The organism is Paractinoplanes ferrugineus (assembly GCF_016862195.1).
Lineage (GTDB): Bacteria > Actinomycetota > Actinomycetes > Mycobacteriales > Micromonosporaceae > Actinoplanes > Actinoplanes ferrugineus.
The window spans coordinates 398,010-455,004 of the sequence record NZ_BOMM01000001.1 but is presented as its reverse complement, the minus strand read 5'-3'; the positions used below and the strand labels follow the sequence as shown (position 1 = coordinate 455,004).

52 protein-coding genes, 1 tRNA gene and 1 pseudogene (2 of these 54 only partly in view) are annotated in these 56,995 nt (G+C 70.1%); 16 read left to right on the top strand and 38 right to left on the bottom strand.

The window, feature by feature from the left end:
• Positions 1-283 carry the 3' portion of a SatS C-terminal domain-containing protein gene (locus Afe05nite_RS02160; protein WP_203815181.1) on the top strand. 563 nt of this gene lie to the left of the window's left edge, so 283 of the gene's 846 nt are visible here — the last part of the coding sequence; its start codon lies beyond the left edge, outside the window; its stop codon occupies positions 281-283.
• A 32-nt stretch (positions 284-315) separates the two neighbouring features.
• Positions 316-2,598: a transposase gene (locus Afe05nite_RS02155; protein ID WP_203815257.1), complete on the top strand. Its 2,283-nt coding sequence runs from the start codon at positions 316-318 to the stop codon at positions 2,596-2,598.
• Between the two features lie 390 nt (positions 2,599-2,988).
• On the opposite strand, the gene Afe05nite_RS02150 is transcribed toward Afe05nite_RS02155, so the two are convergent.
• Complete coding sequence (locus tag Afe05nite_RS02150; protein WP_203815180.1) at positions 2,989-3,633, bottom strand: 4a-hydroxytetrahydrobiopterin dehydratase; 645 nt, start codon at positions 3,631-3,633, stop codon at positions 2,989-2,991.
• Between the two features lie 33 nt (positions 3,634-3,666).
• Positions 3,667-4,131 carry an Lrp/AsnC family transcriptional regulator gene (locus Afe05nite_RS02145; RefSeq protein WP_239117481.1) on the bottom strand — a complete coding sequence of 155 codons (465 nt, stop codon included), beginning with the start codon at positions 4,129-4,131 and terminating at the stop codon, positions 3,667-3,669.
• Between the two features lie 100 nt (positions 4,132-4,231).
• Between Afe05nite_RS02145 and Afe05nite_RS02140 the strand changes: the two genes are divergently transcribed.
• Positions 4,232-4,693, top strand: a complete 462-nt coding sequence (locus Afe05nite_RS02140; RefSeq protein ID WP_203815179.1) for a DUF2000 domain-containing protein — start codon at positions 4,232-4,234, stop codon at positions 4,691-4,693.
• Between the two features lie 179 nt (positions 4,694-4,872).
• Here the strand turns inward: Afe05nite_RS02140 and Afe05nite_RS02135 are convergent, their stop codons facing one another.
• From Afe05nite_RS02135 to Afe05nite_RS02115, 5 genes are all read right to left on the bottom strand, one after another.
• Entirely contained in the window at positions 4,873-5,463 is a 591-nt protein-coding gene (locus Afe05nite_RS02135) for a GTP-binding protein (RefSeq protein ID WP_203725129.1), read from the bottom strand.
• Between the two features lies 1 nt (position 5,464).
• Positions 5,465-5,845: a DUF742 domain-containing protein gene (locus Afe05nite_RS02130; RefSeq protein ID WP_203815255.1), complete on the bottom strand. Its 381-nt coding sequence runs from the start codon at positions 5,843-5,845 to the stop codon at positions 5,465-5,467.
• Positions 5,846-5,941: 96 nt separating this feature from the next.
• Positions 5,942-6,346, bottom strand: coding sequence for a roadblock/LC7 domain-containing protein (locus Afe05nite_RS02125; protein WP_203815178.1), 405 nt, complete (start codon positions 6,344-6,346; stop codon positions 5,942-5,944).
• Positions 6,343-10,011 carry a sensor histidine kinase gene (locus Afe05nite_RS02120; protein WP_203815177.1) on the bottom strand — a complete coding sequence of 1,223 codons (3,669 nt, stop codon included), beginning with the start codon at positions 10,009-10,011 and terminating at the stop codon, positions 6,343-6,345. The genes Afe05nite_RS02125 and Afe05nite_RS02120 overlap by 4 nt, the downstream gene beginning before the upstream one ends.
• 400 nt (positions 10,012-10,411) lie before the next feature.
• Positions 10,412-11,482 (bottom strand): adenosine deaminase, encoded by a 1,071-nt coding sequence (locus Afe05nite_RS02115; RefSeq protein WP_203815176.1) that lies wholly within the window; start codon positions 11,480-11,482, stop codon positions 10,412-10,414.
• Between the two features lie 26 nt (positions 11,483-11,508).
• On the opposite strand from Afe05nite_RS02115, the gene Afe05nite_RS02110 reads away from it, so the two are divergent.
• Complete coding sequence (locus tag Afe05nite_RS02110) at positions 11,509-12,309, top strand: putative RNA methyltransferase (protein ID WP_203815175.1); 801 nt, start codon at positions 11,509-11,511, stop codon at positions 12,307-12,309.
• Here the strand turns inward: Afe05nite_RS02110 and Afe05nite_RS02105 are convergent, their stop codons facing one another.
• From Afe05nite_RS02105 to trpS, 12 genes are all read right to left on the bottom strand, one after another.
• Positions 12,310-12,990 carry a DUF4272 domain-containing protein gene (locus Afe05nite_RS02105; RefSeq protein WP_203815174.1) on the bottom strand — a complete coding sequence of 227 codons (681 nt, stop codon included), beginning with the start codon at positions 12,988-12,990 and terminating at the stop codon, positions 12,310-12,312. It abuts the gene before it with no gap.
• Between the two features lie 6 nt (positions 12,991-12,996).
• A complete protein-coding gene (locus Afe05nite_RS02100) occupies positions 12,997-14,271 on the bottom strand; it encodes a thymidine phosphorylase (RefSeq protein ID WP_203815173.1) in 1,275 nt (424 codons plus the stop codon).
• Entirely contained in the window at positions 14,268-14,987 is a 720-nt protein-coding gene (locus tag Afe05nite_RS02095; protein ID WP_203815172.1) for a cytidine deaminase, read from the bottom strand. Before Afe05nite_RS02095 ends, Afe05nite_RS02100 begins: the two co-directional genes overlap by 4 nt.
• A gap of 22 nt (positions 14,988-15,009) precedes the next feature.
• On the bottom strand, positions 15,010-16,278 hold the full coding sequence (locus tag Afe05nite_RS02090) for an ABC transporter permease (RefSeq protein WP_438867435.1): 1,269 nt from the start codon (positions 16,276-16,278) through the stop codon (positions 15,010-15,012).
• A gap of 47 nt (positions 16,279-16,325) precedes the next feature.
• Positions 16,326-17,588, bottom strand: coding sequence for an ABC transporter permease (locus tag Afe05nite_RS02085; RefSeq protein WP_203815170.1), 1,263 nt, complete (start codon positions 17,586-17,588; stop codon positions 16,326-16,328).
• Complete coding sequence (locus Afe05nite_RS02080) at positions 17,585-19,147, bottom strand: ABC transporter ATP-binding protein (RefSeq protein WP_307835606.1); 1,563 nt, start codon at positions 19,145-19,147, stop codon at positions 17,585-17,587. The genes Afe05nite_RS02085 and Afe05nite_RS02080 overlap by 4 nt, the downstream gene beginning before the upstream one ends.
• Before the next feature lie 67 nt (positions 19,148-19,214).
• The gene (locus tag Afe05nite_RS02075) at positions 19,215-20,309 is read right to left on the bottom strand and encodes a BMP family lipoprotein (protein WP_203815168.1); all 1,095 of its coding nucleotides are present in this window, start codon (positions 20,307-20,309) and stop codon (positions 19,215-19,217) included.
• Positions 20,310-20,524: 215 nt separating this feature from the next.
• Positions 20,525-20,761, bottom strand: coding sequence for an SCO4848 family membrane protein (locus Afe05nite_RS02070; RefSeq protein WP_203815167.1), 237 nt, complete (start codon positions 20,759-20,761; stop codon positions 20,525-20,527).
• An 89-nt stretch (positions 20,762-20,850) separates the two neighbouring features.
• Positions 20,851-21,249 (bottom strand): hypothetical protein, encoded by a 399-nt coding sequence (locus Afe05nite_RS02065; RefSeq protein WP_203815166.1) that lies wholly within the window; start codon positions 21,247-21,249, stop codon positions 20,851-20,853.
• Between the two features lie 7 nt (positions 21,250-21,256).
• Positions 21,257-22,168: a YihY/virulence factor BrkB family protein gene (locus Afe05nite_RS02060; RefSeq protein ID WP_203815165.1), complete on the bottom strand. Its 912-nt coding sequence runs from the start codon at positions 22,166-22,168 to the stop codon at positions 21,257-21,259.
• A gap of 35 nt (positions 22,169-22,203) precedes the next feature.
• Positions 22,204-22,716 carry a 2'-5' RNA ligase family protein gene (locus Afe05nite_RS02055; protein ID WP_203815164.1) on the bottom strand — a complete coding sequence of 171 codons (513 nt, stop codon included), beginning with the start codon at positions 22,714-22,716 and terminating at the stop codon, positions 22,204-22,206.
• Positions 22,717-22,720: 4 nt separating this feature from the next.
• Positions 22,721-23,746, bottom strand: a complete 1,026-nt coding sequence (gene trpS / locus Afe05nite_RS02050) for a tryptophan--tRNA ligase (protein ID WP_203815163.1) — start codon at positions 23,744-23,746, stop codon at positions 22,721-22,723.
• A 139-nt stretch (positions 23,747-23,885) separates the two neighbouring features.
• On the opposite strand from trpS, the gene galE reads away from it, so the two are divergent.
• From galE to Afe05nite_RS02035, 3 genes are read left to right on the top strand one after another with little or no spacing between them, the layout of a single operon-like run.
• Complete coding sequence (gene galE / locus Afe05nite_RS02045) at positions 23,886-24,860, top strand: UDP-glucose 4-epimerase GalE (RefSeq protein ID WP_203815162.1); 975 nt, start codon at positions 23,886-23,888, stop codon at positions 24,858-24,860.
• Positions 24,857-25,987, top strand: a complete 1,131-nt coding sequence (galK, locus tag Afe05nite_RS02040; protein ID WP_203815161.1) for a galactokinase — start codon at positions 24,857-24,859, stop codon at positions 25,985-25,987. Before galE ends, galK begins: the two co-directional genes overlap by 4 nt.
• Before the next feature lie 28 nt (positions 25,988-26,015).
• On the top strand, positions 26,016-26,210 hold the full coding sequence (locus Afe05nite_RS02035; RefSeq protein ID WP_203815160.1) for a hypothetical protein: 195 nt from the start codon (positions 26,016-26,018) through the stop codon (positions 26,208-26,210).
• Here Afe05nite_RS02035 and Afe05nite_RS02030 read toward each other — a convergent pair.
• Positions 26,167-27,201 (bottom strand): LacI family DNA-binding transcriptional regulator, encoded by a 1,035-nt coding sequence (locus Afe05nite_RS02030; protein ID WP_203815159.1) that lies wholly within the window; start codon positions 27,199-27,201, stop codon positions 26,167-26,169. The genes Afe05nite_RS02035 and Afe05nite_RS02030 overlap by 44 nt on opposite strands.
• Before the next feature lie 96 nt (positions 27,202-27,297).
• Between Afe05nite_RS02030 and Afe05nite_RS02025 the strand changes: the two genes are divergently transcribed.
• Complete coding sequence (locus tag Afe05nite_RS02025) at positions 27,298-28,110, top strand: ATP-binding protein (RefSeq protein WP_203815158.1); 813 nt, start codon at positions 27,298-27,300, stop codon at positions 28,108-28,110.
• Here the strand turns inward: Afe05nite_RS02025 and Afe05nite_RS02020 are convergent.
• From Afe05nite_RS02020 to Afe05nite_RS01980, 9 genes and pseudogenes are all read right to left on the bottom strand, one after another.
• Positions 28,094-29,392, bottom strand: coding sequence for a sulfate adenylyltransferase subunit 1 (locus Afe05nite_RS02020; protein WP_203815157.1), 1,299 nt, complete (start codon positions 29,390-29,392; stop codon positions 28,094-28,096). The genes Afe05nite_RS02025 and Afe05nite_RS02020 overlap by 17 nt on opposite strands.
• Positions 29,392-30,303, bottom strand: coding sequence for a sulfate adenylyltransferase subunit CysD (cysD, locus tag Afe05nite_RS02015; protein ID WP_203815156.1), 912 nt, complete (start codon positions 30,301-30,303; stop codon positions 29,392-29,394). The genes Afe05nite_RS02020 and cysD overlap by 1 nt, the downstream gene beginning before the upstream one ends.
• A gap of 42 nt (positions 30,304-30,345) precedes the next feature.
• The gene (locus tag Afe05nite_RS02010; protein WP_203815155.1) at positions 30,346-31,221 is read right to left on the bottom strand and encodes a 3'(2'),5'-bisphosphate nucleotidase CysQ; all 876 of its coding nucleotides are present in this window, start codon (positions 31,219-31,221) and stop codon (positions 30,346-30,348) included.
• A 33-nt stretch (positions 31,222-31,254) separates the two neighbouring features.
• On the bottom strand, positions 31,255-32,688 hold the full coding sequence (locus tag Afe05nite_RS02005; protein WP_438867433.1) for a sugar transferase: 1,434 nt from the start codon (positions 32,686-32,688) through the stop codon (positions 31,255-31,257).
• A gap of 533 nt (positions 32,689-33,221) precedes the next feature.
• The gene (gene pth, locus Afe05nite_RS02000) at positions 33,222-33,806 is read right to left on the bottom strand and encodes an aminoacyl-tRNA hydrolase (protein ID WP_203815153.1); all 585 of its coding nucleotides are present in this window, start codon (positions 33,804-33,806) and stop codon (positions 33,222-33,224) included.
• Positions 33,807-33,890: 84 nt separating this feature from the next.
• A complete protein-coding gene (locus tag Afe05nite_RS01995; RefSeq protein WP_203815152.1) occupies positions 33,891-34,520 on the bottom strand; it encodes a 50S ribosomal protein L25/general stress protein Ctc in 630 nt (209 codons plus the stop codon).
• 290 nt (positions 34,521-34,810) lie between these two features.
• A complete protein-coding gene (locus tag Afe05nite_RS01990) occupies positions 34,811-35,791 on the bottom strand; it encodes a ribose-phosphate diphosphokinase (RefSeq protein ID WP_203815254.1) in 981 nt (326 codons plus the stop codon).
• 28 nt (positions 35,792-35,819) lie between these two features.
• A pseudogene (gene glmU, locus Afe05nite_RS01985) lies at positions 35,820-37,347 on the bottom strand (bifunctional UDP-N-acetylglucosamine diphosphorylase/glucosamine-1-phosphate N-acetyltransferase GlmU).
• 41 nt (positions 37,348-37,388) lie between these two features.
• Positions 37,389-37,459, bottom strand: a tRNA-Gln gene (locus Afe05nite_RS01980).
• 198 nt (positions 37,460-37,657) lie between these two features.
• Between Afe05nite_RS01980 and Afe05nite_RS01975 the strand changes: the two genes are divergently transcribed.
• Together Afe05nite_RS01975 and Afe05nite_RS01970 are read left to right on the top strand one after the other, a co-directional pair.
• Positions 37,658-38,605: an acyl-CoA desaturase gene (locus tag Afe05nite_RS01975; protein ID WP_203815150.1), complete on the top strand. Its 948-nt coding sequence runs from the start codon at positions 37,658-37,660 to the stop codon at positions 38,603-38,605.
• A 130-nt stretch (positions 38,606-38,735) separates the two neighbouring features.
• Complete coding sequence (locus Afe05nite_RS01970; RefSeq protein WP_239117492.1) at positions 38,736-39,338, top strand: TetR/AcrR family transcriptional regulator; 603 nt, start codon at positions 38,736-38,738, stop codon at positions 39,336-39,338.
• Here the strand turns inward: Afe05nite_RS01970 and Afe05nite_RS01965 are convergent.
• The 5 genes from Afe05nite_RS01965 to rsmA form a co-directional block, all read right to left on the bottom strand.
• Positions 39,335-39,787 (bottom strand): DUF4383 domain-containing protein, encoded by a 453-nt coding sequence (locus tag Afe05nite_RS01965; RefSeq protein ID WP_203815148.1) that lies wholly within the window; start codon positions 39,785-39,787, stop codon positions 39,335-39,337. The genes Afe05nite_RS01970 and Afe05nite_RS01965 overlap by 4 nt on opposite strands.
• A complete protein-coding gene (locus tag Afe05nite_RS01960; RefSeq protein ID WP_239117479.1) occupies positions 39,787-40,263 on the bottom strand; it encodes a DUF4383 domain-containing protein in 477 nt (158 codons plus the stop codon). The genes Afe05nite_RS01965 and Afe05nite_RS01960 overlap by 1 nt, the downstream gene beginning before the upstream one ends.
• Before the next feature lie 100 nt (positions 40,264-40,363).
• Positions 40,364-42,157 (bottom strand): ABC-F family ATP-binding cassette domain-containing protein, encoded by a 1,794-nt coding sequence (locus tag Afe05nite_RS01955; protein WP_203815147.1) that lies wholly within the window; start codon positions 42,155-42,157, stop codon positions 40,364-40,366.
• A gap of 8 nt (positions 42,158-42,165) precedes the next feature.
• Positions 42,166-43,113, bottom strand: coding sequence for a 4-(cytidine 5'-diphospho)-2-C-methyl-D-erythritol kinase (locus Afe05nite_RS01950; RefSeq protein ID WP_203815146.1), 948 nt, complete (start codon positions 43,111-43,113; stop codon positions 42,166-42,168).
• A gap of 49 nt (positions 43,114-43,162) precedes the next feature.
• Positions 43,163-44,050, bottom strand: coding sequence for a 16S rRNA (adenine(1518)-N(6)/adenine(1519)-N(6))-dimethyltransferase RsmA (rsmA, locus tag Afe05nite_RS01945; protein ID WP_203815145.1), 888 nt, complete (start codon positions 44,048-44,050; stop codon positions 43,163-43,165).
• 60 nt (positions 44,051-44,110) lie between these two features.
• Between rsmA and Afe05nite_RS01940 the strand changes: the two genes are divergently transcribed.
• Complete coding sequence (locus Afe05nite_RS01940; protein WP_203815144.1) at positions 44,111-44,515, top strand: hypothetical protein; 405 nt, start codon at positions 44,111-44,113, stop codon at positions 44,513-44,515.
• Here the strand turns inward: Afe05nite_RS01940 and Afe05nite_RS01935 are convergent.
• On the bottom strand, positions 44,512-45,408 hold the full coding sequence (locus Afe05nite_RS01935; protein ID WP_203815143.1) for a TatD family hydrolase: 897 nt from the start codon (positions 45,406-45,408) through the stop codon (positions 44,512-44,514). The two genes, Afe05nite_RS01940 and Afe05nite_RS01935, sit on opposite strands and share 4 nt — an antisense overlap.
• A 69-nt stretch (positions 45,409-45,477) precedes the next feature.
• On the opposite strand from Afe05nite_RS01935, the gene Afe05nite_RS01930 reads away from it, so the two are divergent.
• Complete coding sequence (locus Afe05nite_RS01930) at positions 45,478-46,515, top strand: hypothetical protein (RefSeq protein ID WP_203815142.1); 1,038 nt, start codon at positions 45,478-45,480, stop codon at positions 46,513-46,515.
• A gap of 6 nt (positions 46,516-46,521) precedes the next feature.
• Here the strand turns inward: Afe05nite_RS01930 and metG are convergent, their stop codons facing one another.
• Positions 46,522-48,318: a methionine--tRNA ligase gene (gene metG / locus Afe05nite_RS01925; protein WP_203815141.1), complete on the bottom strand. Its 1,797-nt coding sequence runs from the start codon at positions 48,316-48,318 to the stop codon at positions 46,522-46,524.
• 132 nt (positions 48,319-48,450) lie between these two features.
• On the opposite strand from metG, the gene Afe05nite_RS01920 reads away from it, so the two are divergent.
• Positions 48,451-49,833, top strand: a complete 1,383-nt coding sequence (locus tag Afe05nite_RS01920) for a hypothetical protein (protein ID WP_203815140.1) — start codon at positions 48,451-48,453, stop codon at positions 49,831-49,833.
• 24 nt (positions 49,834-49,857) lie between these two features.
• Here Afe05nite_RS01920 and rsmI read toward each other — a convergent pair whose 3' ends face one another.
• Entirely contained in the window at positions 49,858-50,703 is an 846-nt protein-coding gene (rsmI, locus tag Afe05nite_RS01915) for a 16S rRNA (cytidine(1402)-2'-O)-methyltransferase (RefSeq protein WP_203815139.1), read from the bottom strand.
• Between the two features lie 55 nt (positions 50,704-50,758).
• On the opposite strand from rsmI, the gene Afe05nite_RS01910 reads away from it, so the two are divergent.
• The 3 genes from Afe05nite_RS01910 to Afe05nite_RS01900 all read left to right on the top strand — a co-directional run bounded on the left by Afe05nite_RS01910 (position 50,759) and on the right by Afe05nite_RS01900 (position 56,086).
• The gene (locus Afe05nite_RS01910; protein ID WP_203815138.1) at positions 50,759-52,333 is read left to right on the top strand and encodes a dolichyl-phosphate-mannose--protein mannosyltransferase; all 1,575 of its coding nucleotides are present in this window, start codon (positions 50,759-50,761) and stop codon (positions 52,331-52,333) included.
• A 520-nt stretch (positions 52,334-52,853) separates the two neighbouring features.
• Positions 52,854-53,735, top strand: coding sequence for a hypothetical protein (locus tag Afe05nite_RS01905; RefSeq protein ID WP_203815137.1), 882 nt, complete (start codon positions 52,854-52,856; stop codon positions 53,733-53,735).
• Positions 53,732-56,086 (top strand): bifunctional polysaccharide deacetylase/glycosyltransferase family 2 protein, encoded by a 2,355-nt coding sequence (locus Afe05nite_RS01900; RefSeq protein ID WP_203815136.1) that lies wholly within the window; start codon positions 53,732-53,734, stop codon positions 56,084-56,086. The genes Afe05nite_RS01905 and Afe05nite_RS01900 overlap by 4 nt, the downstream gene beginning before the upstream one ends.
• Positions 56,087-56,144: 58 nt before the next feature.
• Here the strand turns inward: Afe05nite_RS01900 and Afe05nite_RS01895 are convergent, their stop codons facing one another.
• On the bottom strand, positions 56,145-56,995 hold the 3' portion of the coding sequence (locus tag Afe05nite_RS01895) for a GAF domain-containing sensor histidine kinase (protein WP_203815135.1). It continues 394 nt past the right edge of the window; 851 of the gene's 1,245 nt are visible here — the last part of the coding sequence; its start codon lies off the right edge, out of view — the gene reads right to left on this strand; the stop codon is at positions 56,145-56,147.

The window sequence follows — 56,995 nt, the reverse complement described above, 5'->3', positions numbered from 1 at the left end:
CCTGCGCGGCGGGCACGACACGTGGGACCTTCCGCTGCTCATCGCGGCCGGCGAGGTGGCTCGCGACCTGGGTTACGCCCTCCGGCTCAAGCCGGTGATCCTGGCCCTGTCGCCCGGCTCACCGCTCGACGACCTCGACGATTCGCTCCGGTCGGCGGAAACCGGTGGCATGGGCGGGTTCTTCGGCCGCCGCAAGTTGAAGAAAATCGGGGCACAACAGGCAAGTCTGGGCTGGCGCTCGGTTATCGGCAAGATCTCTGCCGCTGTGGACTGGCGCGACTGACCCCTAACCAGGGACCATCAGTGCTTGGCCAAATAGCTCGGGGAGGAGACGAAGCCGTGGCGCTCGTCCGCGTGTATTGCGGTTTGGCTTCGGCTGATGATTCGGTGCGTTCGGCCTCCGCCGCGCACCTGACCATCGCCGTGGTGGACGACGCAGGCCGGCTGCTCGGCGTGCACGAGATCAGCGACGACCCGGGCGGCTATGCCGAACTCGGCGCGCTGCTCGTGGAGCGGACGAGTGGGTTCACCGACGCCGCCGTCGCCGCCGACAGTGACGACCATCTGGTGACGTCGCTGCTGATCGCGGCGGGCCGCCCCCTGGTCGTGACCGACGACGACACCACCGACGACTTCGCCGAGCGCTTCGCCGACGACGACTCGGTCGAGGAGATGCAGGCCCCGCCGGCCGCGCGGCGCGCCGTCGGCCTGGCCCGCGCCCTGCAGGCCGGCGCCATCGCCGCCGTCAACCAGCCCGCCCCGCGGGAGCTGGTCAGCTACAAGCCGGTCCTGGCCGCTCACGTGGCGCTGCTCAGCGGCCGGCACGCGTCCTCGACGGCGCTGCGTGAGGTCCTCCGCGAGCTCTACCCGGCGGCCCTGCGGGCATTCACCGACCCGGCCCACCCGCTCGCCCTCGCGGTGCTCGACGCGCTCCCCGAGCCCGGCCAGCTCACCTCGCAGGGCGACTCGGAGCGGGTGGCCGAGCAGGTGGCCGCCGAGCTCATTCGATCCGGTGCCGGCAGCGACGACGAGGTCATCGCGGCCGTGACGGCGTTGCACGTGGCGATCAGCGAGTCGCCGCGCCGGGGCGGAGTCAACAAGTCCCTGGCGCCCGCCGCCGCCGAGACGGTCCGCAAGTCGATCGCCGCGGTCCGCGCGTGCGACGCCGCCTGTGCCGCGCTGATCAGCACGATCTCGGCCCGCAGCGCCGCGTCCACCCGGCGCCGTCCGGAGCCCGCCCCGCTGCAGGCCGTGTCCGACAGCCGCACCGCCCGGCGCACCCGGCGGGAGCCGATCGGCACCGGCAACGGCCCGGTCATCCCGCAGCCGATGAACGCTCCGCCGACCGCGCCCGCCCCGGTGGCCCCACCGCCGCTGGCTCCGCAACCGCTGGCTCCGCGCCCGGTGACCCCGCCGCCCGCGGCCCCGGCCGCTGCGGCCGCGTTCCCCAACCGTGCCCCGGCGCCGGGCAACCGCCCGGTCTCGGTGCCGCCTCCGCCGCCCGGCATGACGCCGATCACGCCCGGCTCGCGCCCCGTCTCGGGTGCGCGTGCCCCGGGTGCGGCGCCGCTCTCGCCGGCCGCCTCGGTGTCGCCCGCCGAAAGCGGGCAGCCGTTCCGCGCCACGCTCACCAATGCGGCGATCAACAACGTCCGCGCCGAGCGTCAGCGCACAGTCATCCCGCCCCGCCCGGGTCGCACCTCGACGACGGCCGGCAGCGCCACCGACTATTCGTCGCTGCCCATGCCGACGCGCCCCGAGCAGCCCCCGGCCGAGCCGGGCTCCCGGGCCAACTGGCCGCTGATCAACCCGAGCGGTGACGACACGGCCGGCTCGCCCGCCCCGATCAGCGCACCGGCCGCCTCGGTCAGTTCGCCGCCCACCGACACCGGCCGAGTGCGGCCGCCGTGGCAGGACATGCCGAAGGAACCGCCGGCCTTGCGCCTGGTCGAGCCGCGCATCGGCAACAGCCTCGACGTGACGGTCACCGACCTGGCCGCGTCCTCGGAGCCGCCGTCGCTTCGCGTGGTTCAGGGTCTCAACGCCCGCCGCAACGGCACCGCCGGCCCTCCGCCGCCGACCATGACCGGCATGGGTGGCATGGGCACCATGGGCAGCATGAGCACCACGGTGACCGCGCTCGATCGCAGCACCACGCCGCCGGTGCCGTCCGACAGCAGCGACGGCGACCTGCTGATCTTCGCGGCCGCCCGGTCCGCCTGGTTCACCGGCCATGCCGAGCAGTCGCCCGAGATGGATTGGGCCAACCCGAACGACACCGGCTGGCGGGCCGCCGAGCGGGCCGCCACCCCCGAGATCGCCGCCGAGACGCCCGCGGGCCTGCCCAAGCGCGTCCCGCAGGCCAACCTCGTCCCCGGCTCCCCGCTACGTGACGAGCGGCCGCTGCGCATCGTGCGCGACGCCGCCAGCATCGCCGCGCACACCACCGGCTACTTCCGCGGCTGGCGTCGCGGCCAGGAGATCGGCGGGTTCGCCATGGGCGGCCGCCCGGGTCGCGAGTCGGCCGGCGGCTGGGACTTCACCCGCGACCGCGAGGGCGCCGACGAGTTCCGCAACAGCGCCAACTACTCGCGCTGATCCGCAAAAGGGCGACCGCTTGTCGCGGTCGCCCTTGCCATGTCCGGCTTCCGGTTCATGTCCGCCGCTGCCGGTCCGGGTTGCAGTTCAGGACGGTGACAAGACCGGGGCGCCGTGCCGGGATCTGCCAGAACGGTACGGGCGGCGGAAACCTGCCACGAGCGTCCACGCCGGTGACTGACTATGGGGCCCGGACACAGGTCCCTTGCGTAGATCTATGACTCCAGCGTTGGGCGTGCCCACCCAGCATGCGGCTGGAGTCCGCGGAAGGGGTATCCGCCGACGGCATCGCACACCATCTCGCAACGCGCCGACCGGATCGTCCGCCGCGCCGCGAGCGGCCGCGCAGGCAGGCGACCACCGACCTTCGACGGCGAGGTGTCTACCGGCCTAGGCGGGGTCGCGGTCCTGCCAGGTGCACAGGCAGACGCGGTTGCCCTCCGGATCGGCGAGCACCCAGAAGCTCGGCGCCTCGGCGTCGCTCTCCAGGGTGCCGCCGGCCTCGATGGCCGCGTTGATCCGCGCTCGCACCTCGGACGGATCGATCCACAGGTCGGGGTGCCAGCGCTGCCGCGGCTCCGCACGGCCGGACTGCTGGAACCAGATGCTCGGCAGCGCCCCGGACGGGTCGACGATCTCCTGGGTGCGCTGCTCGAAACCGAGGACGGCGGCCCAGAACGGGGCCACCGCGGCGTCGTCGGGAGTGTCCAGGCCCAACTCGAACCAGCCCAGACCGGCGAACGTGTGCTCGAGTCCGGCCTCGTCGACCAGCTCCGAGATCTTCCGCGCCAGCCTGATGTCCCGCGCCGTGACCCCGCCGGTGTCGTGACTCGTGAGCCGGATGTCGACATGCGTGTAGCGCAGGTCGATGTCCGGGTGATGGTCCATCTCCTGGGCCGCTGCCCCGATCGTGTTGACCAGGGCCAGCCCGGCAGCGAAGTCACCGCTGCGCACCCGGGTCTGCAGCCCGGTGTAGAGATGCGCCCAGCCGGCGGGCTTCTCGGCGTCGACTTCTCGGCCAGTCAGCTTCGTCATGCCCTCATCCTTACCCGCCGGGCTGGAGCTGACTTACCCGCCGGGCTGGATCTGATGGTTGCGGATGTGCTCGTAGACGATCGACGTGCGCACGTCGGCGACTTCGGGACGCTCGGTGAGCCGGTCGATGACGAACTCGTAGAGGCTCGCGTTGTCCGGGACCGCCACGTGCACGATGAAGTCGTCGGTGCCGGTCGTGACGTAGAGGCCGAGGGTGTCGGGCAGGGTGACGACCCATTCGCGGAACGCCTCGATGTTGCGGCGGGACGGCGGCCGGATGCGCACCGCGATGAGTGCCTGCACCGGCCGGCCGATCGCCAGCAGATCGACGTCGAGGATCGCGCCCCGGATCACCCCGCGCCGGCGCAGTGCCCGGGTGCGGTCGAGCGCGGTGGTCGGCGAGACCCCGACGGCCGCCGCCACCTCCCGATTGGTCTTCCGTGCATCCGACTGCAGTTCTCGCAGGATCGCCGTATCAAGTTCGTCCAGCTCGGCCATGAAACGCCTCTTGCCGTGATTAGTACGGATGTTTTGCAGCCATCTTATTCATCTGCCTAGGATTTTCTGCAAACACCGAATAGAAGCACAGGGAGAAGCAATGACCGTCGGATTTGCCACCGAAGAGATCGACCCCAGCGCCCCGACCCGGGCCGCCCGGCTCAAGTGGGTCGTGGTGGTCGACGGCTCGCTCCCGCCCGGCCGGGCCGCCAACGCCGCCGTCTGCACCGCCGCCGCCACCTCGAAAGCCGTCTCCGGGCTCCTGGGCGACGACGCGACCGATGCGGACGGCAACACCCACCCCGGGCTCCCCTGGGCCGGCTGCACGGTTCTGGCGGCCGATTCCGTCACCCTGCGCACGATCCGGGCCAAGGCCGCCGCCCGCCCCGACTTCTTCGTGGCCGACATGCCGGTCGCCGCCCAGCAGACCCGTGTCTACACCGAATACCTGGCCGCGGTCGGCGAGGCATCCGCCGACGGCCTCGACTACTACGCGGTCAGCATCGTCGGCCCCCGCAACCCGCTCGACAAGATCGTCGGCAAGCTCCCGCTGCTCCCGTAACACCTTGCCGAGCCGCTGCGGACGAACGCACCCCGTCACGACTCGGCGATCGCAGCACCAGGACGCAGAGAAGCCCCGCTTCGACATAGCGAGCGGGGCTTTCAGCATGCTATTTAGATATTACGCTAAGTAACCGACAAGACGCGGTGGTTCCGGGGTTCGACCCCCGACGTCCTCGGCTAAGCCGGCGCGACGGCCCGGGTGCGACGCATGGTCAGGACGTACTCGACGAGCGAGATGAGTACGTTCTTCGTCGACTCACGGTTCCGGGCGTCGCAGCTCACCACGGGCACGTCGCTCGAGATCGCGAGCGCGTCCCGAACGTCCTGCGCGTTGTGGTACTGCATGCCGTCGAAGCAGTTGATCGCCACCAGGTAGGGGAGGCGACGGTGCTCGAAGAAGTCGATGGCCGCGAAGCAGTCGGCCAGCCGGCGCGTGTCGACCATGACCACGGCACCGATCGCGCCCCGAACCAGCTCGTCCCACATGAACCAGAAACGAGTCTGGCCCGGCGTGCCGAACAGGTAGAGGATGAGGTCGCGGTCGATGCTGATGCGGCCGAAGTCCATGGCGACGGTGGTCGTCATCTTCCCGGGCACCTGCCGGTTGTCGTCGACACCCACACCAGCCGAGGTCATGATCGCCTCAGTGGTCAACGGGGTGATCTCCGAGACCGACCCGACAAGCGTCGTTTTACCAACGCCGAACCCACCGGCGATGACAATCTTCGCCGATGTAACGCGTCCCCCCGCAGCGGGACGGTGCGACATGTCAGAGCCTGCGAAGTCCACTCAGCACCCTTTCCAGCAGTTCCGTGCCTACCGCGTCGGTCTCGTCGTCCAGCGAGGTGGGCTCGTACACCGCGACAAGGCCATCAGTGGCCATGTCGGCGACGATCACTCGAGCCACACCGAGCGGCAGTTGCATGCGTGCGGCGATTTCGGCGAGCGACTGCACACGGCCGCCGTCGCACATTGCCGCGATGTACTGATGCTCGCTTCCACCCTGCCCGCCGCGGTTCATGCCAGATCGGCCGCGCACGGTTGTCTCGACCAGCGCTTCCAGCGCTATCTCAAGCTTCGGCCGGGTCCGACCACGGGTCACGGCGTACGGTCTTACCAGCGCGCCGGTCGGCTCATCGCGTTCGGGCATCGTCACCGCTCACCCCTTCCTCGAACCCTAGAAGTGTCTCTTGTTGTCAAAGTTTTGGACAGTCGCCGGATGCGTTGGCACCGGCCGCCTGCCCGTTCAGCCCAGAACCCCGGCCGCGGACCGCGGAGCGGGAGTAAGGGCCTCGCCGACGCGGTCGACGAGGAGGGCCATTTCGTAGCCCACCTGACCGACGTCGCAGCTGCGCGCCGCCAGCACCGCGAACGACGAGCCATCCGAGATCGACATCAGGAAAAGGAACCCGTTGTCCATCTCGACGACCGTCTGCAGCACCGCGCCACCCTCGAAGCACCGAGCGGCGCCCTGAGTGAGGCTGACCAGGCCGGAGGCGATAGCCGCCAGCTGGTCGGCACGGTCACGCGGAAGGTCCCTCGATGCTGCCAGGAGCAGACCACCGGCGGAGACCGCGATCGCGTGTGCGACTCCGGGAACGCGGTCGGCGAAGTTGGCCAGGAGCCAACCTAGATCCTGCGTAGATGTCATGCTTCATGCTCCTTGCCAGCCTGCGAGGACTGCTGCCCTCCCGGAGTTCCCTCCGGGTTGGTCGATTGTTCCTTGGTGCGACCACGCTGAACACCCCGGTGGTACGCGGAAAGCAGACCGCGGACCCCTTCGGGCGTGCGCTTCTGGGCGGGGTCTCCGCCACGGTCGACACCGCCGGGGACGAGCTGCGCCATCGGTGTGCGCTTGGGCAGCCCAGCCGTGGTAGTGGTATCGATCGACCGCTCGGCAGCCGCGGCTGCGGCCTGCCAGCCGTCGTCGGCAGCGGTGCGCCACGGGTTGCTCGCCACACTGCCGTTGGAGCCATTGCCGTTCGAACCGTAGCCGCTCGCGGCGCCAACGCCCACCGGTGCCGGGTCGAGGTCCCGCGTTTCGGGTGACACGGCCTGCTGCGGCACCGTGCGAGAAGGCTCGCCGGTCGGGATGCGCAGCGAGGTGACCGTCTCGTCGGCGGCACCGCCACCGTTGGCGTGGACACCGTTCGACTGCGACCCGTTCGAGTGGGCGCCGTTCGACTGCGACCCATTCGAGTGGGCGCCGTTGGACTGACCATCCGACGGCCGACCCGGGGTGGTCGTGGTGAACCACGCCGACTCGAGTTCGCGGAAGATCGGCAGCTCCATCGTCTCGTCGGCGAACTGACCCTGCTTGGCGTCCCGTTGCCGGGCCGCGGCCTGGGCCGCCGCGATCTGCTGAGCCGCCGTGGCCTGCGCCTCGGCCGCTTGGGCCGCGGCCGCCTCGTGGGCCGCCCGGGCCGCCGCGGCCGCCCGGTTCTGGGCTTCCGACTGCGGACTGCCGGAGGTCGGCATCGCCGACACCGGGCGAGCCGGCGGGGCGGACGACGGGATCGGCGCGGTCTGCGGGTTGGTCGGGCGCTCGACGTGGGGGTCGGACCGCTCGGGCCGGTAGCGCGGGATCTCGGCGGTCATGTCGAGCGCCGCGGCCAGGCTCTCCGGGACGTGCGGTGCGGCGTTCGAGTCCCGCTCGGGGGCGACCGGCGGCCAGACCGGCGGGTTCGCCGGCGGGCCGGAGACCGGGCTCTCGTTGACCGGCGGCACCGAGGTGGGCCGGCCGAACGGGGGCGCCGAGACCGGCGGAACCGGCGGTGCCGAGACCGGCGGGACGAAACCGCCACGGGGGTGGTTCTCCGGGTTGGCCGGCAGTTGGCGCGGGATGGACGGGCCGAACCCGTCCGTACCCGGCTGGACCTGCTCGCCGTTGCGACGCTGCGGGAGACCGTCGGGACCGGCGTAGCCCTGCGGGCCACCGGAGCTCGGTCCCATCGGGCCGGACGGGAGCGGCGGGATCATCTCGTTGCTGCGCGGGCCGTAGAAGCCGTTCGCGCCGCCGCTGCCGTTGGCCCCACCGCTGCCGTTCGAACCGTTGGAGCCGTTCGAACCGTTCGAACCGTTCGGGGCGAAGCCGTTGGACCCGTTGGAGCCGGGCGCGCCGGTGAGGTCGGACCAGGCCGGAACACCGCGTCCGGCGCCGGTGCCGAGCATGCCGCCGGTGGGCATCGGCGGGTTGGGGTCGAACGGACGACCGCCACCACCGGGGTAGCCGCCGCGGCCGCTCTCCAGAGCGAGCGGCTCGGGCCGGGCACCGGGGCCCTGCTGGAGGCTTTCGTAGCCACCGGCCTGCACGGAGCGGGCCGGCGGCTGACCGCCGACGAGCACCGACAGCGGCAGACCGACCTCGGCCACCGTGCCACGCTCGGCGTCGGCCGGGCGCAGCTCGACCTTTACGGCGTGCCGGGTGGCCAGTCGGGCGACCACGACGAGGCCCATCATCCGGGAGACCGCGACGTCCACCATCGGTGGGTTGGCGAGCCGCTCGTTGAGGTCGCGCAGTTGTTCCCGGCTGATGCCGATGCCGCGGTCCTCCACCGAGAGCAGCGCGCTGTCGCCCAGCCGCCGCGCCTCGACGGTGACCGTCGAGTTGGGCGGGGAGAAGGCGGTCGCGTTGTCGAAGAGCTCGGCGACCAGGTGGACCATGTCGTTGACGGCGTGTGCCGCCACCTCGATGTCCCGGTCGATCATGCCGAACTCGATACGGGTGTAGTGCTCCACCTCGGACTGTGCGGCGCGGAGCACATCGATCAGGGCGGCCGGCTCGCGCTGCACACGTGTCGAGTCGGCGCCCGCGAGAACCAGGAGGTTCTCGTCGTTACGCCGCATTCGGGTGGCCAGGTGGTCGAGCTGGAAGAGCTCGGCCAGCCGGTCCGGGTCCTCCTCGCCGCGCTCCAGCCGGTCGAGGTGACCGATGAGCCGGTCGACCAGGATCTGGGAACGGCGGGCGAGGTTGACGAACATCGTCGCGACGGAGGCCCGGAGTGCGGCCTGCTCGGCGGCGGTACGGACGGCCTCGAGGTGGACCGCGTTGAACGCCTCGGTCACCTGCCCGAACTCGTCCCGGCTTCGCACCGGCAGCGGCTCGGCGATCTGGTCGGCGACCTGGGCCGGGGTGAGCGAGGTGGCCAGGGCGGGGTCACGCAGCCGGGAAACGGCGTGCGGTAGACCGAACTGGGCGACCGAGAGCGCACCCTGACGCAGCTCACGCAGCGAGCGGGCCATCGACCGGGCGACCAACCAGGCGAACAGGATGGCCAGCAGCAGCATCGCGAGCAGCACGCTGGTCTCGATGAAGACTCGCCGGTTCACGTCGTCGCGGATGCCGGTGGCCTCGACCACGATGTCCGCGTCGAGCTTCTGCTCGACCTGCCGGAACAGGTTGTTGTAGCCGATCATCGCCGACTCCCACTGCTGGGAGTCGAACGGGATGTTCCCGGTGTTCTGACCCTGCAACGACTTGAGCTGGCCGGTCAGGTTGGTGGCGGCGCGGCCGTCGGGGACGTTCGCGGTGCGCTGGAAGAGCTGCACCTCGGCGTCGGTGCCGACCGACTCGACCTGGTCCTCGGCGAGCTCGAAGCCGGTGTCGGTGAGCAGGAAGGCGCGGCGCAGGGTGGCGTCGAAGTTGCCGAGGCCGAGCACCTGGTGGCCGACGTCGCGCTGCTGGGCGATGTAGTCCTTGGCCCGAGCCACGGCAGCCACCGTACGAAGGTGGTCGCTCAGCTCGGTGTCGCTGGCCAACTGGGCCGAGACGTCGCGGACGGAGAGCAGGTCGTTGATCAGCTTGCCGTAGGTGTCGTTGACGTCCCCGACACCGAGCTTGCCGTTGGCGATCTGACTGCGCTTGGAGGGCAGATCCTCGAGGTTGCGGTCCAGCCGCAGCAGGAGCGTGCTCACCTTCTGAGGCACGTCGTCCAGCGCGGCCTTCTGCTGCGAGTACGGCACCTTGGCCTGGTCGACCTGGGCGTGCTCGCCGTTGTAGGCCTTCAGCGCCGCATCGCGGACCCCGCTCGTGCGCGGGCTCGTGGTGATGATGACGCCATAGGCACGTTCGTTCTGCAGGCGGTCGACGAGGCCACCGGCGGCCTCCGACAGCACTGACAGGTTCCGCGCGCGCTCCGCGTTGCTGGCCGTATCGATGTGGTCCACGAGACCGCTGACGCCGACGATGATCGTGGCGAGGGTCGGGACCAGCATGATGAGACCGAGCTTCGACCAGATCGGCAGATCTCGCAGCCGATCGGCCGGGCGACGGAGACGCGTCATGACGCCGGTCGCCGTCTTGGGGCGCTTGCTCACGTCACCGTCCTCCTGATTCGGGCCCGGCGATCGGGTCGCCGGGCACCGCACACGGCCGACTACCGCGTCGGGCCCCCGAGATTCCATCACGACGAGTGTCAAAGAGAAAGAGCAGGCGGACACGGACCGGTTGTGTGATGCGATGTTGCTCCGTCGGAGTTGGACATCGCCGGTTCGTTATGACTGCTCGTGTTTGTTCAGGTCTCTCAGAGTCACTCGACCGATCGACTCGACGTGGGGGTGTCGCCTGCCGATCGGGCCCGATCGTAATGGATCGGGGCAGGAGGAACGATGTCGCGGTCAGGGCCGCAGAGCAAGGTGAGATGCCGGATTTCGCAGTGTTTGTAGGGACCATTCTGACCGAACGGATGAGGTGCCCCACCGAACAGGCAAAGCCGTCTCAACCAAGCAACTTGGCATACGCCGGCTTGATGACTTCATTGATGATCGCGAGCCGTTCGTCGTACGGGATGAAGGCCGACTTCATCGCGTTGATCGTCAGCCACTGCAGTTCCGCCCAGCCCCACCCGAAAGCCTCGCTGAGCAGCGCCATCTCCCGCGACATCGAGGTTCCGCTCATCAGCCGGTTGTCGGTGTTGACGGTCACTCGGAACCGCAGGTCGTGCAGCAGCCCGATGGGGTGCTCGGCGATCGAGGCGGCCGCCCCGGTCTGCACATTGGACGAAGGGCACAGCTCGAGCGGAATCCGCTTGTCGCGAACATAGGCCGCGAGTCGCCCGAGAACCTCTCCACCGGCGATGTCGTCGACCAGTCGGACACCGTGCCCGAGCCGATCGGCGCCGCACCACTGGATGGCCTGCCAGATCGACGGCAGCCCGAACGCCTCGCCGGCGTGGATGGTGAAGTGGAAGTTCTCCCGCTGGAGGTATTCGAACGCGTCCAGGTGCCGGGTGGGCGGGAACCCGGCCTCGGCCCCGGCGATGTCGAAGCCGACCACGCCCTGGTCCCGGAAGCGCACCGAGAGCTCGGCGATCTCCTGCGAGCGGGCCGCGTGCCGCATGGCGGTGAGCAGCACCCCGACGCGGATCGGCCGGCCCAGCGCCGCCGCCTCCTCGCAACCTTCGACAAATCCGGCATTCACCGCCTCGACCACGTCGTCGAGCGAGAGGCCGTGCTCCAGGTGCTGCTCGGGCGCGTACCGCACCTCGGCGTAGACGACGCCGTCGGCGGCCAGGTCCAGGGCGCATTCCTTGGCCACCCGGTGCAGCGCGGCGGGAGTCTGCATCACCGCCACCGTGTGGGCGAACGTCTCCAGGTAGCGTTCCAGCGAGCCCGAGTCGGCGGCCGCGACGAACCAGGCGCCGAGCGCCTCCGGATCGGTGGCCGGGAGCTCGTGCCCGATCTCCGCGGCGAGCTCGATGATGGTCTCGGGGCGCAGGCCACCGTCGAGGTGGTCGTGCAGCAGCGCTTTCGGCGCCTTGACGATGTCGGAGTGCGAGATGGCGACCATCCGAAAAGCCTAGAGGGCGGGACCGAATGATCGACGGAGCATTGCCGTACCTTCGATGCCCCAATTGCGAACAGCCGGTGCGCCGGGTCGAGCGGGCCCTGCGCTGCCCGGCCGGCCACAGCTTCGACATGGCCAAGCAGGGGTACGCCGATCTCAGCGCGGGCCGGCTGCCCCATGTCGGGGACACCGCCGAGATGGTCGCCGATCGGGCCGACTTCCTGGCGGCGGGGCACTACGACTTCATCGGGGATGCGCTCACCCCGTACGCCGCCGGTGGTTTTGTGGTTGATGCCGGAGTTGGCACCGGCAGTTATCTGGCCCGGGTGCTGGACGCCGCGCCCGAGGCCGTCGGTCTCGGCCTCGACGTCTCCAAGCCGGCGCTGCGCCGCGCGGCCCGAGCGCACCCGCGCGCCGCCGCGGTCCTGGCCGACCTCTGGCGCCCGCTGCCGATCGTGAGCGGGTCGGCCCGGATCGTCCTGAACGTGTTCGCGCCGCGCAACGGAGCCGAGTTCCGCCGCGTGCTGCGGCCCGACGGCGTCCTGCTGGTGGTGACCCCGGGCGCGGACCACCTCGGTGAGCTGATCGCGACATCCGGAATGATCCGGGTTGATCCCGACAAACAGGCCCGGGTACGGGAGGCGCTCGACGAGTACTTCGCTCTCGAGACGGCCCGGCCGCATGAGCGTGCGCTGCACCTGACCGCGGCCGAGGCCCGCACGCTCATCGGGATGACGCCGAGCGCGCGCCACGTGCCGGCGGCCGGCCTGCCGACGGCGGATCTCAGGGTGACCGCGTCGGTGCTGGTCAGCGCGTACCGTCCGCGGTGATCAGACAGACAGGTCTACCTCTTCCCACTCCGCCGGCTTGTCGTGATAGGGGCCGGTGAAGATCACCGCCCACTCCAGGGCCCACCGACGCTGCCCGATCGCGTTGCTGTCGATCTCGCCCGGCGGTTCCCCGTCCCGGTTCTCCGCCTCCTGGAACGCCCAGTCCAAGCAGTAGTAGAGATCGAGCAGGATGGCTGCCTCGACCGGGTCCCGCGGCGACATCAGCGAACGCGACCGCCAGCTCCCGAACGTCTCCCCGGACGGCAGATCGGGCATCTGCGACATCAGCCGGTCCTCCGGCGGCGCCGTCGGATCGAGGTGCCGGCTCAGACCCAGCAGCCAAGCCAGCGCGAACACCGCGTCGTAGTGCAGCACGAACGAACGGTGGTCGCCCTTGGCGCCGATCACGAACTGCCACTCCGGCGGCGTCACCAGGTCGACCAGGTGCGATCCGAGGAGCCAGCTCATCGCGATCTCGGTCGGCATGCCGAAGCACCGCGCCACGACCACGTGCAGGATGGCGCACCGAGCCTCGATGTCGATCGTCGGACGCAGCTCCACCGAGTCGCCCGGCTCCCAGATCAACGGGAAGCCGGGCGGTGGAATGGGCAGGCCGAGACGGCCGAGCTCGTCGACGCTTGCCTCGCGGACCGCGCGAGGGTCGGGTGCGGCCTTCGCCATGGTGCGTCAGGCTATGCGATCGAGTACCAGCGGGGTAGGGGCAGGCGCGGACGCTCCGACGGACACGGCGGCGGACGCGAGATCACGCGCCGCTTCGATCCGGCTGCTTTCATCCGTACGCAACTCGAGCAGCACGTCTCCGGCCCGCACCCGGTCCCCCGGCTTCACCTTGAGCAGCACCCCGGCGCCGAAGCTGACCGGGTCCTCCTTGCGGGCCCGGCCGGCACCGAGCCGCCAGGCCGCCACCCCGATCCCGTACGCGTCCACGGCCGTCACCACGCCGTCCGTCGTCGCCTTCAGCACCTCGGTCTCGCGCGCCACCGGCAGCGCAGCGTCCGGATCGCCGCCCTGCGCCTGAATCATCCGCCGCCAGGTGTCCATCGCGGCCCCGCTCGCCAGCGCCTTCGCCGGGTCGGCGTCCACCCCGGCCGCCGCCAGCATCTCCCGGGCCAGGGCGAGGGTCAGCTCGACCACGTCGGCCGGTCCGCCGCCGGCCAGCACCTCGACCGACTCGGCCACCTCCATCGCGTTGCCGACGGCCCGGCCGAGCGGGGTGTTCATGTCGGTGAGCAGGGCGATCGTGTTGACGCCGCTGTCCTGACCGAGCCGCACCATGGTGCTTGCCAGCTCACGGGCGGTCGCCAGGTCCTTCATGAAGGCGCCGGAGCCGACCTTGACGTCGAGGACGAGCGCACCGGTCCCCTCGGCGATCTTCTTGCTCATGATCGAGCTGGCGATCAGCGGGATCGCCTCGACCGTGCCGGTGACGTCACGCAGCGCGTACAGCTTGCGGTCGGCCGGGGCCAGGCCCTCACCGGCCGCGCAGATGACCGCGCCGACCTCGTCCAGCTGCCGCTTGAACGCGTCGTTGGTGATGGTGGCCTGCCACCCGGCGATCGACTCCAGTTTGTCGAGGGTGCCGCCGGTGTGGCCGAGGCCCCGGCCGGACAGCTGGGGCACGGCCGCACCACACGCCGCCACCAGCGGGGTCAGCGGCAGCGTGATCTTGTCGCCGACGCCGCCTGTCGAATGCTTGTCGGCGGTGGGCCGGGTGACGGCGGACAGATCCAGCCGCTCCCCACTGGCGATCATCGCGGCCGTCCACCGGGCGATCTCGGCCGGCGTCATGCCGCGCAGCAGGATCGCCATGGCCAGCGCCGACATCTGCTCGTCGGCGACCACACCGGTGGTGTACGCGTCGACCACCCAGTCGATCTGCGCGTCGGACAGGACGTGGCCGTCCCGCTTGGCCCGGATGACGTCTACCGCGGCGAAACTCATCTCTGGTCCCTTTCCCACCGGGCGGGGATGCCCTCCGGCGGTGCTCCCTCGCCGGCCCAGGTCAGGCCGCCGTCGGCGTCCACCACCACGATCCGTGGTGTGCGGACCTGACCCCACTCGACGGCCTCGGCCGCGGTGGGGAAGTTCGGTCCCTCCTCGAGCACGCCCTTGGCGGCGTCGCTCTCCGCCGGGCTGCCCCCGGAGCGTTCCCAGTAGGCCGTCCAGACCGTCTCGCCACCGGCCAGGTCGGGGTGCACGAAGACGGTGCCCCGCCCCCGCCACTTGGCGAGCGCGGTCGGCACCTCCGGCACCGTGACCGAGCCGTTGACCTTGGCCAGGTCGGCCGGCCCGAACGCCCGCGGCAACAGCTCGTTCATGGTCAGCGGCCGAGGCCGCGCCGCCACCAGGAGTTCCGGCCCGCCGTGCTCGTGCAGCAGCTGCCGGCAGCGCCCGCACGGCATGCAGGGCTCCCCGGTGGCGTCCACACAGGAGACCGCCACCAGTCGCCCGCCGCCGGTCGCGTGCAGCGAGCTGACCAGCCCGCACTCGGCGCAGAGCCCGACGCCGTAGGACGCGTTCTCCACGTTGCAGCCGACGACCACCCGGCCGTCGTCCACCAGCCCCGCCGCTCCGACCGGGAAGTCGGAGTAGGGGGCGTAGGCGTGCCGCATCGCCTCGATCGCGGCCGTCCTGAGCCCCGCCCAGTCGATCTCCATGCGGCAAATTCTGCCAGGTGGCTCAGCTCTTGACGTAAGGCTGGCCGTCCGCGGCGGGCGCCCGCACCCGGCCGACCAGGCCGGCCACCGCCACGATGGTGGCGATGTAGGGCAGCATATTGAGGAACTGGTTGGGCACCGGGCTGCCGGCCACGCTCAGGAAGTACGCCAGCTTCTGTGCGAACCCGAAGAACAGGGCCGCCCCGAGCGCGCCGAATGGGGTCCAGCGGCCGAAGATCAGGGCGGCCAGCGCGATGAAGCCGGCGCCCGCGGTCATGTTCTTGTTGAACGCGCCGGTGGAGACCAGCGTGAAGTAGGCCCCGCCGGCACCCGCGATCAGGCCGCCGAGCAGCACGTTCAGATAGCGGAGGCCGCGCACCCGCACACCGACCGTGTCGGCCGCCGTCGGGTGCTCGCCGACCGCGCGGGTGCGCAGACCCCACCGGGTGCCCTTGAGCGCGAAGTGGATGAGCACCACCAGCGCCAGCGCGATCCACACCAGCACCTGGGTGTTGAACAGCACCGGGCCGATGACCGGGATGTCGGCCAGCCCCGGGATCTCCCACCGCGGCATCTGCGGCGGCTGGTTGTACTTCAGCGCGTTCGGCTGCATCAGACGTTCGTAGAGGAAGCCGGTGACGCCGAGCGCGAACAGGTTGAGCACGGTGCCGACCACGACCTGGTCGACGAGGAAGCGAATAGCGAGCACGGCAAGCATGGCGGCGATGATGAGACCGCCGATCATGGCGCTGACCAGGCCCGCCCACACGCTGGTGGCGAGCGTGCCGACCAGCGCCGCGCCGAACGCGCCCATCAGGAACTGACCCTCGATCGCCACGTTGACCACGCCGGAGCGCTCCCCGAGCACGCCCGCGAGGGCGCCCAGGATCAGCGGCAGGGCATATTCGACGCTGCCGCTGAGCGTGTCGACCAGCGGCATGAACTTGCCGGCCACCTGCCAGCAGAGGAACGCCAGCACGAACGACGCGATGCCGAGACAGAGCAGCAGGGTCTGCCAGCGCCTGGCCTTGCCGGTGAGCATGAGCACGCCCAGCGCGATCGAGATCGCCCCGAACAGGATCGTGCCGACCTGCCCGTTGATCGACAGGGCGGCGCCGCTCGCGTCGGTGCTGAGCGTGAAGCGGGCGGTCTCCGACTTGGCCAGCGGGCCGAACACGAGGGTGGCCAGCAGGCCGATGATCGTGATGCCGGCACCGAGCCGCCGCTCCCGGTTCCAGAACCGGGTGGGCGCGTCGACTCCGGTCAGGTTTTCCACAGTCGCCGTCGACAGGCTTTCAATCTGGGGTTTTCCGCTGCGGGTTGGCTCAGTCATGCCGGTCACCAGCCCTTCGACATCGAGGCGCCGAGCCGGGCGGAACGGGCGGCGCGGAGCTGGAAGATCGCCTTCACCATGGCGGGGGCGGCGATGAAGATGACGATGAGGGCCTGCAGCACGGTGACCAGCTCGAGCGAGATGCCGATGTCGACCTGCATCAGGTTGCCGCCGGCCCGCAGCGCGCCGTAGAGGATCGCGGCGAACAGCGTGCCCCACGGCTTGTTCCGGCCGAGCAGGGCGACCAGCAGGCCGTCGAAGCCGATGTTGCCGGCCACCTGGGCGGTGAGCTTGTCGGCGGTCCCGAGCACCTGAGCGGCGCCACCGAGACCGGCCAGGCCACCGGCGACGACCATGAGCAAGGTGTACGTCCTGGCGACACTCATGCCCGCGGTCTTGGCCGCCGGCGGGTTGGCGCCCACGGCGCGCAGCTCGAAGCCGAACGACGACCGGTTGAGCAGCCAGGCGACCCCGGCCGTGACCACCACGGCGAGCACGATGCCCAGGTGCACCCGCAGCGGTTCGGGCAGCGCCGGCAGCGCGGCCGAGCTGTCGATCGTCTTGCTGATCGCATCGCTGCGGGTCGGGTCCTGCACCCCCTTCTGCAGGATCAGCCAGCCGAGGAACAACGTGGCCGTGTAGTTGAGCATGATGCTCGTGATGACCTCGTGGGCGCCGGTGCGGGCCTTGAGGAAGCCCGGCAGGAAGCCCCAGAGCGCCCCGCCGATCAGGCCGAACAGCAGCGCCACGATCAGGTGCAGGCCCGGCGGAAGGTGGAAGGCGAAACCGGCCACCCCGGCGAACACGCAGCCCATCACCGCCTGGCCCTGGCCGCCGATGTTGAACAGGCCGCCCCGGAAGGCGAGCGCAACCGCCAGGCCGGTGAAGACCAGCGGGGTGGCGTAGGTGAGGGTCTCGGAGATCGGGCCGAACGCCTGCTGCCAGGAGCCGGTGTGGTTGAACCAGGCCTGGAACGAGGCCGGGTCGAAGAGGGCGCCCTTGAACAGGTCGGCGTAGGCGGCACTGACCAGGTCCCAGCTGGAGCCGAGCGCGTCGCTGGGTCGGGCGGTGAAGTAGGCGAACTTCGAGAGCACCGCGGAGTCGGAGACCACGATCAGGATCGCGCCGACGACAAGCGCCAGGAAGATCGACAGGAACGTGACCGTGACCGTGTTGGCCGACCAGAGGTTCTTCAGGAAGAGAGTCAGGAAACCCTCTTCCTTGGGTGACTCCTTGGCCGGTGGGGGGGCCTCGACGTCGGTGGTCACTCTGCTTCCTCTTCCTCTGCCGACTCCGCGCCGGTGATGCCGGCCATGAGCAGACCGATCTCCTCGCGGGGCATGTCGGGCGAGACGGTGGCCAGGATCCGGCCGCGGTACATCACCGCGATCCGGTCGGCGAGGCCGACCACCTCGTCCAATTCACTGGACACCACCAGTACGGCGGTGCCGTTGTCCCGCTCGTGGATGATCTGGCTGTGGATGAACTCGATCGAGCCGACGTCCACGCCGCGGGTGGGCTGGCTGGCGATCATCAGGCGCAGCGGCCGGGACATCTCCCGGGCCACGACCACCTTCTGCTGGTTGCCGCCGGAGAGGGTGCTGACCGCCGACGCCGCCGATGAGGTGCGGATGTCGAACTGGGTGACCCGCTCGGCCGCCGACTCGTTTATCGCCTTGGGGTTGAGCTTGAACCCGTTGCCGAACGGCGCCCGGTCGTACATGTCGAGCACGAGGTTCTCGGCCACCGAGAACTCCTTGACCACGCCGTCGAGGCTGCGGTCCTCGGGAACGTAGCCGACGCCCGAGCGCAGGATCTTCTTGGTGCTCATGCCGGCCAGGTTCTCGCCGTCGACCTCGACCACACCGGAACGGCTCACGCGCAGGCCCATGATCGCCTCGACCAGCTCGGTCTGGCCGTTGCCCTGCACGCCCGCGATGCCGAGCACCTCGCCGGCCCGCACGGTCAGGTCGACGCCGTCGACGGCGCGGACCCCCCGGTCGTCGTCGACCACCAAGTTGCTGATCTTGAGGACGTCCCGGCCGGGTTCGGACGGGGACTTGCTCACCTCGAGGCTCACCTCGCGACCGACCATCAGCGCCGCGAGCTCGTCCTCGGAGGTGTCCGGGGTAGCGGTGGCGACCGTCCGGCCGCGGCGGATCACCGTGATCCGGTCGGCGATGGCTTTGACCTCGCGCAGTTTGTGGGTGATGAAGACGATCGACTTGCCGCTCGCGGCGAGGCCGCGCATGACCGAGAGGAGCTCGTCGGTCTCCTGCGGGGTCAGCACCGCCGTCGGCTCGTCCAGGATGAGCAGGTCGACGTCGCGGGTCAGGGCCTTGACGATCTCGACCCGCTGCTGTGCGCCCACCGGCAGGTCCTCCACCAGGGCGTCGGGGTCGACCGGCAGGCCGTACCTCTTCGAGGTCTCCAGCACGTCGCGGCGGTTGCGGCGGCGGTCGAGGATGCCGAGGGGGCCGCCGCGCACGTCCTCGGCGCCGAGCGCGATGTTCTCCGCGACCGTGAACACCGGCACGAGCATGAAGTGCTGGTGGACCATGCCGATGCCGGCCGCGATGGCGTCCCGGGGGGTCTTGAAGACCTTGGCCTCGCCGTCCACCAGGATCTCGCCCTCGTCCGGCTGGAGAAGGCCGTAGAGCTGGTTCATCAGCGTCGACTTGCCGGCGCCGTTCTCGCCGAGCAGGGCGTGCACCTCGCCGGGCTCGACGGTGATGTCGATGTGGTCGTTGGCCACCAGGTCGCCGAAGCGCTTGGTGATGCCGCGCAATTCGAGTCTCAGCGGAATCTCCTGACGCTCGGCTTTCAAGGGCAACCGCCGCCCGGCCGCGAGTTTTCCTCACGGTCGAGCGGCGGCCAGGATGTTACCTACCTGCTCACTTCGGGGCGTTGGCCGACTCGACCTTGACGGCACCCGAGATGATGTCGGTCTTCAGCTTGGCGACCTCGTCCTTGAGACCCTGGTCGATCTTGCTGTCGAACTGGTTGTACGGAGCGAGCTCGACGCCGTTGTTCTCGAGCGTGCCGAGGTAACCCGGGGTCGCGGCGAGCGGCTGACCGGTGGCGCCGGCGACGACCGCCTTCTCGACCGCGTCCTCGATGTTCTTGACGACCGTGGTCAGGAAGACACCGCAGTACTGCGCCGCGCTCTTGCAGCCGTCCTGGTCGACCCAGATGATCGACACCTTGCCGCTGGAGCCCTGGGCGACCTCGGCCGCACCGAGGCCGGTGCCGCCGGCGACCGGCAGGATCACGTCGGCGCCCTGCGAGACGAAGGTGCTGGCGAGTGCCTTGCCCTTGGCCGCGCTGGCGAAGTCGTCGGTGAAGCTACCGGTCTGCTTGGCCTTGTCCCAGCCGAGCACGGTGACGTTCTTGCTCTTCTGCTTGTTGTAGTAGGCCACGCCGTCGGCGAAGCCGTCCATGAAGATCGTCACCGGCGGGATCTTCATGCCACCGAATGTCGCGACCTTGCCCGACTTGGAGTAGCCCGCGGCGAGGTAGCCGGAGAGGAACGCCGCCTGGTGGGTGGCGAACTGCATCGGGAAGACGTTGGCGCCGGTGCTCCCGCTGTCCACGATGGCGAACTGGGAGCTCTTCTCCGCGTCGGACACCTTCTGGGTGGCGGTGCCCATCAGGCCGCCGACCGAGAGGATGAAGTTGCACTTCTGGGTCACGAAGCCACGCAGGTTGGGCTCGTAGTCAGCCTCGGCGGTCGACGCGACGTACTTCGGGTCGACGTTGCTGGCCTGCGTCTTCGCGGCCTGGAGGCCGGCCCACGCGGAAGCGTTGAACGACTTGTCGTCGATGCCGCCGGTGTCGGTGACCATGCAGGCCTTGTATGCGGCTGCGGTGCTCGCGGAGCTGCTACCGCTGGGAGTCTCGTCCGGGGCGTCACCACAAGCGGCGGCGGCGAGGGTCAGCCCACCGGCCGCGAGAACCGCAAGGATCCGCTTCCCACGTACTGGGCGCAAGACGCCCTCCTTCCATGCACACCGACACCCGTCGGTGAGGCTTCAAGGTGGGGAGCGTAGCCGCAGGCCAAGACGTCAGCCGAGGTTTGCCCCAGACCGTTGGCGCACCGTTATCTCGCCGCAACCGGCGATCAGGTTGAACGCCGGTTTAGGTGGATCTAAGAATGAATTGACCGATGATTGCGAAACATGCCGTTAATTTTTCGGCTGTTCGCCTAGTCCGGCCGCGAATTCTTCAGGCGCCAGGCGCGTACGCCGAGGACGCCGACAGTCGTGCCGATGGCCAGCGAGGCAGCGATCAGTACGGCGTGCACCCAGAGGAACGACGTGGGCCGGCCACCGGCGAACGCGCGGTCGTCGTTCCAGATCGCCAGGCCGAAGCGGGGCCAGATCAACCAGGTCCAGACGCCGACGCCGACGAGGAAGAGCGCCCAGCGCCGTGTGATCACCATGCCGTCACCCTTTGCAGCAAGCTTTCGTTTTGAATTCGAAGCATGCCACGCGTCTCCGGTAGTTGCTCCACCGGACCTGGGCCGGGCCGTCAGGATGCCGGTGTCGAAGCCAGTCGGGTGGCGATCCGGACCCAGCCGGCACGCACCTCGGCCTCGGTCGGCGCCCGCCCGGGGCGCACGCGCCGGGTTTCCTGGTCGATGTCCTGGTCGCCCTCCGTGGAAGGCATCTCGGTGCCGGCCCGGGCCAGTTCGATCTCGTCCCGGATAGCCTCGGCGTCGACCCGGGGAAGCAGTGGCTCGACCACCGCCATCAGGTCCTCGTCGGCGACCACGGCCTGCGCGAGCGCGAGGGCGTGGGCGCGTTCGTAGGGGCCGCAGACGACGGGTTCCCAGTCCTCCTCGTCGCCGAGCGACCCGATCGTGATGACCCAGGGAAGGTCCGCCACCGGCGAGTTCACCGGCAGGTCCAGCGTCACGAGTGTGCCCACGGGCACATCATTCCGGGCTGCTGTGCCGAATCCAGCTATTTCGCCCCACGGGAGCAGTTTTATCGTCAGCTGACAAGTCCACTACCCGGCCGTGCGGGCTGGTGGCCGCCCAGGCCGCTCCGAACAGGAGCAGCTGGTTGAAGACGTACAGGTAGACCAGGACGCCGACGGCGGAACCGACCAGGCCGTACGCCGGGTTGCGCTCGACCAGGGCGACGAAGGTCTTGCCCACCGTGTTGAGCAGGGTGATGCCGATGCCGACCTGAAGCACCGGTGGCGCGATCCGGCGCACCGTCATCCGCAACCGGGGCACCGCGGCCAGCAGAGCGGCCGCCAGGATCATGTTTACCGAGATGGTGAGCAGCCAGCTCACCGCCGACTGCACGAAACCGTCGGCGAGCCAGTCGGTCACCTTCTCCAGGCCGTAGACGCCGAGCTGGGAGAGGGCGAGCAGCAGGATGAGCCCGATCAGCACGAGCAGGTCGAGCGCCTGCCGTACGCCGATGTAGCCGGGCTGCTCGGGGATCCGCCAGATGAGCCGCTGGGAGGAGCGGATCGCCTCGACCCAGCCGATGCCGGTGAAGGTCAGGCCCAGGATGCCGACGATGCCGACCGTCTTGCCGCTGGACAGGATTGCCTGGACGTCCAGGAACGGCAGGTTCTGCGCGAGGAACTCGGTGACGATGTTGAGCAGCTCGTTGTTGTTGGTGAGCAGGATCCCGAAGATCGAGTACCCGATCAGCAGCAGCGCGAAGATCGCGAAGAACCCGTAGTAGGCGATGGCCGCGGCGAGCCGGCCGCCCTGCACGTCCCAGAAGCGCAGCAGGGCGCGGCTGAGGTGATCGAAGTAGCGGAACCGGTAACGCAGCCGCATGATCCGTGCCTCGGCGGCGTCGTACGCCCGATCGATCGGATTCACGCGCGCACCGTAACCGAAATCACGCCGCCGGAAACTCAGACACCCAGGGGGAAGTCGCGCCGTCGACGCCAGGGACCCTCGCCACCGTGGGAGAACAGCGTGAACGAGGCGACGTGGAACTTGGCCGAGAAGTCGGCGAGATCGTCGAAGACCGCGTCGAGCTGCTCCGGCGAGACGTCCTGGGCGACCGTGACATGCGGGTGGTAGGGGAAGCGTGAGCCGCGCTCGATGTCGTCGGACGACGTGATCGCCTCGGCGAGCAGTTCGCACTCGCTGATCCCGACCGCGAGGGTCACGAAGACCACCTCGGTGATCGGCCGGAACGTGCCGGTGCCGCGCAGATGGATGGTGAACGGCAGCTGCGTGGCCGCGACCTTCTCCAGATGCCGCTCGATCGCGGGCAGCGCCCCGTCGGCCACCTCGGTCGGGCCGAGCAGCGTGACGTGCGCGGGGGTGTAGGCCGCCTGCGGATCACCGGCCTCGCCCCGGCGCCGGGTCAGCTGCTCCCCCCACGGTTCGGGGATGTCTATCGCGACGCCGATCCTCACCGCCTCAGAGCTCGCGCGCCGGGCTGAGGAAACCTACGTTCTGGTACGCCGTGGCGAGCGTCGCCGAGGCCACCGCGCGGGCCTTGTCGGCTCCGATGGCCAGCACCTTGTCGAGGTAGCCGGGGTCCTCGAGGTAGGCCCGGGTGCGCTCCTGGACCGGCCGGACGAACTCGACGACGACGTCGGCGAGGTCCTTCTTGAGATCGCCGTAGCCCTTGCCGTCGTAGTGCTCGAGCAGCTCGTCGATGGTGCGCAGGGTCAGCGCCGCGTAGATGGTCAGCAGGTTGCTGACGCCCGGCTTGTTCTCCTCGTCGTAGAGGATCTCCCGGCCGGTGTCGGTGACCGCAGACTTGATCTTCTTGGCCGACCGGGCCGGCTCCTCGAGCAGCTCGATGATGCCGTTCGGCGACGAGGCCGACTTGCTCATCTTGGCCGTCGGGTCCTGCAGGTCGGTGATCTTCGCGGTGTCGCGCAGGATGTACGGCGCGGGCATCGTGAACGTGGGACCGAACCGGGTGTTGAACCGCTGGGCCAGATCGCGGGTCAGCTCGAGGTGCTGCCGCTGGTCCTCCCCGACCGGCACCTGGTCGGCTTGGTAGAGCAGGATGTCGGCGGCCTGCAGGATCGGGTAGGTGAACAGCCCGACCGTGGTGGTGTCGGCGGCCTTGGCCGACTTGTCCTTGAACTGGACCATGCGGCCGGCCTCGCCGAAGCCGGTGATGCAGCTCAGCACCCAGCCGAGCTGCGCGTGCTCGGGCACGTGCGACTGGACGAAGAGGGTGCAGCGCTCCGGGTCGAGGCCGAGGGCCAGCAGTTGGGCCGCCGAGATGCGCGTGCGGTTGCGCAGGGCGATCGGGTCGTGCCCCATCGTGATCGCGTGCAGATCGACCACGCAGTAGAAGGCGTCGTGCGTCTCCTGCATCGCCACCCAGTTCCGAACCGCGCCCAGGTAGTTCCCGAGATGGAACGAGTCGGCGGTCGGCTGGATACCGGAAAGGACTCGCGGGCGGTGGGCGACGGCGTCTGACATAGCGGCCATTCTGTCAGGACTGACCAACGAGTGGCGAACACCTCCCGCCTGTTTGAACGTGTTGACTTGTGATCGTTCTTGGGGGAAACTCGGCCTGCCTAGACTTGGGAAAAAGCGCCGAGCTGAGGGGTCGTCAGTCGTGAAATTGCTCGTCACCGGGGGTGCCGGCTATGTCGGCAGCGTAACCAGCCGACTGTTGCTCGATGCCGGGCACGAGGTCACTGTGCTCGACAACCTCAACACCGGCTTCCGCGAGGCCGTCGCGCCCGACGCCACCTTCGTCGAGAAGGACATCAAGGACGCGGCCGACGTGCTCACCCCCGACGCCGGCTTCGACGCCGTGCTGCACTTCGCCGGGCTGATCGCGGCCGGCGAGTCGATGGTCAAGCCGGAACTCTACTGGCACGACAACGTGGTGAAGTCCCTGGCGTTGCTCGACGCGGTGCGCGCGGCCCGGGTCCCGCGGTTCATCTTCTCGTCCACCGCCGCGGTCTACGGCAACCCGGTCGAGCTGCCGATCACCGAGTCGGCGACCAAGGCACCCACCAACACCTACGGCGCCACCAAGCTCACCTTCGACCACGCGCTGACCTCCGAGACCCACGCGCACAAGCTGGCCGCCGTCTCGCTGCGCTACTTCAACGTGGCCGGGGCCTACATCCGCGACGACTACGAGATCGGCGAGCGGCACGACCCGGAGACCCACCTGATCCCGATCGCGCTCCAGGTGGCGGCGGGCAAGCGGGCCAAGCTCCAGCTGTTCGGCGACGACTACCCGACCGTCGACGGCACCTGCGTGCGCGACTACATCCACGTCGAGGACCTGGCCCGCGCCCACCTGCTCGCGCTCGACGCGGCCACCCCGGGCGAGCACCGCATCTACAACCTCGGCAACGGCAACGGCTTCTCCAACAAGCAGGTCGTCGAGGCCGCCCGCGAGGTCACCGGCGCCGAACTGCCGACCGAGATCGCCCCGCGCCGCGAGGGTGACCCGGCCACCCTGGTCGCCTCGTCCGCCAAGGCCCACGCGGAGCTCGGCTGGGTGCCCGAGAAGAACACGCTGCAGGCCATGATCTCCGACGCCTGGAAGTTCTACCAGGCACACGTCGCATGACCGCGTCCGACATCTTCCGCGAGCGGTTCGGCACCGAGCCCGAGGGCCTCTGGGCGGCGCCCGGCCGGGTCAACCTGATCGGCGAGCACACCGATTACAACGACGGTTTCGTGCTGCCCTTCGCCCTGCCGCAACGCACCGTCGCCGCGGTGCGCACGGCCGCGCCCGGGGAATGGACCGTGTGCTCCACGTTCGCCGACGACCCGATCACGTTCGGCGAGACCGAGCCGGGCGAGGTGACCGGCTGGGCGAGTTATGTGGCCGGCATCGTCTGGTCGCTGCGCGACGCCGGCTTCGACGTGCCCGGCGCGCGGATCGCCCTCGACTCCGATGTTCCGGTCGGCGCCGGCCTGTCCTCCTCGGCGGCGCTCGAGTCGTCGGTCCTCACCGCGCTGATCGACCTCGGCCGCCTGGACCTCCCGCTGGAGCGGCGCCCGGCGCTGGCCCAGCGGGCGGAGAACGTCTATGTCGGCGCGCCCACCGGCATCCTCGACCAGTCGGCGTCGATCCGCTGCCAGCAGGGTCGCGCGCTGTTCCTCGACTGCCGCACCTACGAGGTCGACCAGATCCCGTTCGACCTGGCCGCCGAGGGGCTGGCCATCCTGGTGATCAACAGCAACGCCCCGCACCAGCACGTCGACGGTGAATACGGCGCCCGCCGCAAGTCCTGCGAAGAGGCCGCGCGGATCCTCGGTGTGCCGGCACTGCGCGACGTCTCCGTCGACGGGCTCGGCGACGCGCTCGGCAAGCTCGACGACGAGGTGATGCGCCGCCGGGTGCGGCACATCGTCACCGAGAACCAGCGCGTGCTCGACACCGTCGAGCTGCTGCGGGCCGGCCGCACCCGGGACATCGGCCCGCTGCTGACCGCCTCGCACGCCTCGATGCGCGACGACTTCGAGATCACGGTGCCGCAGGTGGACATCGCGGTCGAGTCGGCGCTGGCGGCGGGGGCACACGGCGCCCGGATGACCGGCGGCGGCTTCGGCGGCTGTGTGCTCGCACTGATCGAGGCGGACCGCGCGGACCAGGTCGTGGCGGCTGTCGAGAAGGCGTACACGAAGGCTGGTTTCACCGCCCCCACCTGCTGGATCGCCACCGCGGGTCCGGGCGCCGCCCGGCTTTAGAAGTTCGGCCCGCGGGTAACCGGTGGGCATGACGAGCGAAGCGCGGGAAACCGACAAGCCGAACGAGTTCGGGTTCGGCGGGGGCGCCACGGCGCCGCAACCGGAACCGGAGACCAGATCGGCCGAGGAAGTCGACGGCGAGGACATCGCGGTACCGGCCGGTGACCTCACGGGTGCGATCACGCACGCGATCGAGGAGGCCACCGACTCCGAGCACTCGTAGACCCGAGGGTGCTCTCCCGGGCCACCAGGCGGTGCCCGACGCAGATCTCGCGGGGTGGCTTGGCGGCGGACGGACCGCCACCGAGCCGCTCGGCGAGCAGGTCGACCGCGAGCTGCGCGATCCGGGCGGTGTCCGGGGCGATGGTGCTCAGCGACGGGGTGCTGTAAGCGCCCTCCTCGATCCCGTCGAACCCGATCACCGCGATGTCGCCCGGCACGTCGAGGCCGCGCTCGAGGCAGGTACGGATGGCGCCGAGGGCGAGCGAGTCGGTGAAGCAGAACACCGCGTCCGGCCGGCGTTCGACCCGGTCGAGCAGCCCCGCCATCGCGGCCGCGCCGTCCGCCAGGTGCATCCCCGGGACCGGCACCACCAGCTGCGGGTCCACCGCCAGCCCGGAGTCGGCGAGCGCGTTGCGGAAGCCGGCGAGTCGCTGGGTACGGATGATCGCGGGCGGCCGGTCGGGGGCGCCGATGGCCGCGATCCGCCAGCGTCCCAGGCGTAACAGGTGCCGGGTGGCGTCGCCCGCGGCCGCGGCTCCGTCGACCGCCACGTGGTCGGTCTGGCCGTCGAGCACCCGCTCCCCCAGAAGTACGGTCGGAAGGCCGTCCGGCACCTCGCGATCGACTCCCTGCGGGGCGAGGATGAGGCCGTCGACGGAGTGCCGGCGCAGCCCGGTGATCCGGTCGCCGCGGCCGTCGGTCTGCTCGATCAGCACGGTCCAGCCACGCGGCTCGGCGGCCTGCACGATCAGGCCGGCCAGCTCGGCGTAATAGGGCGAGCGCAGTTCGGGCACGGCCAGCGCGATCACCCCGGAGCCGCCGCCCCGCAGCCGGCGGGCGGTCGGATCGGGCACGTAGCCGAGCGCATCGATGGCGGCCTGGACCCGCCTGCGGGTCTCCGGTGCGACGTGCACGAAGCCGTTGACCACATTGGACACCGTTTTGATCGACACGCCCGCACGGGCGGCGACGTCCTTCAGTCGGGGCGGCACGGCTCTGCACCTTACAACGTTGCAGTACTTAAAGCCGATCACTCGTGCGGGTCAAGGACGGGCCCAAGAATCACCGTCCGCGATTACCGTGACGTCATGCCAGTGAGCACAGCGTGTCCACAGTCCGAGGACTCCTCGGTCGTCGTGGAGGGTGACCTCGACGCCGCCGTCGCCCTCCTGTCCGTGCGTGGCGCCTGGGACCGGACGCTGCGGGAGCGGGCGACGACCACGCTGAACGAATGTCTGGCCGGGCACCCGGAGGCGATGATCCTCGATCTGTCCGGCCTGGACGATGCCCGCTGCGAGAGTGCCACCACCTGGCTGGCGGCGCGGTCCTCGGCCGCCGCGCTGCGGCCGTCGGTGCAGCTCGCGCTGTGCATCCCGGCCGATCTGCCGCTGGCCGACCGGATGCAGCGGTCGGCGGGACAGGGCCATCTGCCGGTCTACGCGAAGGTTCGCCAGGCCCGGGTGGCGATCGCGAGCCGGCTGCCGTCGAACGAGCGGACGACACTGGTCCTGGCGTCCGAGCCGGACTCGCCGAGCCTGGCCCGCGACCTGGTCACCCGGGCTTGTCTGACGTGGGGATTGCAGGATCTGCTGCACCCGGCCCGGCTGGTGATGTCGGAGCTGGTGACCAATGCGATCGAGCACAGTGGCACGTCGATGCGGGTGACCGTGAGCCGGCGGGCGGCCGGGATTCACCTGACCGTGTCGGACGGCAGCCCGGTGCTGCCGCAGATGCGGAAACCGGCGCGGCCCCGGCCGGGCCATCCGTTGGACGACCGCGGCCGGGGCCTGCGCGTGGTGACTGTCACGGCGGATGCCTGGGGCGCCCTGCCGGCCAGGACCGGGAAGGTGGTGTGGGCCACCCTGCAGCCGGCCGCGAAACGGGTTACTGGGCTTCGATGATCATGCCGGCGCCGACCGTGCGGTTGGTGCCCTCGTCGATCAGGATGAAGCCGCCGGTGGTGCGGTTCCGGCGGTACTCGTCGGCCAGCAGCGGCACGGTGGTGCGCAGCTTGACCCGGCCGATCTCGTTCAGCTTGAGGTCGCCGGCGGAATCGTCCCGGTGCAGCGTGTTGACGTCGAGGCGGTACTGCAGGCCGCGGATGACGGTCCGGGCCGTACGAGTCGTGTGCTTGATCGTGTATTTGGCGCCCACCCGCAGCGGAGCCGACTCGTCCATCCAGCAGATCATGGCCTCGATGTCCTGGGCCACGGCCGGCGCGTTGTTCGGCCGGCAGATCAGGTCGCCTCGGGAGATGTCGATCTCGTCGCTGAGCTTGACCGTCACCGACATCGGCGGGAAGGCCTCGGCGACCGGGCCGTCGGCGGTGTCGATGCCGGCGATCGTGCTGGTCAGGCCGGACGGCAGGACCATCACCTCGTCGCCGGGCTTGAGCACGCCGGAGGCGACCTGACCGGCGTAACCGCGGTAGTCGGTGACCGTGGTGGACTGCGGGCGGATCACATATTGCACCGGGAAGCGCACGTCGACCAGGTTGCGGTCGGAGGCGATGTGCACGTGCTCCAGGTGGTGCAGCAGCGACGAGCCCTCGTACCACGGGCTGTTCTCCGAGCGGGAGGCGATGTTGTCGCCGTTGAGCGCGGAGACCGGGATGATCGTCAGGTCGGTGATCTCGAGCTTGGCCGCGAACGAGGTGAACTCGTCGGCGATCTTGTCGTAGACCGACTTGTCCCAGTCGACGAGGTCCATCTTGTTGACGCACAGAACCAGGTGCGGCACCCGCAGCAGCGACGTCAGGAAGGCGTGCCGCCGGGACTGCTCGACCAACCCCTTACGCGCGTCGACCAGGATCAGCGCCAGGTCGGCGGTGGAGGCGCCGGTTACCATGTTCCGGGTGTACTGAATGTGCCCCGGGGTGTCGGCGATGATGAACTTGCGGCGCGGGGTGGCGAAGTAGCGGTAGGCCACGTCGATCGTGATGCCCTGCTCCCGCTCGGCCCGCAGACCGTCGGTGAGCAGCGCGAGGTTGGTGTATTCGTCGCCGCGCGCGGCACTTACCGCCTCGACGGCGTCGAGCTGGTCGGCGAAGATCGACTTGGTGTCGTAGAGCAACCGGCCGATAAGCGTCGACTTGCCGTCGTCGACGCTGCCCGCGGTGGCGAAGCGGAGCAGGTCCATCCGCTGAGCCGGGGCGCTCTCGGCCTCGAGCAGTGCCTGGGTCATCAGAAGTAGCCCTCTCGCTTGCGGTCTTCCATCGCTGCCTCGGAGACCTTGTCGTCGCCGCGGGTGGCCCCGCGCTCGGTGATCCGGGTCGCCGCGACCTCGGCGATCACCGTCTCCACCGTGTCCGCGTCGGACAGCACCGCCGCCGTCTGCGAGGCGTCGCCGACCGTGCGGTAGCGCACCCGGCGCACCTGCGAGGTCTCGCCGTCCCGCAGCCGGATGAACTCGTTGACCGCATAGAACATGCCGTCGCGCTCGACCACCTCGCGGTCGTGCGCGTAATAGATCGACGGCAGCGGGATCTTCTCCCGGGCGATGTAGTGCCAGACGTCCAGCTCGGTCCAGTTGGACAGCGGGAACACCCGGATCGACTCACCCGGGTGGTGCTTGCCGTTGTAGAGCGCCCACAGCTCGGGCCGCTGATTCTTCGGGTCCCACTGGCCGAACTCGTCGCGGAAGGAGAACATCCGCTCCTTGGCCCGGGCCTTCTCCTCGTCGCGGCGAGCCCCGCCGAACAGGGCGTCGAACCGGTATTTCTCCACCGCCGCCAGCAGCACCGGGGTCTGGATCCGGTTGCGGGTGCCGTCCGGCAGCTCGCGCACCAGGCCGGCGTCGATCGCCTCCTGCACACTCGCCACCACCAGGTTGAGGCCGAGAGTGGCGACCCGGGAGTCGCGGTAGTCGAGGACCTCGGGGAAGTTGTGCCCGGTGTCCACGTGCATGACCGCGAACGGGATCCGGGCCGGCGCGAACGCCTTCTCCGCCAGCCGAAGCATGACGATCGAGTCCTTACCGCCGGAGAACAGCAGAACCGGGCGCTCGAACTCGGCCATCACCTCGCGCATCACAAAAATGCTCTCGGCTTCGAGAGCATCCAGGTGTGAGACGCGGTATGGCTTCGGCTGACTCATCGGTGTTTCCCGACCTTTCCGGGGGGTTACTTACGGCCGTTGTTACGGGAGGTGACGCTGCAACGCTGCAAGCAACCGAGGGGCCAGATCCTTACGACAGACCACGAGGTCCGGCAGCTTGGGATCGGCCTCGTTGTATTTCAGCGCAGAACCGTCGATTCGGCTAGCGTGCAGGCCGGTGGCCAAAGCCACAGCAACCGGTGCGGCGGAGTCCCACTCGTACTGCCCCCCGGCGTGGACATAGGCGTCTGCCTCGCCGTTTATCACCGCGGCGATCTTGACGCCGGCCGATCCCATGGGCACCAGCTCGGCGCCGATTTCTTCGGCGAGAGTGGTCACGAAAGCCGGCGGGCGGGTGCGACTCGCAGCAATGCGGATCAATCCCCCACTGCCGTTATCGATCGGCAGCGGTGGATAGGCGGGCGGATAGTCGGTGGCGAGTGTCCGGTGCCGCGCCGGCATCGCGACCGCGCCGGCCGCGAGATGACTCGGCAGACCGGAGTCGGAGCTCCAGAGCGCGACGTGCACGGCCCAGTCGGTGCGACCCTCCTCGGAGAACTCGCGGGTGCCGTCGAGCGGGTCGACGATCCAGACCCGGTTGGAGCCGAGCCGCTCCGGGCGGACCGTGCTGTGCTCGCCGTCCTGCCAGGCCACCCGGGAGTGGTCGTCCTCCTCGGAAAGGACCGCGTCGGCCGGGCGCCAGCGGGCCAGCTCGGCGCAGAGCAGGTCATGGGCCGCGCGATCACCGGCGGCCTTGAGCGCCTTGCCGTCCGCGTACCCCATCTCCTCGCGGACTCCCAGCAGGACCTGGCCGGCCCGATCGGCGAGCCAGCGCGCGAAAGCCGAGTCGATGACCGGGGGTGTCCCGCCGGCCTCGCCCTCGCGCTGACCGGTGATGCGCTCCGACGTCTCTGTCATTGGCTTAGGGCTCCTCACTAGTACGCTCCGGAACTAGTACGCTCCGGACGAGCGCACCACGGCCGTCATCGTCCGCAAAAGGATCACCAGGTCCAAGCTGAGCGACCAGTTCTCCACATAGCGCAGGTCCAAGCGGACGGCTTCCTCCCATGACAGGTCCGAACGTCCGGAAACCTGCCAAAGGCCCGTCATGCCGGGTTTGACGGCAAGTCGACGCCGCACGTCGTCGGCGTAGACAGCCACCTCCGACGGCAACGGAGGTCGCGGCCCCACCAGCGACATCTGGCCGAGCAGCACGTTGAGCAGCTGCGGCAGCTCGTCCAGCGAGAAGCGGCGCAACCAGCGGCCCACCCCGGTGACCCGCGGATCATCGCGCATTTTGAAGAGCACACCATCGTGCTCGTTGAGGTGCCGGAGCTCGGCCAGCCGGGCCTCGGCGTCGACGTACATGCTTCGGAACTTGAAGATGCGGAACGGACGGCCGTCGCGGCCGACCCGTACCTGTCGAAAGAGTACCGGCCCGCGGGAAGTCATCCGTACACACAGTGCGACAGCGAGAAGCAGGGGGCCGAAGGCCGCGAGCAGCAGGAGCGCGCCGACCCGGTCGAACAGGTCCTTGATCAATCGCGAGCCGCCGTGCAGCCGCGGATGCTCCACATGCAGCATCGGCAGCCCGTCGAACGGCCGGATCGTGGTGCGCGCACCGGCCACGTCCACCAGCGCACTCGCCACCACCAGGTCGACCTCGTCGCGCTCCAGCCGCCAGGCCAGCCGGCGTAGCGCGTTGCCGTCCAGCTCCGGGCAGCTCAGCACCACCACGGTGTCGGCGTCGGCCTGCTCCACCGCGCTCGCCACGTCGTCGAACGTTCCGTACACCGGCATGCCGGTCACGCCGACCCCGTCGTGCCCCGGCGGGAGGCACGCGCCCACCACCTCGAGACCGTGGTAACGCTCGCGGCGCAACTGCCGGGCCATCCCGATCACGGCCAGCTCGTGCCCGGCGAGGATGACCCGGCGCAGGCTGGCCCCGCGGGCGCGGGCCAGGTGCAGCCGCTTGCGCAGGCCGAAACGCAACACCAGGGAGGTGCAGATCGCGCTGGGCAGGGCGGCGAGGACATAGCCGCGGGCAAGATCGAGATCGAGCGCGTACGAGATCAGCGCCGCCCCCGCGATCAGGCCGACCCCGCCCCGGATCACGCGCTGGTATTCGTCCGTACCCACGAACAGATAGCGGCGCTCGTAGGCCCGGGAGACCGCCAGCACCGCCAGCAGCAGCACCGGAAGCAGCGCCGTGAGGATCATGTAACCGCGGTTGTAGGTGGTGACGTCGTCACCGAAGCGCACCCCGAACGCCACCGCCCCGGCCACGGTACCGGCGGCCAGGTCGGCCAGCACGAGGTTGCGCACGTAGCGCCGCTCCCACTGCTGCCGCCGGGACATCGCCGCATGCCGGCCGCGGACCCGCACGAACGGCCGGTTCGCCGACCGGACCGCGCTTGACCGGTTGCGCTGGTCGGAATCGTGCCGTTCGTGGACCTGGTTCCGCTCGACCGGGCCGCGCGCCGCCCGGGGTGGGGCGTTGTCCGGCTTCGGCCGGCCCGCGGGTGGCCGGAGCCGGCTCTCGCCCGGACCGGTCCCGGCGCCGGCCGGCGGCGGGCTCTGCGGGATCACCGGGGCCGGGATCTTCGAGTTACGCACCGTGGTCTTGCGGGACACCGGCCGATTCGGCCTGGGCCCGTGGTTCGCCGGCGGATGATTCGCCGGTCCGTGTCCTTCCGGCGGTGCGCCGCCCAAGGCCGGACCGATCTCCGGCAGGTGAACGGTCGGATCGGTCAACACCGACTCCTGCTGATCCTGCACCCCGCACCTCCCCCCGTTGCGCCGGCCGCACGCACCGAGCGGTGCGTACGTGTGACCAACGCACGGACGGCGGAGAGCGTCACGGGGCTAGGAGACGGACAAAACCGCTCAAACGATCCACCCGTTTCGACCCCGTCGGATCAACCGCCGTGGTATTTGTTCTGCGCCCACTCGACGCCCTCGAGAACGACCGCCTCCACCACGTCAGCGGCTCGATCGACGAGGAACTCCAGCTCTTTACGCTCCGCACCGCTGAAGTCGGACAGCACGTAATCGGCCGGATCCTGCCGGCCGGGCGGGCGTCCGATCCCGAACCGGACTCGCGCGTACTCCTTGCTCGACAGCGACTTCGACATCGAACGCAACCCGTTGTGGCCGCCTTCACCGCCGCCTCGCTTGGCACGCACCTGCCCGAACGGCACGTCAAGCTCATCATGCACGGCAATCACGTTCTCCACCGGCACCTTGAAGAACTGGGCCAGCGAGACCACCGGAGCACCCGACAGGTTCATGTAGGTCAGTGGCTTGACCAGCACGAGCTTCGGTCCGCCGAACCCGAGCCGGCCTTCGGCCATGTCGGCGTGCGCGCGCTTGGCCCGGCCGAACTTCGCGCCCACCCGCGTGGCGAGCAGGTCGGCCACCATGAAGCCCACGTTGTGGCGGTTGCCCGCGTACTCCTTGCCGGGATTGCCCAGCCCGACCACAAGGAACGATTCATCGCTCATGGAAAGCCTCCGGATACACGACAGGGAAAGTGCCGGCGGCCGGCACTTTCCCTGATCACTGCTCTGGCACCGCCGACTGGCGGATTACTCCTGGGACGAGCCCTCGGCCGAAGCCGTCTCGCCGGCCTCACCCTCGGTCGCGTCGCCGCCCTCGAGCTGCTCGGCGGTCTGCGCCTGCGAGATGATCGCGAGCACGAAGTCGGGCTCGACGGCCAGCTCACTGCCGGTCGGCAGGGTCACGTCGCCGGCGGTCACCTGGGCGCCCGCCTCCAGGCCCTCGATCGAGACCTCGAAGCCGTTGGGCAGGTGCATGGCCTCGGCCACGATGGCGAGCGTGGTCGACTCGCTGACGACCAGAGTGTTGCGAGCGGCTTCACCGACGAGCGTCACCGGGACGTCGACCTGGACCTTCTCGCCACGCTTGACGATGATCAGGTCGATGTGCTCGTAGGTGTCCTTGATCGGGTCACGCTGGATGGCCTTGGGGAGCGCGAGCGTGGAGCCCGACGCTCCGTTGACGTCGATCGTGAAGACCTGGTTGAGGCCACCATGCCGGATGGCGGCGGCGAACTCGCGGGCCGGCAGCGCGATGTGCTGCGGCTTCTCGCCGTGGCCGTAAAGCACGGCGGGCACCAAACCGGCCCGGCGCGTGCGGCGGGCACCACCCTTGCCGAACTCGGTGCGGGGCTCGGCGCTGATCTTTACCTCGGACACGGGGAAACTCCTGAAATCATCGATCGGGCTGCGTCGTTAGTCGGCGGGCGCCAGGGCGGAACAGTCGGCAGTGCGTGCGTGCAATCGGCCGCCGTCGGTGCTGGAAGGCCGTCGTCGGCGCTGCCGGGCAAGGGGGCGCGCTGGGCACAGGCCCGGAGCACCGCGTCGATCACGGTGCCTCCGAGCGGCTGCGAACCTCAGCAGACCGCGGGGCACCCTCGCCGTGGCAACCGCACTAGCCTACATTCCGCTCCTACGCACCCCGAAATCGGGGCACGCGGAGCTGGAGATCAGCTGAGACCGCCGAAGAGCGTGGTCACCGATCCGTCGTCGAAAACCTCGCGAATGGCCCGGGCCAGCAGCGGAGCGATGGACAACACGGTGATCTTGTCGAGCCGCTTCTCCGGGGGAAGCGGCAGCGTGTTGGTCACCACCAGCTCGCTGATCCGGCTGTTCTTGAGCCGCTCCGTCGCCGGGTCGCTCAGCAGTGCGTGGGTCGACGCGACGATGACGTCGGCCGCACCCTCGTCGAACAGGATGTCGGCGGCCTTGGTGATGGTGCCCCCGGTGTCGATCATGTCGTCGACGATCAGGCACACCCGGCCCTCGACCTCACCGACCACCCGGTTGGCCACGACCTGATTGGGCTTCAGCGGGTCCCGGGTCTTGTGGATGAACGCCAGCGGGCAGCCACCCAACCGGTCGGTCCAGCGCTCGGCCACCCGCACCCGCCCCGAGTCGGGGGCGACCACGGTCATCGGCCGGCCGGCGAACTTCTTGACCACGTGCTCGGCCAGGATGTCCATCGCGAACAGGTGGTCGACCGGGCCGTCGAAGAAGCCCTGGATCTGCGCGGTGTGCAGGTCGACGGTGAGGATGCGGTTGGCGCCCGCGGTCTTCAGCAGGTCGGCCACCAGCCGCGCGGAGATCGGCTCCCGGCCGCGGTGCTTCTTGTCCTGCCGCGAGTAGGGGTAGAACGGCAGCACCACGGTGATGCGCTTGGCCGACCCACGCTTGAGAGCGTCGATCATGATCAGCGTCTCCATGACCCACCGGTTCACCCCCTCCGTCATCGACTGGACGACGAAGGCGTCGGAACCGCGAACCGAGTCGCGGTAACGCACAAAGATCTCGCCGTTCGCGAACTCGTACGAGTCCGACGGTGTCGGCGCCACGCCGAGCACCTGGCCGATCTCCTCGGCCAGTTCGGGGAACCCCCGGCCGGAGAAGAGCATCAGGCTCTTCCGGTTCTCCGCGACGATGCTGCCCATCGGCTCGTGCTCCCGTGGATCGAGGGGATTAGTCACCTGAAGTATCTCCCGAGGCCACCGTCCCGCTACGCCCCGAGCCCGGTGGGTGTGATGCCTCACCCCCCTTGACCCGAACGCTACTCGACCTTCCCCTTGTCGGCAGCTCGCTCGGCAGCCTCGGCGGAGACCGTGCCGGCCCGGCGCCGCGCCGTCCAGCCCTCGACGTTGCGCTGCTGCGCCCGGGTCACGCCGAGGTTGCCCGGGGGCACCCGCTTGTCGATGGCACTGCCGGCCGCGACGTAGGCGCCGGGGCCGATCTCGACCGGGGCGATCAGCACGGTGTCGGAGCCGACGAACGCCGCCTCGCCCACCGTGGTGCGGTGCTTGTTGACCCCGTCGTAGTTGGCGAAGATCGTGCCCGCGCCGATGTTGGCCTTGGCTCCGATGGTCGCGTCACCGACGTACGTCAGATGGGGGACCTTCGCGCCGTCGCCGAGCTCGGCGTTCTTCGTCTCGACGAAGCCGCCCACCTTCGACTTGCGACCCATCCGGGTGCCCGGCCGGAGGTAGGAGAACGGACCGACGGTCGCCTCCGGGCCGATCTCGGCACCTATCGAGTGCGTCCGCAGCACCGTGGCGCCGGCTCCGACCGCGGTGTCGACAAGTGTCGTGTCGGGGCCGATCACCGCGCCGGTTTCCACCCTGGTGTCGCCGCGCAGCTGCGAGTTCTGGTCGATCACCGCGTCCGGCTCGACCGTCACGGTGACGTCGATCCAGGTGGTCGCGGGGTCGAGGATGGAGACGCCGGAGCGCATCAGGTCGGTGTTGATCCGGTCCCGCAGCATCGCCCGCAGGCCCGCCAGCTGGGCCCGGTCGTTGGCGCCGAGGGTTTCCCGGGCATCGGCCGCGACGTGCACCCCGACCGCGCTGCCGACCTCGGCGAGCAGGCCGAACACGTCGGTCAGGTATTCCTCGCCCTGGTCGTTGTCGGTGGAGAGCTTGCCCAGCGCCGTCCGCAGCTGGGCCACGTCGAACGCGTAGATGCCGGCGTTGATCTCGCGGATCGCGCGCACCTCGGCCGACGCGTCGCGCTCCTCGACGATCCGGGCCAGCCCGCCGCCGGCGTCCCGCACGATGCGGCCGAGGCCGGTCGGGTCGTCGACCGCGGCCGCCAGCACGGTGGCCGCGCGGTTGCCCGCCTCGTGCGCCTCGATCAGGGCGGTCACCGTCTCGGCCCGCAGCAGCGGCACGTCGCCGTTGAGCACCACCACGGTGCCGGCCGCGTCGGGCGCCGCGTCGAGCGCGATCCGCATGGCGTGCCCGGTGCCGTTCTGCTCGGCCTGGAGCACCGGCACGGCCGTCGGCGCGATCTCGGCGAGGTGCTCACGCACCTGGTCGGCCTTGTGCCCGACGACCACGATCGTCTGCTCGGCGGCGGCCGGGGCGGCCGCGGCCAGCACATGCCCGAGCAGGGTGCGACCGAGCAGCGAGTGGAGGACCTTGGGGGTCGCGGATCTCATCCGCTTGCCCTCTCCGGCGGCGAGAACGACGACGGTACGACGAGGGGCCTGGCTCACGCGGTTACTCCATTGGTTGCGGCTGCTGGCGGACAGGCTTGCTCCCGGAAGAGGATTCGAACCCCTATAAACGGCACCAAAAGCCGCGGTCCTACCATTAGACGATCCGGGATCAAAGCGGACATATATCTTCTCTTGATATCCGCCGCTCACATAGTAGCGGCACCCGCCCCGAGCAATGATCCCCGACATCTCCCCGGGCCACGGACTGGCTGTCCGCCGATGCCTTTCCGGCCCGATTCGCGCCGAAGCCGCGGTCCCCTTGGCTACGGTGACGTAAGCGTAACCAGCTGGTCACTGAGAGGTGTTCATGGCATCCGCCGCCGAGGCCACGACGATCAACGGCCCCCAGCCGCTCACCGAGGGACCGCAGCCCTGGGGGGTCCTCTTCGCCCTGTACGCGTTCGTGGTCATCCCGTTCCTGGCGGTGCTGGCCGCGATCCCGCTCGCGTGGGGCGGCTGGCTCTCGTGGACCGATCTGGCCATCGGCAGCGTCTTCTACATCGTGTCCGGGCTCGGCATCACCGTGGGTTTCCACCGCTACTTCACGCACGGCTCGTTCAAGGCCAAGCGCTGGCTGCGCATCGTGCTCGCGCTGGCCGGCTCGGTGGCCGTGGAGGGCAACATCATCCAGTGGGTGGCCGACCACCGGCGCCACCACATGTTCAGCGACCAGCAGGGCGACCCGCACTCGCCGTGGCGCTACGGCACCGGCTACCGAGCGCTGATCAAGGGTCTCTGGCACGCCCACCTGGGCTGGATGCTCAGCCGTGAGCTGACCAACCGCGCGCGCTTCGCCCCGGACCTGCTGGCCGACAAGGACATCCGCCGCATCGACAAGTGGTTCGGCCTGCTCGTGCTCTTCTCCATGCTGAGTCCGGCCGTGCTCGGTGGCCTCGTCACCTGGTCGTGGACCGGCGCGCTGACCGCGTTCTTCTGGGCCGGCATCATCCGCATCGGCCTGCTGCACCACGTCACCTGGTCGATCAACTCGGTCTGCCACGTCTACGGCGAACGACCGTTCGAGGTGCGTAACGGCGACCGGGCCGCCAACTTCTGGCCGCTGGCGATCCTCTCCTTCGGCGAGTCGTGGCACAACCTGCACCACGCCGACCCGACCTGCGCCCGGCACGGCGTGCTCCGCGGCCAGGTCGACAGTTCGGCCCGGCTGATCTGGCTGTTCGAGAAGGCCGGCTGGGTGTCGAATGTGAAGTGGCCCGACGCCGAGCGGTTGAGCGCCAAGATGATCAGGGCGTGACGCCCGGCACGGGACACGCGAAATCGGGCACACCTGGCAGGATGGCCGGGTGACGGACTCAGGCGACAGCAGTGCCGAACAGCCGCGGGTGCGCCGGCCGCGGCCGGCCGCCACCCCTCCCCGGGTGCGCATGTCGGCTGCCCAGCGACGGGAGCAGCTGATCGCCATCGGGCGCCAACTGTTCGCCGAGCGGGGCTTCGACGCGACCAGTGTGGAAGAGGTCGCCGCCCGGGCCAAGGTGTCGAAACCGGTGGTCTACGAGCATTTCGGCGGCAAGGAAGGGCTGCACGCGGTGGTTGTCGACCGGGAGGTGCGCGCGCTGCTCGATCGCATCGCGGCGGCGCTGACCGCCGGTCACCCGCGCGAACTGCTCGAGCAGGCGGCGCTGGCTCTGCTCGACTACATCGAGGACGAACCGCACGGCTTCCAGGTGCTGGTGCGCGAGTCCCCGGTGCTCTCCCCGGCGGGCAATTTCTCCAGCGTGATGAACGACGTGGCGCACCAGGTCGAGCACATCCTGGGCGGCGAGTTCAAGCGGCGCGGCCTGGACCCCAAGTTCGCCGAGCTCTATTCGCAGGCGCTGGTCGGCATGGTCGCGCTGGTCGGCCAGTGGTGGCGCGAGGCCCGCAAGCCGAAGAAGGAGATGGTGGCCGCCCACCTGGTGAACCTGGCGTGGAACGGCCTGTCCCATCTCGAACCGAAACCGACGTTGCTGACCCGCAAAACGCGTTAGCCGTGGGCCGCGGCGCTTTCCGTCCGGGCCGCGTCGGCACTGCCCACCTTGCCGTAGAGACCGGCGCAGAGCGCCACCACGCCGAGCACGATGGTCACGATGACGTTGACCATCGACGCGTTCAGCACGTTGGCGTCGGTCTGGATGACCGCCATGATCAGCACGCCGAATGCGGCCAGCACCCACCCCATGATCAACGTCACGTGGTGATAGAAATTGCCGCCGACCAGCACCGCGAGCAGCAGCAGGACACCGATGATCGTGTAGAGCCAGGCCGCGGCGGGGTTGGTCCGCAGCCCGAGCACCCAGTCGGCACCTCGGTGGAAGAAACCGTCTCCCCAGGTCGAGGCGACTCCGATGATGCCGAACAGGGCGAGGTAGAGGCCGGCCAGACCGGCGAAGAAGCGGTAGACCGGACGCAGATGGTGATTCAGGGGGTAATGCGCCATCAGGCCGTGCGACCCTCCCGTACCTGTCGGGGCGCACCGGCCTGTGCGGCGGGCGCGACCTTGCTGTAAAGGCTGACCGTGATCAACGCCAGGCCGACGATGTAGGTGGCGATCACCGTGGCGATGGTGTGCCCGAACACGTTGGCGTCGGTGCGGCTGAAGGCAAGCCCGAAGGAGCCGAGCACGAGCAGGCCCCAGCCGAGGTACTTGTCGGCGGCGGTGTCGAGGTTGCGCCCCACGGCGGTCGCGATCAGCACGATCACGCCGACGGCCAGCATGATGATCGACAGCAGCAGGTTGGCGCCCTGCCCGAGGACGAGGTGCTCGGATTTGCCGGTGAAATCGTCGCCGGACGTGCGGGCCAGGCCGACGATCCCGAACACGACGAGGTAGGCGCCGGCGAGGAAGCCGACAACGCGGTACATCGGCCGCAGCGGGTGGTTGACCGGGTTGTGCGCCATGGTGTCCGTCTCCAAGGTCAGGTGTTGTCCGCCCCGATTCTCGCGTATCCCACCCTTCGGCGCAGGCACACCCCCCGGTTCAACGAGGGCGGTTCGCGACGACGGTGGACAAACCTCACTCAGGAACTTGCTCGGCAAGCTCCAACCAGGCCTCTTCCACCTGGCCGCGCTCCTCTTGCGTCGCCTTGAGCTGGGCTTCCAGCTCGACGAGCTTGGAGTAGTCGGATCCGTGCCGGGCCAGCTCCTCGTTGATCTTGAGGACTCGCTCGTCGAGCTTCTGGAGCTGCCGCTCCATCCGGGCAAGATCCTTGCGAGCCTGCCGCGCCTCACCCGCGGAGAGGCCACTCGCGTACGGCGTCGCCGGCCCTTGCGCCTGGTGTACGGACGGCGAAAGGCGTCCTGCCGTGCGCGTCAGGTATTCGTCGATGCCGCCCGGAAGGTGCACGAGGCGACCGTCGCCGAACATCCCGAACACCGTATCGGTCACCCGTTCGACCAGGTAACGGTCGTGGCTCGCCACGATCATCGTGCCCGGCCAGGAGTCGAGCAGGTCTTCCAGCGCGGCCAGGGTGTCGGTGTCGAGGTCGTTCGTCGGTTCGTCGAGCAGCAGCACGTTGGGCTCGGCCGCGAGCAACCGCAGCATCTGCAGCCGGCGCCGCTCGCCCCCGGAGAGGTCGCTGACCGGCGTCCAGATGCGCTTGTCGGTGAAGCCGAACACCTCGGCCAGCTGCCCCGCGGACAGCTCGCGGTCACCGAGCCGGACCCGCTTGGCGACCTCCTCGACCGCCTCCAGCAGACGCAGGTCGCCCGGCAGCTCCTTGAGCTCCTGGGAGAGGAACGCGGCCCGCACCGTGGAGCCGGTGACCAGCCGGCCGCCGTCGGTCCTGCTGACGCCCGCCAGCAGCCGCAGCAGGGTGGTCTTGCCGGCCCCGTTGGCGCCCAGGATCGCGATCCGGTCGCCCGGCCCGACCTGCCAGGTGAGCCCGTCGAGGATCGTCTTGGGACCGGCGTTGAGCGTGACGTTCTCGAGGTCGTAGACCTGCTTGCCGAGCCGGGTGACGGCCAGCCGCTGAAGGCTCACCGTGTCGCGCACCGGCGGCACGTCGGCGATCAAGGCGTTGGCCGCGTCGATGCGGAACTGCGGCTTCGACGTACGCGCCGGTGGCCCCCGCCGCAGCCAGGCGATCTCCTTGCGGAGCAGATTCTGCCGGCGGGCCTCGACCGCCGCCGCCACCCGTTGCCGTTCGGCCCGGGTCAGGATCCAGGCGGCGTAACCACCCTCGTAGGCGTGCACCTGCTCGTCGACGACTTCCCAGGTGGCGGTGCAGACCGCGTCCAGGAACCAGCGATCGTGGGTGACCACGATCAGCGAGCCCTTACGGGTCAGCAGGTAACGCGCGAGCCAGTCGACCCCGGCCACGTCGAGATGGTTGGTGGGCTCGTCGAGGATCAGCAGGTCGCTCTCGCGCACCAGCAGCGCGGCCAGGGCGACCCGGCGGCGCTCCCCGCCGGACATCGGTCCGACCGGGGTGTCCAGCCCTAGGTGGCCCATGCCGAGGCCGTCGAGGATGGCCCGCACGCCCGCGTCACCGGCCCACTCGTGCTCGGCGCCCATGCCCTCGGACAACCATGCCGTCCCGAGCACGACGTCGCGCACGGTGGCCTCACCGGCCAGCGTGAAGGTCTGTGGGAGGGTGGCGACCCGCAGGTCGCGCCGGTGGGTGACCCGGCCGGAGTCGGGTTCCTCGGTCTTGGCGAGCATCCGCAGAAGGGTGGACTTGCCGGCGCCGTTGAGACCGACGATGCCGATGCGGGCGTCGTCGTCGAGCCCCAGCGAGACGTCGGTGAGCAGCTGACCGGCGGCGCCATAGCCCTTGCTGACCCGGTCCAGGTTAATGATGTTGGCCACGATGCGGTCTACGTTACCCGCGCGCCCGGCATCGGTCCGCGCGCGGTCACCGCCGCCCGGCACACTCCGGCCGCGTCGATCTCCGTCGCGAGCCGCTCCGCGTCGGACGCGTTGGCGGCGAGGAACACACATGTCGGCCCCGACCCGGAGACCAGGCTCGCGAGCGCACCCGCCGCCTGCCCCGCCTCGAGCACGCCGGTCAGTTCCGGGCGCAGCGCGATCGCGGCCGGCTGCAGATCGTTGCCGAGCGCCGCGCCGAGCACGGCCGGATCACGCTGGCGCAGCGCGGCCATCAGCTCGTCGGGATCGCCCAGCGCCTTCGGCGGGAACGGGCTCTCCCGCAGCGCGTCGAGCTTGGCGTAGACCTCCGGCGTCGACAGCCCGCCGTCGGCCAGCGCGACCACCCAGTGCCAGGTCGTCGGCCGAGCCAGGATCGGGCTCACCGCCTCGCCGTGCCCGGTGCCCAGCGCGGTGCCCCCGTGCAGCAGGAACGGCACGTCGGACCCGAGCGTGGCGCCCACCTCGGCCAGCTCCTCCCGCGACATCCCGGTGCCCCACAGCAGGTCACACGCCAGCAGCGTGGCCGCGGCGTCGGCGCTGCCGCCGGCCAGCCCGGCCGCGAGCGGAATCGTCTTGCGCAGGTGCAGGCGGGCGTGCGCGGGAACGCGGGCGCGGGCGGCGAGCGCCCGGGCGGCCCGCAGGATCAGGTTGCTCTCGTCGAGCGCCAGCGACCCGGTGCCCTCGCCCTCCATGGTGAGCGTGAGCGTGTCGCCGGCCCGCGCGGTCAGCTCGTCGAACAGGCTGATCGCGTGATAGATCGTGGTGAGCTCGTGGAACCCGTCGGGCCGCAACGGCCCCACCGCGAGATGCAGATTGATCTTCGAGGGCACCCGAACCCGGACCGGGCCGTGATGCCGGCGAGGCTCGTCGTCGTCCGGCCCCCACGCCTCCGTCACGGAGCCATGTCCCGGTGCACCGGATTCCGCTCACCCATGGGTGCGGCCGTCATGAGTCCATCTCCTCGGGCTGGCTGCCGGACGCGCTGAGCTTACCGCCGACGCCGGAGAGTGCCGCCCCGGCCGCTATCGCCGTGAACTGCTCCACGGTCAGCGACTCACCGCGCGCCTGCGGGCTGATCCCGGCGGCCAGCAGCGCCTTCTCGGCCCGGTCGGCGCCGCCGGCCCAGCCCGCGAGGGCCGCCCGCAACGTCTTGCGGCGCTGCGCGAACGCGGCGTCGACCACGGCGAAGACGGCCGATCTGTCGATGCCGGCCGGCGGTGTGTGCCGGGTGAACGCGACCAGCCCCGAATCCACGTTGGGCATCGGCCAGAACACCGCGGGCGGCACCTTCCCGGCCGGCCTGGCGTCGGCGTACCAGGCCAGTTTCACCGACGGAACCCCGTACACCTTGGAACCCGGACCGGCGGTGAGCCGGTCCGCGACCTCTTTCTGCACCATCACCAGACCGCCGCGCAGGGTCGGCAGCTCGGCCAGCAGAGTCAGCACCACCGGGACGGCCACGTTGTAGGGCAGGTTGGCGACCAGCATCGTGGGGGCCGGCTCGAACTCGGCGGCGCGCACCCGCATCGCGTCGGCCCGGTGCACGGTGAGGTTGGCCGAGGTGACGGTCGACGGGAGCGCCTCGGCCAGTCTCGGGTCGATCTCCACCGCGTGCACGTGGGCAACCGCGGTGACCAGGCCGAGGGTGAGCGAGCCGAGGCCGGGGCCGACCTCGAGAGCGACGTCGTCGGGGCGCAGGCCGGCTGCCGCCACGATCCGCCGGATGGTGTTGGGGTCGTGCAGGAAGTTCTGGCCGAGCTTCTTGGTCGGGGTCACGCCGAGGCGCGCCGCCAGCTCCCGGATCTCCGCCGGGCCGAGAAGTGCGTCAGCCATGACGCAAGAGCCTACGGGCGCGGGCCGCGCCGCCTGGACGCGACGGGGTAGAAAGCAGGAATGACCGAGTTGCTGGAGCTCACCGCCGTGGTCGAGGCGCCGCCCGAGCGGGTCGCCGAGGTCCTGCTGGACGTCCGACCGGGCGGCCGTTCCCCGCTCGGGGTGGCCGGCGACGGCGACGACTTCGTGGTCGTCGACCGGGGCAGCCGGATCACGGTGCGCGTCGACCGGGCCGCCCGCTCGATCGCCCAGCAGGGCGAATGGTGGTACCGCGGGGTCACCTCGGTGGAGCCCGACCCGCGCGGCAGCCGGGTGGTCCACCGCATCTTCAACGTGGCCGACGGCCGGGGCTGGGCGGTGCGCTGGGTGTCCCGTGGCCCGCTCAACGCCGCTCCCGGGTCGTTCGCCGCGATCGTGCGCGACCTCGGCGAACAACTCGGGGTCAGAGCCGTCGTGCTCGACTAGCTCCAGGGCCCGAAGACGCGCTCACCGTTCGCCGAGATCGCCGCGCACAGCGCGTCGACGTCCTCGCCCCGGGTCTCGGCGAGGGCGCGCACGGTCAGCGGGATCAGATAGGACGCGTTGGGCCGGCCGCGGTGCGGGACCGGGGTCAGGTAGGGGGCATCCGTCTCCACCATGATCTGGTCGGCCGGCGTGATCTCCGCGGCCGCGCGCAGGGGGCCGGCGTTCGCGAAGGTGACGGTGCCGGCGAAACTCAGGTGAAAGCCGCGCCGGACGCACTCGGTGGCGAACTCCGCGTCCCCCGAGAAACAGTGCATCACCACGGTGTCCGGCGTGCCTTCCTCGTCGAGCACGCGCAACACGTCGGAGTGCGCCTCCCGGTCGTGGATGATCAGCGCCTTGCCGTAGCGCTTCGCGATCGCGATGTGCGCCCGGAAGCTCGCCTCCTGGGCCGCGCGCCCGTCGTCGCCGGTGCGGAACGTGTCGAGCCCGGTCTCGCCGATGCCCCGAACCCGTGGCTGGGCGGCGAGCGCCTCGATCTCGCGCAGCGCCTCGTCCAGATCGGACAGCAGCGGTGCCTCGTTCGGGTGAATCGCGACCGCGGCCAGAACAGCCTCATTTCGGGCGGCCAGGTCGGCTCCCCAGCGCGACGACGGAACGTCGACACCGACCTGCACGAGCCGGTCGATACCGGACTTGGCAGCGGCGTCGATGAGCGCCTCGACCGGCTCGCCGGACCCCTCGCCGGGCACGCCGGCCTCCTGAATCGTCAGATCCAGATGGGTGTGGCTGTCGAAGAGCGGAACGGACAGCGGCTCGGGCGCGGCTGGGAACTCCCCACGGCGCCGAGCCCGGTCCTTGCGCGATTGCGACGGAGTCGAAGGCATGTGAGACATTCTGCACTCACTCCCGGACGCCACCTTTTGTTCACCTGACATCCATCGTCGTCGCTTAGCTTCCGCGGCGTGACCTTGACCGGCGAGGAGAGCGCAGTCGGCGCTGATCCCCTGGAGCCGCCCCTGTCGGCGCCCTTGCGCCGCGATCTCGGCTGGGCCCAGGTGCAGCGGATGAGCCAGTCCGCGGCCTACCGGGACGACGGGCTGCTGCGCCGGATCCGGGCCACCGCGGCGATCCGCCGCGGCACCCGGATGACCAAAGTACTGTCCCCCGCCCAGGTGGCCGGCCATCTGGGCGGCTGGTTGCCGTACGGCTTCTGCTACCGCTCGTGCGACATCGCCCACCTGCACGACCCCCGCGACCTGTCGCTGCTCCGGACCGACGGCACCGGCGAGCCGGCCGAGGTGGCGTACGCGCTGCGGTGGCGCGCGGTCGACCCGATCGACTACGAGGTGCCCGCCGGACCGGCCCAACCCGGCCTGGCGCTGCTGCCGGCCCACTCCCGGGTCGGCGCCATGGTGCTCGGCACCGGCTTCAGCCCCAGCACCGACGAACTCGTCCCGGAATATGTGACAGCCGGTTTCGCCGATCTGCCGATGCCGGCCAACGCGCAGCTCATCGCGTACGCGCCGGGCGGTGAGGAGATCGTCCTCTACACGTACCAGCCGGAGCAGCACGGCTGGCTGCGGCTGGCCGGCCCGCGCTGGCGCCCGCTGCTCGACAGCCTGCCGGGGGTGAGCCCCGACCGCGAATACGTCCCGTGCACCACACCCGGCTCGGCGAAACTCGTGGGCCGGATCAACGACAAGGAGTACGAGGCCGTCGCCGACCCACCGGACGAGTTCCGGGTGCGCGCCCTGACCCGGGCCGCCCGCTACCCGGTCGGCACCCTGAGCCGCCGCGCCGAGCAGGCCCGCTGGCGTAACACGCCGTGCTGGGTGCTTCAGCGCGACGACAGCTGGGCCCGGCTGCGCCTGGTTCGCCCGGACGGCGACACCCTCGCGGCCACCGGGGCCCGCTGTTACGAACGCGGCGTCTACGAGGCGTGGGCTCCGGTCGGCGAGCTGGCCGACCACCACATCGCCGACCTCCCGTACGCCCTCTGACGAACCTCAGCCCTCGAGGCGGGCCAGCTCCTCCTCGATCACCGACGGCTCGAGCTTGCGGAACACCGGCTTGGGTGCCGCCAGCGGCGTGCCGGCCACGATCGGCACCGACTCCCAGCGCGCCCCGACCGTGTAGTCACCGGTCAGCACCGGGTAGCCCGGGCCGCCGTCGAGGTCGTCGACCTCCTCGATGCGCGGCATCGGCGCGTGCACGCCCGCACCGCCGAGCAGCTCGAACACCTTCTGCGCGGCGTGCGGCAGGAACGGTGTCAGCAGCGTGTTGGCGTCGCTGACGACCTGGAGCACCACGTACAGGATGGTGGCCTGGCGCGGCTTGTCCGATTCGGACTTGAGTTTCCAGGGCGCCTGGTCGGACAGGTATTTGTTGGCCTCGGCAACCACCCGCATGGCCTCGCCGATCGCCGCCTTCTGCCGGTGCTTGCCGATCAGCTCGCCGACCGTGGTGAACCCGGCCCGGGACGCGGCCAGCAGCGCCTCGTCCTCGGGCGTCAGCGGGCCGGGCGACGGGATGACGCCGAAGTTCTTGGCGGCCATCGAGATCGACCGGTTGACGAGGTTGCCCCACCCGGCGACGAGCTCGTCGTTGTTGCGCCGGACGAACTCGGCCCAGGTGAAGTCGGTGTCGGTGGACTCCGGACCGGCCGCGGCGATGAAGTAGCGGAGCGCGTCGGCGTCGTACCTCTCGAGGAAGTCCCGCACGAAGATGACCACCCGGCGGGAGGAGGAGAACTTCTTGCCCTCCATCGTCAGGTATTCGCTGGAGACCACCTCGGTGGGCAGGTTGAGCTTGCCGAAGTCGCCCGCCTCGCCACCCTTCGCGCCCTCGCCGGAGTAGCCGAGCAGCAGCGCCGGCCAGATCACCGAGTGGAAGACGATGTTGTCCTTGCCCATGAAGTAATAGGACTGGGAGTCCTTGCCCAGGCCGTCGGCCGACCACCACTGCCGCCACGCCTCCGGGTCGCCGGTGCGGCGGGCCCATTCGATCGAGGCCGAGAGGTAGCCGATGACCGCGTCGAACCAGACGTAGATGCGCTTGTCGTTGCGCTCGGCCCAGCCCTCGAGCGGGATCGGCACGCCCCATTCCAGGTCGCGCGTGATGGCCCGGGGCTGCAGGTCGTCGAGCAGGTTGCGGGAGAACTTCAGGACGTTGGGCCGCCAGTTCTCCCGCTGGTCGAGCCAGCGCCCGATGGACTCGGCGAAGGCGGGCAGGTCGAGGAAGAAGTGCTCGGTCTCGACGAACTCGGGCACCTCCCCGTTTATCTTCGACTTCGGGTTGATCAGCTGCTCGGGGTCGAGCTGGTTGCCGCAGTTGTCGCACTGATCGCCACGCGCACTGCCGTAGCCGCAGATCGGGCAGGTGCCCTCGATGTAGCGGTCGGGCAGGGTGCGGCCGGTGGACGGCGAGATCGCGCCCAGCGTGGTGCGGGCGATGATGTAGCCGTTGCGGTGCAGCACCGAGAACAGCTCCTGCACCACGGCGTAGTGGTTCCGCGTGGTGGTGCGGGTGAAGAGGTCGTAGGTGAGACCGAGCCCGTGCAGGTCCTCGACGATCACCCGGTTGTAGCGGTCGGCGAGCTCACGCGGCTTCAACCCCTCGGCGTCGGCCTGCACCTGGATCGGGGTGCCGTGCTCGTCGGTGCCGGAGACCATGAGCACGTCGTGTCCGGCCATCCGCATGTACCGGCTGAAAACGTCGGAGGGCACCCCGAAGCCGGAGACATGACCGATGTGGCGCGGGCCGTTGGCGTATGGCCAGGCAACCGCGGCGAGAACGTGACTCATGGTTCCTAAGAGTAATGAGCGGCCGGGGCGCGTCGCGAACGGATTGCTTCGGCCCACGGGGGAATACCGATAAATTACGACACGCCCTATTAGTGCGTGCTCGACTGTCCCCCCGCGTAGTCCAATGGGACGGTGACCGGAGAAACGCCGCAACCTGGGAAAAAGCCCTCCAACGAGGGCAGCCCCTGGTCATTCTCCGACCCCGGCACGTCCTGGTGGGGTACCGAGGACCGACCAGCCACCGCCGAGGCACCCGCCGGCCGGCCGCGACACCACCGCCGACGAGGCGCGCCGGCCGCCCCGGCCGAGGCGTCGCCTCCGGGGGCCACCGGCACGCTGCTGCCGCCCGCGCCGGTCGAGCGCAGCGGCGAGGCGGCGGAGGCGCACACCGCCGGCGCGCGTGACGCCGCCGTACAGCTGGCCGAGCCGCCCGTGGTGGAACGCCACCACGACGAGGGCGACCAGTACCGCTACGACCCGCTGAAGCCGCCGAGCGGCCACATCGCGAAGCACACCGCGACGACCGTGGCCGCCGACGTGAAGGCTCCCGACCCGGTCGTCGCGACCCCCGCCGTCGCCGAGATCCCGGTACCTCCCGCCACCCCGGAGGTGCAGACAGCACCGGCCGAGGGCGCCGAGGGCAAGACCCCCCGGACCGCCCCCGAGGTGGTGGCCGAGATGAAGGCCGAGCTGGCCCTCCCGACCGACTCCACGGCCGAACCGGACGTCATGCTCCTGCCCGAGCCGAACGCCCGGAACCGCCCCACCGTCCCGCTCGAGCCCACCAGCCCGCCGGAACGCGCCCTGCCCGGCGTGGCCCGGCAGAACCGCCGCGCCCCGGCCCCCTACCACCCGTCCGAGCCACTCCCCCCACCGACCGGTTCGCCCGAGGTCGACGCGCGGCTGGAGCGGCTGGAGAACTCCCCGTTCTGGAACCACGACCCGGAACAGCTGCCCGACCCGGTCGTTGACGACCGGCCGGCGCACGCGGCCGGGCGCCGGGGCCGGCGATCGGGTCAGCGCAAATCACCGGCGGCGGCGTTGTCGTCGCTGATCGCGCTGGGCCTGCTGGCGGCCTTCTTCGGATGGGTCAGCGCGGAACCGTTCTGGCTGGCCATGGGGCATGGCGATCGTGGTTACGCGACCACGACGCAGTGCACCAGCTCGGGTGTGACCCAGCACTGCAGCGGGCGCTTCTCGGCGGCCGACGGCAGGTTCACGATCAACAAGGTGACGCTGCTCGGGGTCGGGCCCGGACAACGGGTGCCGGGGACGGTCACGCCGGCCCGGATGGTCAGCCCGGACAGTTCGCGCGCCTACCTCGGCAACACCAGCCCGCTGCTCCAACTCCGCTGGCTGCTGGGGTTCGCGTTGGTGCTGCTGTGCGGCTACGCGATCGCGGGGGTCACCGGGGCCCGGCGACTCGAGACGGCGCGGGCCCGGCGCGGTGCGGTGCTGGCAAGCCTGGCCGGGCCGGTACTGCTCCTGCTCGGCTTCCTGATCGGCGCGTTCTGAGCACCCCCGTACCGGCAAGAAGCGTCAGCGGTGCACCAGGCCGTACACATCGCGCTTCTTGAGGCCGAAGTCGTCGGCCACCGCCTGGATCGCGTCGCGGCGGGTCGCTCCGGCGGCCTCCCGCGCGGCGACCTCCGCGCGCAACACGTCGTCGGCGGGCCGCTCCGGCGGACCCGCCGGGGCGCCCGCCACCACCAGCGTGATCTCGCCGCGCACCTCGCCGGCGGTCGCCCACTCGGCCAGCTCGGCCAGCGAGCCGCGGCGGACCTCCTCGTAGGTCTTGGTCAGCTCGCGGCAGACGGCGGCGAGGCGGTCCGCGCCGAACGTCGCCGCGAGGTCGGTGAGGGAGCTCTCGATCCGGTGCGGGGCCTCGAAGAAGACCAGGGTGCGCGGTTCGGCGGCGAGCTCGCGCAGGCGCGAGCGGCGATGCGATCCGGTACGCGGCAGGAAGCCCTCGAAGACGAAACGGTCGCTGGCGAGTCCGGAGAGGGCGAGGGCCGTGGTGACCGCGCTCGGGCCGGGCGCCGCGGTGACCGGGAAGCCGGCCTCGAGCGCCGCCTTGACCAGCCGATAGCCCGGATCGGACACACTCGGCATGCCCCCGTCCGTGACCACCGCGACGACGGCGCCGCTTTCCAGGGCTTCCACCAATTCCGGGGTACGCCGTTCGTCGTTGCCCTCGAAATAGGACACCACCCGGCCGGTGACCGTCACCCCGAGGTCGCGGGCCAGCCGGGCCAGGCGCCGGGTGTCCTCGGCGGCGATCACGTCGGCCGTCGCCAGCACCTCACGCAGTCGGGTCGAGGCGTCGCCGATGTTGCCCAGCGGGGCCCCGGCCAGCACGACCCGGCCCTTCTCGTCAGCTGTCACGGACGACAGTGCATCACATGCGCCGGTTTTGAGGTCGAGGTCCTAGGATCGCGGAGTGACGACGGCGACAGCTGAGACTGAACTCACCCCGGAGCCGCCCGCGGCCCCGGAGCCCACCGGTGCCCGCGGCGTTCCCGAGATCGTTCGGCGCCGTCTTTCCGGCCTCGACAACTGGCTCAATCCGCATTCGTGGATCGTGACCGTCGTCGTGACGCTGATCGCCGGCATCCTGCGGTTCAAGGACCTGAGCAGTCCGCGGGGCTACATCTTCGACGAGGTCTACTATCCGACCGACGCGTGGGACATGCTCCAGCACGGCGTCGAGTGGGACGAGAAGAACAACGGCCCGGCATACGTGGTGCATCCGCCGCTGGGCAAGTGGATGATCGCCCTGGGCGAGAAGATCTTCGGTAACCACGAGCTGGGCTGGCGTTTCACGGCCGCGGTGTGCGGCACGCTGATGATCCTGATCCTGATCCGGATCGCCTACCGCCTCTTCCACTCGGTGCTGCTGGCCGGCACCGCCGGTCTGCTGCTCGCCCTCGACGGCTTTCAGATGGTGCTGTCACGCACCTCGCTGCTCGACATCTTCCTCGGTTTCTGGATCCTGCTCGCGTTCGCCGCAATGGTGCTCGACCGAGACCACTACCGCCGCCGGCTGCTGCGCGCGCTGGAGGACGGCTACGACCCGGCCAGCACCCCCAAGATTCCGCGGGTGGTGCCGTGGTGGCTGCTCACCTCGGGCGCACTGTTCGGGCTGGCCTGCGGGGTGAAGTGGAGCGCCCTGTTCTTCGCGCCGTTCTTCGCCGGCCTGGTGTGGCTGTGGCGGGTGCAGGCGCGCCGGTCGGCGGGCATCCGCGGGCCGTTCGTCGGCGGCGCCTTCAGCGACCTCGGCTGGCTGGTCCTGAGCTTCGCGCTGAGCATCATCTTCTACCTCGCCACCTGGACCGGCTGGTTCGTCACGAACACCGGCTACTTCCGGCACTACCGGCAGGCCAACGGACTGAGCGAGCCGCCGATCCTGGGTGCGCTGCTCAACCTGGTGCACTACCACCAGGAGGCCTACAAGTTCCACAGCGGCCTGACCGAACGACACGTTTATCAGTCGTGGCCGTGGCAGTGGCTGCTGCTGGGCCGGCCGGTCGCGTTCTACTGGAACAACGGCGCCGGCTGCGGCGCGCCCAGCTGCGCGCGGGAGATCCTGCTGCTGGGCACGCCGGTCCTGTGGTGGTCGTTCCTGCCGGCCCTGTTCGCGCTGGTCTGGTTCGGCATCGCGCGGCGCGACTGGCGGGCCTGGGCGATCCTCGTGCCGATCATGGGCGGGATGCTGCCGTGGTTCTACTACGCGGTCACCGACGGCCGGACGATGTTCACGTTCTACCTGCTGCCGGCGGTGCCGTTCCTGGTGCTCGCGGTGGTCTACGTGCTCGGGGCGATCATGACGCCGGCGGACGGGATAGTGGCCGGCAAGAACAAGTCGGAACGCCAGCTGATCGGCACGGTGGTGGCCGGTGCCTACGTCATCCTGGTGGCGCTCTGCTTCGCCTACTTCCATCCGATCTTCGTGGCCCAGCTGATGACCTACGACAGCTGGTCGTCCCGGATGTGGCTGGGCGGCCGCTGGATCTAGCGCCCGGAGCTCGCGAAGCCGGCCCGAAGAAGCCGGCCTGCAACAGGGCGCTGAGCTGGCAAAATGGGGCGCTGAGCTGGCAAAATAGAGCACGCCCCGATCGCCTGCCACGGGGGAAGCGGGCGATAGGGGCGTGCAAGAGGAAGCTTAACGACCTCCGATGTCGGACACAACGGGTGGCCTGACGAAGTTTCAAATTTCGATCAAGATGGATCGCCACATCGGACATTCAGGTCTTAGTTGGATCAGACAGACCTTTTGGATCGCGAATTGTTTTCGTGAAACTGTTGGGTGAAGTGTCGTGGTCGCGACAGGAAATTGCTCGGAGAATTGGCGTAACCTCCTCGAGGCGACCATTACCCCGCAGCTCAGCGCATTCACCGATGGGGTGGCACACAGTGGCCTCCATCTGGTCAAACGCATGAGGTCATCATTTTGGTTGATTTAGCTGCAGCGATCATCCATCACTCGTCGGAGTGACCCGGCACAGAATTGCCGTAGATGTTTCTAAGCTCGCCGCGTGACATCGCAGGAGCCAGAAAACCCGCAATTCGCCGTGCCTGACGTTCCCGACACCGAGGTGATCTCCGTGGCGGCGCCGGCACCGGTGTTCGTGGACAGCAGCGGACGCCGCAGTCGGCGGCTGCGCCGTCTCGCGTACGCGTTCGGCGCACTGGTCATGGTGTACGGCGGCCTGATCAGCGTCAGCCTGGCCGGCGGTCCGGTCCGGTCGAGCGCCGTACTGCCGCTGCCCGGTTTCGAACCCGAATCCAAGGAGGACACCAAAGCCCCACCTAGGCCGGCCCCCACCCCGACGCCGACCCGTACACCGACGCCGGTGTTCGTGACCGATGCGCTGCCCCGCCGCACCGCACCGCGGGCGAACCTGCCCCGCCTCGAATCCGCGACGGTGTCGAGGACGAAGTCCCCGACACCGACCGCGACCAGGAAGACCACCACGCCGACGCCGAAGGCCACCACCTCGAGGCCTGTCGAGTCGACCACGAAGCCGTCCGACAACGGCCCGTCCACCCCGCCGCCGACCACGACCTCGAACCCGCCGGCGCCGGTCCCGCCGACCATCCCGACAACCGGCAACACCGCCGGCTCCGGCGGCAAGGGCGGCGGCTCGGGCACCGGCGGCCAGGGCGGCGGCTCCGGCACCCCGACCAGCTCCAGCACCCCGACCAGCGCAGTCGGGTCGGCCGGATCGGGCAGCTCCGGCGGGTCCGGCAGCTCCGGCTCGGGCAGCTCCGGCAGCTCGGGCGGCTCGGGGGCGGCGCCCAAGCCGCCCGCGGTGACCAAGGCCCCAGCCGAGACGCAGGCCCCCGTCGAGACCACCACCACCACCGCGCCGGCGTCCGAAACGCCCACGGCCAAGGCGTCCGGGGTGCAGCCGTGAGCCCGGCCCGCCCGCGCGGACCGGTCCGCCGTCGCCTGCTGCCCAAGCCCCGGGTGATCCTCGGCTCGCTGCTGCTCGTCCTGTTCGTCGGCGTGCTGATCATGCAGGCCTACATCAACGCCGAGTTCACCAGCGATCACGTCGATACCGAGGTCGGGGACCAGGACGGCGTGCCGCTGGCGATCCGCGGGGGCGGGCCGATCATCAACACCACCGGCGGCCAGGAAAGCAGCAGCCGGATGCCGGAACGCACGATCGCGTTGACCTTCGACGACGGTCCCGACCCGACCTGGACCCCGAAGATCCTCGACGTGCTGCGGGAGAACGACGCGCACGGCACGTTCTTCGTGGTCGGCTCCGAAGTGGCCCGGCACCCCGCGCTCACCAAGAAGATCACCGACGCCGGCAACGAGCTGGGCCTGCACACCTTCACCCATCCCAACCTGCAGACGATCGCGCCTTGGCGGCGCACGCTCGAGCTGTCCCAGACCCAGGTGGCGATCGCCCGCGCCACCGGCGTGCACACCAACCTGGCCCGTTTCCCGTACTCGTCGAAGGCCGACGCCGTCGACGACACGAACTGGAAACTGATCAAGGACGCCGGCCGGCAGGGCTACCTGGTCGTCGTCAACGACCTCGACTCCGAGGACTGGCAGCGCCCCGGCGTGCAGCAGATCGTCCGCAACGCCACCCCGGCCGGCGAGACCCCGGCGGTGGTCCTGTTCCACGACGCCGGTGGGGACCGTGCGCAGACCGTGGCCGCCCTGCGCTCCTTCATCCCGGCGATGAAGAAGCGCGGCTACCGCTTCACCACGGTCACCGAAGGGCTGAACCAGAGCATCGCGGAGCGCACGCCGTCCGTACCGTTGCTGGCGGAAAACCCGGCGGCCGACAAGGCCGACGTCTGGCGCGGCTCCGCGGTCATCTGGACGGTACGGGCGGCCGACGGCATGCTCTGGCTGATCGCGGCCCTGTTCCTGGTCGTCGGGCTGCTCACCATCGGCCGTACCCTCCTGCTCCTGCTGCTCGCCACCCGGCACGCCCGGCAGCGCCGCAAGCCGAGCTGGAGCTGGGGCCCACCGGTGACCGAGCCGGTATCGGTGATCGTGCCCGCCTACAACGAGAAGGAGGGCATCGAGGCGGCCGTGCGCTCCCTCGCCGGCGGCGACTACCCGGCCATCGAGGTGGTGGTGGTCGACGACGGCTCGACCGACGGCACCGCGGCGATCGTGGAGCGGATGGCGCTGCCGAACGTACGCGTGGTGCGGGTGCCCAACGGCGGCAAGTCGAACGCCCTGAACACCGGCATCGCGCTGGCCCGGCACGACCTCATCGTCACCGTCGACGGCGACACGATCTTCGAGAAGGACTCGATCCGGTATCTCGTCCAGCCGTTCGCCGAGCCGGGCGTGGGGGCGGTCGCCGGCAACGTGAAGGTCGGCAACCGGGAGAAGATGGTCGCCGCCTGGCAGCACATCGAGTACGTGATCGGCTTCAACCTGGATCGCCGCCTCTACGAGGTGCTCAACTGCATGCCGACCGTGCCGGGTGCGATCGGTGCGTTCCGCCGGGAGGCGCTCGCCCAGGTCGGCGGAATGAGCGACGAGACCCTGGCCGAGGACACCGACGTCACCATGGCGCTGTGCCGGGCCGGCTGGCGGGTGGTGTACGAGGAGCGCGCCAAGGCGTGGACCGAGGCGCCGACCACCCTCGAGCAGCTCTACCGGCAGCGTTACCGGTGGAGTTACGGCACCATGCAGGCGATGTGGAAGCACCGCCGGGCGTTGCGCGACCCGGGGCCGTCCGGCCGGTTCGGGCGGGTGGGGCTGCCGTTCCTCGCACTGTTCGGGGTGGTGCTGCCGATGCTCGCCCCGGTCGTCGACCTCATGCTGCTGTACGGCCTGGTCTTCTGGGAGTTGCGGGAGACGTTGCTGGCCTGGTTCGGCATGCTCGCGCTCCAGCTGTTCACCGCGGCGGTGGCGTTCCGGTTCGACAAGGAGCCGATGGTTCCGCTGTGGCGATTGCCGTTGCAGCAGTTCGCCTACCGGCAGCTGATGTACCTGGTGCTGATGCAGTCCTTCACGACCGCGATGACCGGGGGCCGGTTGCGCTGGCACAAGCTGCACCGGGCCGGCCTGGCCCAGCGTTCGGAGCTGCTCGACATGCCACTGCCGGCGCCGGCCCCGGCGCGGCTCGACCCCGGTCCGCCGACGATCATCGCGCCCCGCTCCGGCTCGGACGACCGGGCCTCGGGCCGGGTGGCCGCGATGCCGGTCGAGTTCGATCCCGAGGATCTCCCGTCCGCCGGCTCGCCCCCGGGTGGCGGCTCCGGCCCGGTCTACACCGGGTGACGCGTCGGTCCGTACTCCCGTCCGACCTGCAGCCGGACGGGGGTGCGGACCGGCTTGGTCAAGCCGCGATCAGCTGTGCGACCTCGTCGGCCACGGCCGCCTGCGCGAACGGGAAGACGACGTGCAGCGAGGTGCCGTCGCCGGGCCGGTCGGCGAGCGCCACCGTGGCGTGGTGCGCGTCCAGGATCTTCTTGGCCACCGCGAGACCCCGGTCCGGGCCCGGCACCTCCGACGGGTGGGCCATCGTGCCGTAGTACAGGTGCGGGAACAGCTCGGGTCGCATGCCGTCGGGCAGGTCCATGTCGTCGACGCGGATGGTCGGACCCGACTCGATCTCGGTGCCGACCCGCATCCGGCCGCCGATCGGGGTGTACTTCACCGCCGCGAACAGCAGGTGGGTGATCACCTGCTCGAGGCGTACCGGGTCGGCGATGATCGGCAGGGCCGGCCCGCCCGCCTGGTTGAGGATCCAGATCTGCTTGCTGGCCGCGATCGGCCGCACCGCCTCGACCGCCCGCTGGGTGACCCGGGTCAGGTCGACCTGCCGCATGTGCAGGCTCTCGCTGCCCGATCCGGCGTCCGCCATCGAGTTCAGGTGGTGCAGCAGGTCGAGGAAGCCGCGGATGTGCCCGGCGGTGGCCCGGCCGACGAGTTCGGCCAGCTCGGCGTCGTGGTAGCCGGTGGTGCCGAGCTTCTCGAGGTACGTCGACATCAGTCGCAGCGGCGCCCGCAGGTCCCCGCCGATCAGCTCGGCCAGGTCGTCCTTGCGACGTTCCAGCTCCTGGAGCCGGGCCGTGGTGTTGGCCAGCGCGATCGCGTGCCGGCGCAGCTCCATCTGGGAGGTGACCTGGCGGGCCAGCGCGCGCAGGGCCTGGAGCTGTTCGATGTCGACCTTGCGAGGTTCGTTGT

Excerpts from the sequence above, each read along its gene's own strand:
- Afe05nite_RS02115 (WP_203815176.1), bottom strand. The coding sequence starts at position 11,482 with ATGGTCGCCATCTCGCACTCCGACATCGTCAAGGCGCCGAAAGCGCTG.
- metG (WP_203815141.1), bottom strand. The coding sequence starts at position 48,318 with ATGAGTCACGTTCTCGCCGCGGTTGCCTGGCCATACGCCAACGGCCCG.
- Afe05nite_RS02150 (WP_203815180.1), bottom strand. The coding sequence starts at position 3,633 with ATGACGAAGCTGACTGGCCGAGAAGTCGACGCCGAGAAGCCCGCCGGC.
- Afe05nite_RS02070 (WP_203815167.1), bottom strand. The coding sequence starts at position 20,761 with ATGGTGATCACACGGCGCTGGGCGCTCTTCCTCGTCGGCGTCGGCGTC.
- Afe05nite_RS02140 (WP_203815179.1), top strand. The coding sequence starts at position 4,232 with ATGACCGTCGGATTTGCCACCGAAGAGATCGACCCCAGCGCCCCGACC.
- Afe05nite_RS01990 (WP_203815254.1), bottom strand. The coding sequence starts at position 35,791 with ATGGGCAGCATCGTCGCGGAGAACCGGAAGAGCCTGATGCTCTTCTCC.
- Afe05nite_RS01940 (WP_203815144.1), top strand. The coding sequence starts at position 44,111 with ATGACCGAGTTGCTGGAGCTCACCGCCGTGGTCGAGGCGCCGCCCGAG.
- Afe05nite_RS02125 (WP_203815178.1), bottom strand. The coding sequence starts at position 6,346 with ATGACATCTACGCAGGATCTAGGTTGGCTCCTGGCCAACTTCGCCGAC.
- Afe05nite_RS02025 (WP_203815158.1), top strand. The coding sequence starts at position 27,298 with ATGCCAGTGAGCACAGCGTGTCCACAGTCCGAGGACTCCTCGGTCGTC.
- Afe05nite_RS02145 (WP_239117481.1), bottom strand. The coding sequence starts at position 4,131 with ATGGCCGAGCTGGACGAACTTGATACGGCGATCCTGCGAGAACTGCAG.
- Afe05nite_RS01970 (WP_239117492.1), top strand. The coding sequence starts at position 38,736 with ATGTCGGCTGCCCAGCGACGGGAGCAGCTGATCGCCATCGGGCGCCAA.
- rsmA (WP_203815145.1), bottom strand. The coding sequence starts at position 44,050 with ATGGCTGACGCACTTCTCGGCCCGGCGGAGATCCGGGAGCTGGCGGCG.
- galK (WP_203815161.1), top strand. The coding sequence starts at position 24,857 with ATGACCGCGTCCGACATCTTCCGCGAGCGGTTCGGCACCGAGCCCGAG.
- Afe05nite_RS01935 (WP_203815143.1), bottom strand. The coding sequence starts at position 45,408 with ATGTCTCACATGCCTTCGACTCCGTCGCAATCGCGCAAGGACCGGGCT.
- Afe05nite_RS01975 (WP_203815150.1), top strand. The coding sequence starts at position 37,658 with ATGGCATCCGCCGCCGAGGCCACGACGATCAACGGCCCCCAGCCGCTC.
- Afe05nite_RS02110 (WP_203815175.1), top strand. The coding sequence starts at position 11,509 with ATGATCGACGGAGCATTGCCGTACCTTCGATGCCCCAATTGCGAACAG.
- Afe05nite_RS02035 (WP_203815160.1), top strand. The coding sequence starts at position 26,016 with ATGACGAGCGAAGCGCGGGAAACCGACAAGCCGAACGAGTTCGGGTTC.
- trpS (WP_203815163.1), bottom strand. The coding sequence starts at position 23,746 with ATGTCAGACGCCGTCGCCCACCGCCCGCGAGTCCTTTCCGGTATCCAG.
- Afe05nite_RS02100 (WP_203815173.1), bottom strand. The coding sequence starts at position 14,271 with ATGAGTTTCGCCGCGGTAGACGTCATCCGGGCCAAGCGGGACGGCCAC.
- Afe05nite_RS02105 (WP_203815174.1), bottom strand. The coding sequence starts at position 12,990 with ATGGCGAAGGCCGCACCCGACCCTCGCGCGGTCCGCGAGGCAAGCGTC.
- Afe05nite_RS02130 (WP_203815255.1), bottom strand. The coding sequence starts at position 5,845 with ATGCCCGAACGCGATGAGCCGACCGGCGCGCTGGTAAGACCGTACGCC.
- Afe05nite_RS01965 (WP_203815148.1), bottom strand. The coding sequence starts at position 39,787 with ATGGCGCATTACCCCCTGAATCACCATCTGCGTCCGGTCTACCGCTTC.
- Afe05nite_RS02095 (WP_203815172.1), bottom strand. The coding sequence starts at position 14,987 with ATGGAGATCGACTGGGCGGGGCTCAGGACGGCCGCGATCGAGGCGATG.
- Afe05nite_RS02020 (WP_203815157.1), bottom strand. The coding sequence starts at position 29,392 with ATGACCCAGGCACTGCTCGAGGCCGAGAGCGCCCCGGCTCAGCGGATG.
- Afe05nite_RS02135 (WP_203725129.1), bottom strand. The coding sequence starts at position 5,463 with ATGTCGCACCGTCCCGCTGCGGGGGGACGCGTTACATCGGCGAAGATT.
- Afe05nite_RS02010 (WP_203815155.1), bottom strand. The coding sequence starts at position 31,221 with ATGACAGAGACGTCGGAGCGCATCACCGGTCAGCGCGAGGGCGAGGCC.
- cysD (WP_203815156.1), bottom strand. The coding sequence starts at position 30,303 with ATGAGTCAGCCGAAGCCATACCGCGTCTCACACCTGGATGCTCTCGAA.
- pth (WP_203815153.1), bottom strand. The coding sequence starts at position 33,806 with ATGAGCGATGAATCGTTCCTTGTGGTCGGGCTGGGCAATCCCGGCAAG.